Genomic DNA, 55,635 nt, shown 5'->3' with positions numbered 1-55,635 from the left:
CAAAAGGCGCAAAACCCCGTCGCGAGACGAAGTCCAGCAACGAGCGAACGACGAAGAGGCCGGAGACGAATGCGGCGATGAAGCCCACGGCGATCAGCGCGCCATCGTCGAAGCTCAGCGCATCGCGGTTCTTGTAGAGATCGAGAGTAAAAGCGCCGAGCATGGTCGGCATCGCCAGGAAAAACGAAAATTCGGCGGCGGAGCGCTTGTCGGTGCCCATCAGCAGCGAGCCGACGATGGTGGCTCCGGACCGGGACGTGCCGGGAATCATGGCAAGGCACTGGAAAAGGCCGATCTTGAAGGCAAGCGACGGCGGATAGTCCATGATGTCGGTATATTTCGGTTTCAGCGGCATCCGGTCGACCGCGAGCAATATGACGCCGCCTATAATCAAGACGACGCAGATGAGCATTGGCGTTTCGAACAGCACCGTCTTGATGAAATCATGCGCCAGCGCCCCGATGACCGCCGCCGGCAGGAAGGCTAAAGCGACGGCCAGCACGAAGCGGCGCGCCTTGGCACTTGTCGGCAAAGCGAGCGCTATCGACACAAGCTTTTGAAAATACACAAGAAGGATGGCAAGGATCGCGCCGAGCTGGATGAGGACGGCAAAGGTATTTCCAGGCGATTTGAAGCCGAGGAAATGGCCGGCCAGGAGAACATGCGCCGTTGAGGAGACGGGAATGAACTCCGTCAGACCCTCGATAATACCCAGCAGAAGCGCGCTGATGATCGATTGGTCACCCATGAGGTATCCTTTTTTTCAGGGGGAAGCGGCAATGGAAAGCAATTGCGTTAAACTTGTTTTAAAGTAGCCAAGCTCTTATAGCGTCTTGATGAAGCGAAACTGAAAAAGTTTTCCGGCAAATGCCGATCATGACAACCAATCGTAAAAATTGAGTACCGATGCCAACTCTCTATCATTCTCCGATGTCGACCGCATCCCGGTTCGTTCGTCTGATCCTTTCGGAATACGGGTTCCAGACCGATCTCGTCGAGGAGCAGCCGTGGGAAAGAAGACGGGAGTTTCTGGCGCTCAATCCGGCGGGCACGCTGCCGGTCTATCTGGATGATAACATGCGCTCCCTCAGCGGGCCTTATGTGCTTGCCGAGTTTCTCGACGAAACGCACGGGGTCTTGAAGCGCGACAGGCGGTTGCTGGCGGAAGACCCGTTTCAGCGCGCGGAAATCCGCCGCCTGACGGAATGGTTCCTGCAGAAGATGGAAAATGACGTGACCCGGCCGCTGGTGCGGGAGCGGGTCTATAAGTTGCAGATGACGGCGGCGCAGGGTGGCGGGCCGCCGGATTCCAAGCTTCTGCGCACCGCGCGCAACAATATCCGCCAGCACATCAAATATCTGGAATGGTTGGCGGGTTCGCGCACCTGGCTTGCCGGCGACCGGCTGAGCTATGCCGATCTTGCCGCCGCCGCCGGTGTTTCGGTGCTGGATTATCTCGGTGAGATCAACTGGCTTGAAGCACCCATCGCCAAGGAATGGTACCAGCGGCTGAAATCGCGCCCGTCCTTCCGGCCGTTCCTCAGCGAGCGCATTCCGCGCCTCGCCCCCTCCTCCCACTACGCCGATCTGGATTTCTAGGTTCCGGTCTTCCGGTTATTTGCTGCGGCGTGCACCAGGCATATATATGTCGCAGAATAACCTGCAGGAGAAACGGCTATCGACGTCGCCAGCGACAAGCAGCGGATACGCGCACGCAAACTGACGGATTTCATTCGTCAGGAGGCGCTTTCGCTCGGCTTTGATCTCTGCCGCATCACGGCGCCGGACAGCATTCCGCTTGCACCGGAACGGCTGAGGCAGTTTCTCGACAAGGGTTACCACGGCACAATGGCGTGGATGGAGGAGACCGAGGCCCGCCGGGCAGAGCCAAAAACGCTGTGGGGTGACGTGCGCTCCATCGTCATGTTCGGGCTCAATTACGGCCCGGAGGAAGACCCGCGCGGCGTACTTTCGAAACCGGACAAGGCGGCCATTTCGGTCTATGCCCGTAATCGCGACTATCATGACGTTATCAAGGGGCGGCTGAAGGAAATCGCCACCCGGTTTGCAGCGCGCGCCGGCGAGGATGTGAAGGTCTTCGTCGACACCGCCCCGGTGATGGAAAAGCCGCTCGCTGCGGCAGCCGGTCTCGGCTGGCAGGGCAAGCACACCAATCTGGTGAGCCGCACCCATGGCTCCTGGCTGTTTCTCGGCAGCATGTTCACCACCGCCGAGCTCTGTCTTGATGAGGCCGAGAAGGATCATTGCGGTTCCTGCCGTGCCTGTCTCGACGCCTGTCCGACGGCTGCCTTCCCCGCTCCCTATCAATTGGACGCTCGCCGCTGCATCTCCTACCTCACCATCGAGCACAAGGGGCCGATCCCGCACGAATTTCGGCCGATGATCGGTAACCGCATCTATGGCTGTGACGATTGCCTTGCCGCCTGTCCCTGGAACAAGTTCGCGGCCAGCGCCTCCGAGATGAAATTGCAGGCGCGTGAGGATTTGAAGGAACCCTCGATCGCCTTTCTGCTGACGCTCGACGATGCTGCCTTCCGCAGCTTCTTCAGCGGCTCACCGGTCAAGCGCATCGGACGCGCCCGGTTTGTGCGCAATGTGCTGATCGCGGCGGGAAATTCCCGTGACCGGCAATTCGTGGAGCAATGCAAGTCTCTTGCTGAAAAAGACCCTTCGCCGGAGGTGCGCGGCATGGCCGCATGGGCCTTGTCGCAGCTTATGGACAGAGACGAATTCCGTACATACTCTGCAGGGCGCGCGCCGGAGCCTGATCCGGAAGCGGAAATGGAATGGCAACTGGCAGAGGCGTGAACCATGCATGTGATGATTTTCGGCGCGGGATATTCGGGTAAGGCCATCTCAAACGCGCTGAAAACAGAAGCTTCGACCATTTCCGGCACCACACGCAGCGAAGAAAAATTCTCAAGCCTGACGGCCGCGGGGATGACGCCTTTCCTTTTTGACGGCGCCTATCTGAATGACGATCTCATCACCGCCATGGGCAATGTCACCCATCTTGTGCAATCCATCGCACCCGGCAGGGATGGCGACCCGCTGCTTGTGCATCTCGGCGATGATCTGAAAAGGCATCTTCCTAACCTCAAATGGCTGGCCTATCTTTCCACCGTCGGCGTTTATGGCGACCATGACGGCGCCTGGGTGGATGAGACAACACCCTGTCGTCCGATTTCCGCCCGCTCCGTGGAGCGCGTTGCCGCCGAGACCGCCTGGACTGCCGCCGCTCAAAAGGCGAATGTGCCGCTTGCCACCTTGCGTCTCTCGGGAATTTACGGTCCCGGACGCAATACCTTCATGAATTTCGAGAAGGGAACGGCGCGAAGGCTGGTGAAAAAAGACCAGGTGTTCAACCGCATCCGGGTCGAGGATATCGGTGCGGCCCTGGCCTTCCTGGCGCTCAGAAACGAAAGCGGCGTCTTCAATGTGACGGATGACGAACCCGCTCCGCCGCAGGATGTGGTGAGCTTCGCCGCCACCCTGATGGGCGTCGAGCCACCGCCCGAACAGGCGTTCGAGACCGCCGATCTGACACCGATGGCCCGCTCCTTTTATGGCGAGAACAAGCGCGTTTCCAACGCCAGGATCAAGCGCCTCGGCTTCGATTTCGGCTTCCCGGACTACAAAATCTCGCTCACCCAATTGTGGAAAAACGGCCTCTGGCGGGGCTGAAAAATCCCCCGACGAAAAGCGATGAAAAATCCTTCCAAACCCGGTTTTGCGGATGGTTTTCGTCGCATTTCAGCCAATTAGGATTTTATTAACCAAACAAAAATCGCTAAAATCATAGTCATTAGAAAAATATTTCACTCACATTTCGTGAAGTGGATTCACGAAGCCGTGACTTGCAATAGCATTTCGATTGAGCGTTGATTCTGCATTATTTTTTCCGAATTGTGACAATGGGAGACAGGCGACGCCTTTCCGGCTAACGATCACGAATATTACAGTCTGTAACAGTTCGTGATTTGAGCTCAGCTTTTTTTCGCCATTTTTCCCTCGCCCTACAATCTCGCATCAAAAGGCGTTCAGGCCAGTTTATGGCCGTTTAGCAAGGGCACAAACAATCGGCGCGGGGCCGATTTTCAGGGAAGCACAGTTTGTTGAATATCCGTCGTATAACTTTCACCGCTGCAACTATAGCCGCCTGTTCCATCATCGCGCCTCTTCAGGCGAATGCGGCAAATGGTTGTGGAGGCGCATCGTGGTATGCGTTGACCTCCAAGACTGCTTCTGGCGAGCGCATGAACGCCGCCAACCTGACCGCAGCCCACCGCTCGCTGCGGTTCGGCACCAAGGTCAAGGTGACGAATGCCCGCAACGGCAAGGCCGTGGTGGTGCGCATCAACGACCGCGGTCCGTTCATCAAGGGCCGCGTTCTCGATCTTTCCAAGGCGGCCGCCAAGAACATCGGCATGATCAGCTCCGGCACCGCCAAGGTCTGCTACGAGATCGTCAAGGCCGATTGAGCCTTGCCCTCGCCGCCATTCGCGTCTACCAACCGGGCTTATCAGCAAAATGAGGTAGACAATGCGTTTGGGCGGGCGTTTGGCCGGAGCGATCGAAGTATTGGCGGATATTGAGGGGCGCAGGCGTCCCGTCGCCGATGCATTGAAGGACTGGGGGCTTGCGCATCGTTTTGCCGGGTCCGGTGATAGAGCCGCGATCGGCAACATCGTCTATGACGCGTTGCGCATGAAACTGTCGCACGCCTGGCTGATGGATGACGACAGCGCCGCCTCGCTTGCCTATGCCGTGTTGCTGCGTCAATGGGGCAAAAGCTTTTCGGACCTGGCGGCGGAATTTGATGGCGATAAATTCGCCCCGGCCGCACCAGACGAACAAAGGCAGCAAGCCTTTCTCTCCCGCTCTCTCTCCGACGCACCGGCTCATATTCAGGGCGACATACCCGAATGGGTACAGGCTTCCTTTGAAACGGCCTTCGGAGAGCGCTGGCTCGCCGAGGCGCAGGCGCTGAACGAGCGGCCGACCCTTGACCTCCGTGCCAACACCCTGAAAGCGACCCGCGACAAGGTGCTGAAGGCGCTGGAAGAAAGCGGTGCGGAAGCCACGCAGATCGCCCGTCAGGGTGTCCGTATCCCCGCCGGTGAAGGCCCTTCCCGTCTGCCGAATGTGACCGCCGAACTTTCCTTTCAAAAGGGATGGTTCGAGGTGCAGGACGAGGGATCGCAGATTGTTGCCGACCTTGCTGGCGCGCATGAGGGCGAACAGATCCTCGATTATTGCGCCGGTGGCGGCGGCAAGACGCTGGCCATGGCCGCCAGCATGAACAATAAGGGTCAGGTTCACGCCTTCGACGCCGACCGCAAGCGGCTCGCGCCGATCATCGAGCGGCTGAAGCGCGCCGGCACGCGCAATGTGCAGGTTCATGACCGCGCAGCCGGTTTAGTCCCTTTCCATGAGAAATTCGACCGTGTTCTGGTGGATGCACCCTGCACCGGTACCGGCACATGGCGCCGGCGTCCTGACACCAAATGGCGGTTGACGGCTCGCAATCTTGAAGAGCGCGTGCAGCAGCAGGGCGAAGCGCTTTCGCAGGCAAAGGGTTTTGTGCGCCCGGGCGGCGAGCTGCTTTATGTCACCTGTTCGGTTCTGCCCGAAGAAAACGAACAGCAGGTCAGGCGGTTCTGCGAGGAGAATACGGAATTCTCCATCGGTTCCGCGTTGCAACGCTGGCAGACGACTTTCGGCGACAATGCCAGAAAACCGCATTCCTCCGATGGAAAGACAGTGACGCTGACGCCTGCAACCACAGATACGGACGGTTTCTTCTTCTGCTTGATGAAACGCAAACCGTAAAACAGGTTTTGCACGCGCTGATTTTACTTCGAAAATACCAACCGGCCTTGTTTCAAAGCATTCTAAACTAGAATGTTTGACACAAGTTTGTGATTGGGTCAGAACTCGCTTGCCGCGGCGTGAAGTCATTTCATGCCTGCCCCAAGGAGAGGGATCATGATCCGCAAAACAATTCTCAGCGCGTCTTTCGCGCTTCTGGCCGCATCGGCGGCTTTCACAGCACTTCCCGCTCGCGCCGCGACCGACGCCGCCGCTGTGGTCAAGCATTATGCCGATGTCGCTCACGCGAAATACGAGGACTCGCTCACCACGGCGAAGGCGCTGGACAAGGCGATCGATGCGCTGATCGCAACGCCGAGCGAGGACACGCTGAAAGCCGCCCGGGAAGCCTGGATCAAGGCGCGCGTTCCCTACCAGCAGTCGGAAGTCTATCGTTTCGGCAACCCTGTCGTTGACGCCTGGGAAGGCAAGGTCAACGCCTGGCCGCTGGATGAAGGCCTGATCGATTATGTCGACGCCTCCTATGGCACGGAAAGCGACGAGAACGAGCTTTATGTCGCTAACATCATCGCCAATCCGAAGATCAAGATCAGCGGCGAAGAGGTCGATGCCTCCAAGATCACCCCTGAACTGATCGAAAGCCTGCACGAGGCGGGCGATGTCGAAGCCAATGTGACCACCGGTTACCACGCTATCGAGTTCCTGCTCTGGGGCCAGGACCTGAACGGCACCGGACCGGGCGCGGGCAACCGCCCCTATACCGATTATGACAAGGCGAAATGCACGAACGGCAATTGCGACCGCCGCGCCGATTACCTGAAATCCGCCTCAACCCTGCTGATCAAGGATCTTCAGGAGATGGTGGATGCCTGGGCGCCGGAAGGCGAAGCTGCGAAAACCGTGGAAGCCGACCCGAAAGCAGGCCTCACTGCCATTCTCACCGGCATGGGCTCGCTCTCCTATGGTGAGCTGGCAGGCGAACGCATGAAGCTCGGCCTTCTGCTGCACGATCCGGAAGAGGAGCATGATTGCTTTTCCGACAACACCTATAATTCGCATCTCAACGACGCCATCGGCATCGCGTCCGCCTATACCGGCAACTATACCCGCGTGGACGGCACAAAGATGACGGGTGCATCGCTTGCGGAACTGGTGGGCGCCAAGGACAAGGCGCTGAACGATGAAATGACGGCGAAGCTGAACAAGACGCTCGACGCCATGCACGCAATGGAAAAGCGTGGCCAGACCGTCGAGGCCTATGACCAGATGATCGGCGAGGGCAACAAGGAAGGCAACGCCGTGGTTCAGGCGGCCATCGATGGTCTCATCGACCAGACGAAGACCGTCGAACGTGTCATCGCCGCGCTCGATCTCGGCAAGATCGAGCTTGAAGGGTCCGACAGCCTCGACAATCCGACAGCCGTTTCCAAGTAAGTGCCAAGGCGGGCCGCAGATTGCTGCGGCCCGTTACGCCCATGCGATTTTTACTGCCGCCGATCCGTAAGCCGTTCTTCTTCACCGGGGCAGCCTGCCTTGTGGCATCGATGACGCTTGCCGAACCGGCGCGTGACGAGCTGACGGAGGAAGACTGGAGCGGCCGCCAGATCATGACCGCACCGACGACGGATTTTACCGCGCCGGAGCCCTTCGAGGCCATGTCCGGCGGGGCGACGACCAGCACCAGCAAGGCCGATAGCGGCGCGTTTTCACATCCCTCCGCCACCATGCCGTTCGAGCGGAAACTGGATTTCAAGCTCGGCAATGCGCTGTTCCAGAAGCTCTGGGTCTCCTCCCCCTCGTCCACACAGGCCTCGGACGGGCTCGGACCACTTTATAATGCCCGGTCCTGCCAGACGTGCCATGTGAAGGACGGCAGAGGCCGCCCGCCGCTTGCCGGGGAAGACGCCGTCTCCCTGTTTCTGCGGCTGGCCCGGCCGGCCCGCAACGAGGCGGAACGGGCGGCGATTGCGCGTCACGAGGTGCTGAATTTTCCCGACGAGACCTATGGCCGGCAGCTTCAGACCCTGGCCATTCCCGGCCTCGCCGCAGAAGGCAAGCCGGTCGTCACCTATGTCGAAAAGCCTGTGCGGCTTTCCGATGGCGAGGTGGTGATGCTGCGCAGGCCCGACTATGCCGTGGCAGGCCTGCACTATGGCCCTCTGGGCGCCGATACGACGCTTTCGGCGCGAATTGCCATGCCCACCGTCGGGCTTGGGCTGATCGAGGCTATTGCCGAGGCCGATATTCTGGCTAACGCCGATCCGGACGACAAAAATGGCGATGGCATTTCCGGCCGCCCGGCCTTCGTGCGGGACCATCGCACCGGCGAGGTGAAGCTGGGACGGTTTGGCTGGAAAGCCCAGAACGCGAGCGTCCGAGACCAGAGCGCAAGCGCCTTCTCCCACGATATCGGCATTTCCACACCGGATGCTCCGAACGCCTATGGCGATTGCACCGACGCCCAGAAGGACTGTCTTGCCATGCCGACCGGCGTACAGCCAAGGCTCGGGCCAGTGGAGGCCCCGGACCCTGTCCTTGATCTCGTGACCTTCTACACCGAGAACCTCGCTGTGCCGCAGCGCCGTAATGTGGGTGATCCCACCGTTTTGCAGGGAAAGCAGCTTTTCTACACATCCGGCTGCGCATCGTGTCACACCCCGAAATTCGTCACGAGCCGTGATGCGAGCGACCCTATGCATGCTTCCCAGCTGATCTGGCCCTATTCGGATTTTCTGCTGCATGACATGGGAGAGGAGCTTGCCGACGGCCAGCAGGTGGGCGAAGCAAGCGGACAGGAATGGCGAACCCAGCCGCTCTGGGGTATCGGCCTGACGCAACGGGTGAACGGCAACAATTTTTACCTGCATGACGGCCGGGCGCGCAGCCTGACGGAAGCGATATTATGGCATGGCGGCGAAGCACAAAAAGCGCGCGACGCCTTCGCCGCCTTGCAAAAATCCGACCGGCAGGCTTTGCTGGCTTTTCTGGAGTCCCTTTGATGAAAAATGCCATGCGAAAAATTTCCGGCCTCTTCTCCGTGCTGCTGCTTTTGACCATGCAGCCTGCGGGCGCGCAGGATGTGGAACTGATGCCGCCGCCGCCGCTTGATCCGGCGCAGGTGCGGGGCGTGATGGAAAAAGCAGTGAACGGCTTCATCCGCCCCGGCTATGACCGCTTTCGCCAATCGGCAGAGAAGCTGGAAGACAGCATGAAGGCCCTCTGCGCCGCCCCTTCCAAAACAGCGGATGAGGCGGCCAAGACGGCCTTCGCCGAGACGGTCTCCAGCTGGTCCACCATCGAGATCGTGCGCGTCGGCCCGGTGATCGAACATAACCGTTTCGAACGCGTGCTCTATTACCCCGACAAGAAGGGTCTCGGCCTGAAACAGGTGCAGCGCTACCTTGCGGAGAAAGATGAGAGCGTCACCAGCGCCGACAGCCTGAAAGGCAAGAGTGTCGCAGCACAGGGCCTCGGCGCACTGGAATTCGTACTTTACGGCACGGGTGCCGATGAGCTTCTCGACAAGAAGGGTGATTTCCGTTGCCGCTACGGCGCAGCGATTGCCGGCAACGTCGCCAATCTGGCAGCGGAGTTTTCCGACAGCTGGAACGCACCTGATGGCGCGCAGAAAAACTGGACGCAGCCGGGCGCGGACAACCCCGTCTTTCGCGACGAGCGCGAAGCGCTGGTTGCACTGCTCGGCATTCTCGTCCACGGCTCCGAAGCGATCCGCGACCAGCGCATCGAGACCTTCTACAAGGGGCCGGACAAGGCGAAATTTCCCCGCACGGCCATTTACTGGCGGTCCGGCCTGACCTGGAAAAGCATTGCCGAAAACATCAAGGCAGTTCAGACCCTTCTGCACACGGCGGATATGGTCGAGCTCGTGCCACCGGACCAGCGTTCCATCGTCAATTCCATCGATTTCATCGCCAAATCAATGATCCGCATCGCGGGAACAATCGATACCGATGTGGAAAAGGCGCTCGACGACGATCAGCAGCGCGCCAAGGTGGATTATCTGCTGCTCAACGGCAAGGACCTCATCTATCGCCTCAACGACCAATATGGCGGCGCCATCGGTCTCAGCTCCGGCTTTTCCTTCGCCGACGGAGACTAGCAGATGACAACAGGCGAAAAGCGGATGCTGATAGACCGGCGCAGCTTCATCAAGGCTGCGGGCATTCCGTTCCTTGCGACGCTCGCTCCCGGCTCGCTGCATGCGCTCGAACGCGCCGATGCCGTCTTCGCTTCCGCCTTTCGCGCCCGTGACGGTTCCTACGGCATTGCGACTGTGAGCGAGCGCGGCGAGATCATCGACCGCGTTGCCCTTCCCGCCCGCGCCCATGGAATGGCGACGAGCCATGCGACCGGCATGACGGTGGCCTTTGCGCGCCGGCCCGGCACCTTCTTCATGGCCTTCGACCCCGTGCGGCGTCGTGAGCCTGTCGTGATGCACACGCCGGAAAACCGCCACTTCTACGGCCACGGGCAATTCTCGCCCGATGGCGCGATCCTCTACGCCAGCGAAAACGACTTCGATGGCAATCGCGGCGTTATCGGGCTCTACGATGCCCGCAACGGATTTGCCCGCATCGGTGAATACGACGCGCACGGCATCGGCACCCATGACATGACTGTGAGCGATGACGGAAAGCTGATCGTGATCGCCAATGGCGGCATCGAAACCCACCCGGATTTCGGCCGCACCAAACTCAATACCGACAGCATGCAGCCGTCCCTCGTACTTCTGGACGCCGCAAGCGGCCAGTTGATCCAGAAACACGCGATGCCGGATCGGTTGCGGCAGCTCTCCACCCGCCATGTTGATCTTGGCGACGATGGACGCGTCTGGTTTGCCTGCCAATATGAGGGACCGCGCAACGATCTCCCGCCGCTTGTCGGCCATTTCTCGAAGGGCGAGGAGCTTGTCTTCGTCGATCTGCCGGAGGAAACGACGGTGCGCCTTGCCAATTATGTCGGGGCCATCGCCGTCAACCGACGTGACGGTCTGGTGGGCCTCACCTCGCCCAACGGCAACGCCGCCGTGACCCTGGATGCAAAAACCGGCCGTGTCGTATCCGAGATGACGGTGCGGGAGGCAGCGGGCGTCGCGCCTGCCGCAAGCGGCATTGCGGTTTCTTCCTATGACGGATTTTTCGAAGCCATTCGCAGCGACGTGGCATGGGACCAGCACATCGTGCGAATTTCCGGCTAAAATACTGAAAAGCCACGGGAACAAAAGTCCGGCCGGCGCATTGGATGCGTCATGAAAAACCTTACCGTGTACATTGTTTTCGTGGTTGCAGTTGTTGCCATTGGGGCGCTGATCGGCGTCAACAATGTGCCGGGCGAATGGTATCAATCGCTGCAGAAACCATTCTTCAATCCGCCCAACTGGATCTTTGGCCCTGTCTGGACGACGCTTTACGTGATGATCGGCATCGCCGGCGCGCGGACGTGGATCCGCAAACCGATGGGGACGCGCATGCGTCTCTGGTTCACGCAGATGGTGCTGAATTTCCTGTGGTCGCCGATGTTTTTCGGCATGCAAAGCCCAACAGGCGCGCTTGTCGTCATCATTCCGATGCTGATCTGCATCGTCGCCTTCATCACGCTCACCTATAGTCGTGACAGGATATCGATGTGGCTGTTCGTGCCCTATGCGCTTTGGGTCGCCTTTGCCACGATGCTGAACGCGAGTATCGACTGGCTGAACTAAATTTTGCCTGCGCAACCCTTGCCTTGCCCGCTGCCACGCGCCATGTCAGTTTGCGATGGGGACTAAAAGCAGGCAGGTAGGCCATGGAGATCACTGATCCCGGCGATTTTCGTCAGCGGATAGAAAGAAGCTTTGCGCGACAGGGTGTCGTGCAGGCAATCGATGCGCAGATAAGCCGCATCGAACACCGGCTGGTGGAAATCGAGCTGCCCTTTCATGAAAAGCTGACCCAGCAGCACGGCATATTGCATGCCGGTGTCATCGCCGCCGGTCTGGACACGGCCTGCACCTATGCCGCCTATACGATCATCGAGCCGGAAGCTTCGCTGCTGACCATCGAGTTCAAGGTCAATCTCATGTCGCCCGGGCGCGGCGAGCGGTTCCTGTTTCGTGGCGAAATCATCAAGCCTGGCAACAACCTGATCGTGGCCGATGGCCGCGCCTATGCGCTTTCGGACGGCCCGGCAAAGCTGATCGCCTCCATGACGGGGACGATGATGGTGGTGAAAGGTCGTGAGGATATTACCGGATGAGCTACCGGCTTTCGCATGTTGCGGACAAATCCATTCTTTTCGTCATGGCGGCCTCCGCTGAATATGGCCCCCACCTGCAGGCGCGCATCGCACCGTTGATGACCGGCGTCGGCCCGGTCGAGGCGGCGATTTCGGTCACGGCAATTCTTGCCGGGCTCGATGCGGCGGACCATCTGCCTGACCTTGTCGTTTCGCTCGGCTCCGCCGGCTCGCGAACATTGGACCAGACGGGCATCTATCAGGCGACTTCGGTTTCCTATCGCGACATGGATGCCTCCGCCTTCGGGTTCGAAAAGGGCCGCACCCCGTTTCTCGATCTGCCGGCCGAGGTGGCCTTGCCCCTGCGCATACCCGATATTGCCGAGGCGCGGCTTTCCACGGGCGCCAATGTCGTCTCCGGCGCGGCCTATGGGGCGATCGACGCCGACATGGTGGAAATGGAAACCTATGCCGTGCTCCGCGCCTGCCAGCGCTTCGGCGTGCCGCTCGTCAGCCTGCGCGGTATTTCCGATGGCAAGGCCGATGTGAACCATGTGGACGACTGGACAGAATACCTGCACATCATCGATGAAAAGCTCGCAGACGCCGTCGACCGGCTTTGCCGCGCCATCGAAGACGGTGTGATTGCCCTTTGAAACCTTGCGATTTTCGCAAATTTCCGCTGTTTGACACCCGCTTCCGGGTTGCCTAAAGCCGCCATTTTCTTTAAAGGCTCGCCATGACCCAGATAGCCCATCCCGACAGCATTCTCATCATCGATTTCGGCAGCCAGGTGACGCAGCTGATTGCGCGCCGCATCCGCGAAGCCGGGGTCTATTGCGAAATCCATCCGTTCCAGAATGCCGCAGAGGCGTTTGAGAAGCTCCAGCCCAAGGGCGTGATCTTCTCCGGCGGCCCCGCATCCGTGACGGCGGAAGGAAGCCCGCGCGCGCCGCAGGCGGTGTTCGACAGCAAGGTTCCGATCCTCGGCATCTGCTACGGCCAGCAGACGCTCTGCACCCAGCTCGGTGGCGTCGTCGAGGGTGGCCATGCGGCTGAATTCGGCCGCGCCGATATCGACATCAAGAAGGCAAGCCCGCTTTTCGAAGGTTTCTGGGAACAGGGCAAGAGCTATCCCGTCTGGATGAGCCACGGCGACCGCGTGACGAAGCTGCCGGAAGGTTTCGAGGTCATCGCAACCTCGGAGAACGCGCCCTTCGCCATCGCTGCCGACGAGAAGCGCCACTATTACACCACCATGTTCCACCCGGAAGTGGTGCATACGCCTGATGGCGGCAAGCTGCTCTCCAACTTCGTGCACAAGATCGTTGGCCTCAAATCCGACTGGACGATGGCGGCCTATCGTGCCGAAATGATCCGCAAGATCCGCGATCAGGTCGGCACGGGACGCGTGCTCTGCGCATTGTCGGGCGGCGTCGATTCCTCCGTTGCCGCAATCCTCATCCATGAGGCGATCGGCGACCAGCTGACCTGCGTCTACGTGGACCACGGCCTGATGCGGATGGGCGAAAGCGAACAGGTCGTCGGCATGTTCCGAGACCATTACAATATTCCGCTGGTGCATGTGGATGCCGCCGATCTGTTCCTCGGCGAACTCTCAGGCGTTTCCGACCCGGAAGTGAAACGCAAGACCATCGGCCGCCTGTTCATCGAGGTCTTCGAGGCAGAAGCTGCCAAGATCGCCGCAGACGGCAAGGGCGCACCGAATTTCCTGGCGCAGGGCACGCTTTATCCTGATGTCATCGAAAGCGTTTCCTTCTCCGGCGGCCCCTCCGTCACCATCAAGAGCCACCACAATGTCGGCGGTCTTCCCGAACGCATGAACATGCAGCTGGTGGAGCCGCTGCGCGAGCTCTTCAAGGATGAGGTGCGTGCGCTTGGCCGCGAACTCGGTCTGCCGGAAAGCTTTATCGGGCGCCACCCCTTCCCCGGTCCGGGTCTGGCGATCCGCTGCCCCGGTGCGATCACCCGCGAGAAGCTTGATATTCTGCGCAAGGCGGATGCGATCTATCTCGATGAAATCCGCAAGGCTGGTCTCTACGATACCATCTGGCAGGCTTTTGCCGTGCTCCTGCCGGTGCAGACCGTCGGTGTCATGGGCGATTACCGCACCTATGACTTCGTCTGCGCGCTGCGCGCTGTGACCTCGGTGGATGGCATGACGGCGGATTTCTATCCCTACGACATGAATTTCCTCGGCCGCGCGGCAACCCGCATCATCAACGAAGTGCGTGGCATCAACCGTGTCGTCTACGACGTGACCAGCAAGCCGCCCGGCACGATCGAGTGGGAATAAGACAAAGGCGGAGCAATTCCGCCTTTTGTTCTTTATTTGTTCTTTATTTCGTTACCGTACAATGATAGGTTTCCGGCCTTGGCATAAGGCTGTGGAGCATCGTCATGGGTTTCGAGTTGACGGATGGAGGGGCTTTAAGGCAGCTCTATTTTGATGGGCTGGAGCCGCAGAAAATACGGCGTTTCAACCCACGATTTCTCAGCAAGCTTTTGCTGGTCTTAAAGCCGCCGCCAGCTCTGGCGGAGAGAATTTATGCCGATGCATCGCACCATGCCGAAGGGCGCACGCTGCGTGAGGCCTATCCCGCAGAGCTTCTGCATATAACGCTGATGTGTATCGGATGTTTCGATACCATCCCGCAGGGCTTGCTAAGCAGGCTGAAGGCGGCATTGGGAGAAGTCAGGGCACGGCCCGTTCCGATTACGCTGGACGGAAGTTCGCTTTTCGGCAATCGAAATAGCCTGGTGTTGCGAAGCAGCCGTGAGATGCCGGAGATTGACGCTCTGGTGAAGATGTTGCAGCGCGCGCTTTGGCGGGCAAATCTTCCCTATATCCCGGCGTCATCTTTTACTCCGCATATCACCATGATTTATGGCTGCGGGAAGATAGAGCCGATGCCGGCTGGAAAACCCTATAGCTGGCTGGCTGGCAATTTCGAGCTGGTTTTCAGCCACAATGGCGAAACACGGCACGATTCGCTCGGACGCTTCGCTCTTTCGGCGAAAGCCGATCGTTACGAGCCGCCTGAAAGCCAGCTGCCCTTACCTGAAAAAGTGATCGGTCCCAGAAAACGGGCCAATCGAAAGCTCGTGGCGCGGTAACGCCCACCGGAGCCCATGCACGAGCGAGGCTGTTTCGCCTCGCTGCGAACGATAACCAGCTTAGAGCTGAACCTTGTCGAAAGCCTTGCCGTCGATGCCAAGGGCTTCGAGGTCGGCGCGGGCCGGCTTGCGGTGCGCGCGAACAGCGGCCGAAACCGAAAGTGCTGCACCGAGAACGGCGAAAGTTTCGCCGAAGAAGTTACGCGATGTCTTTGCAACCTGACGCATTTTTCTCTCCATCTTTGATGCCCAGATAATGGGCATTTATGGCCTCTTCTACAACTCATGATGTAGCAGGGAAGCCATGCAGCTTTGCTCGCGCTCGTTTGAATGTCAGATGCTGCATTTTTGCATGGCTTGAATTCGCTGCCTCAGGCAACGGGTTGAACAGGGCGTATTTTTTGTTATGCCGAAAGTCCAAGATAAAGAGGCGGATGATATGACGGTCACGATCTACGGTATCAAGAACTGCGACACGATGAAAAAGGCCAGAACTTGGCTGGAAGCCAACGGTGTCGATTATTCTTTCCGTGACTACAAGACGGCGGGTATCGACCGGGCCCATCTCGAGACATGGTGCGATGCTGCCGGCTGGGAAACGGTTCTCAACCGGGCCGGCACCACCTTCAAAAAACTGGATGATGGCCAGAAGGCCGATCTTGACCGCGAAAAGGCTATCGGGCTGATGCTGGAGCAGCCCTCCATGATCAAGCGTCCGGTGCTGGAGGCCAAAGAGAAAATTACCGTCGGTTTCAAACCGGAAACCTACCAGACCCTTTTTGCGTGAGCTCGGCCCGCCATGTCCAGGACAACCCGCGCTACGCAGATGCTGGCCAAGGCCGGCGTGACCTTCACCACAGTTACCTATGACTATGACCCGAATGCCGATCGGATCGGCCTGCAGGCGGCAGAAGCTATCGGCGAGCCGCCGCATCTGGTGTTGAAAACACTGATGGCGGAGCTGGATGGCAAGCCGGTCTGCGTCGTCGTTCCCTCCGATCGCGAGGTGAGCATGAAAAAGCTCGCCGCCGCTTTCGGGGGAAAGTCCGCCAGCATGATGAAGCCTGCCGATGCGGAGCGGGCAACGGGTTATCACGTGGGCGGTATCAGCCCTTTCGGACAGAAGAAACAGGTGCCGACGGCCATTGAGGAGCAGGCCATGGCGCATGATTATGTGTATATGAATGGCGGACAGCGTGGCTTGCAGGTGCGGCTTTCACCCCGCGACGCCCAGACGGCACTAAAGGCCATTGTCGCCCCGCTGGTGGCCGACTGAAGCTTTATTGCGGCTTTTGAAAGCATTTGGCTTTCGGAAGGAATGGGCTATGGTCGGCGCCTCTGATTGAAATAGACGAAGGCAGATCATGACCGTTTCCCCCATCGATCCCGTCAAACTCGAAAAACTGGCCGAAGTCGCCGTCAAGGTCGGCCTGCAATTGCAGAAGGATCAGGATCTGGTGATCACTGCTCCGCTGGCAGCGCTGCCGCTGGTTCGGCTTTTGACAAAACACGCTTATCTTGCCGGCGGTGGACTGGTCACCACCTTCTATTCCGACGAGGAAACCACGCTTTCGCGTTATCGCCACGCCAGTGACACCAATTTCGACCGGGCTTCCGGCTGGCTTTATGAGGGCATGGCGAAGGCCTATGCCAATGGGGCAGCGCGGCTGGCGATTGCCGGCGACAACCCGATGCTGCTGGCCGAGCAGGACCCCGCCAAGGTGGCGCGCGCCAACAAGGCCAACTCTACCGCCTACAAGCCGGCGCTGGAGAAGATTTCCAATTTCGATATCAACTGGAACATCATTTCCTATCCCAACCCCTCCTGGGCAAAGCAGGTCTTTCCTGATGTGACGGAAGACGAAGCGGTGCGCAGACTTGCCGACGCCATCTTCGCCGCCTCGCGGGTGGATCTGGCCGATCCGGTCGCGGCGTGGGCGGAGCATAACGCCAATCTCGCCAAACGTTCGGCATGGCTGAACGGTGAACGCTTCGCATCGCTGCATTTCACCGGTCCCGGCACGGATGTGAAAATCGGCCTGGCGGACGGCCACGAATGGCATGGGGGCGCCTCCACCGCCAAGAACGGCGTGACCTGCAACCCGAATATCCCGACGGAAGAAGTGTTCACAACCCCGCATGCGCTGCGCGTGGATGGATACGTGTCCAGCACCAAACCGCTTTCGCATCAGGGAACGCTGATCGACGATATCCAGGTGAAGTTCGAAGCCGGCCGCATCGTGGAAGCAAAGGCTTCGAAGGGCGAAGCGGTGCTGAACAAGGTGCTGGATACCGATGAGGGTGCGCGTCGTCTTGGCGAAGTGGCGCTGGTGCCGCATTCGTCACCGATCTCGGCGAGCGGCATACTGTTTTACAACACGCTGTTCGACGAAAATGCCTCCTGCCACATTGCGCTCGGACAATGCTATTCGAAATGCTTCCTCGATGGCGCTTCGCTGTCGCAGGATCAGATCAAGGCGCAGGGCGGCAATTCCAGCCTGATCCACATCGACTGGATGATCGGTTCCGACAAGGTGGATATTGATGGCGTGAAGCCGGATGGCTCCACGGTTCCAGTGATGCGCAAGGGCGAATGGGCCTGACAAGGCCTATCGCGGCAGCTGGCTGCGCTGACTGAGCCAGATGCTGAAAAGCACCGCAACAAACCCGGCGATCTGCGCTGGCGTGAGGCTTTGGCCAAGCGCCAGCCAACCGAGCAGGGTTGCAACGACCGGACTTAGAAAACCGAGCGACGCGGCAGCGGAGGGCTCGATGCGGGCGAGGCCGCGAAACCACAGAAAATAGGTCAAGGCGGCACCGATAAGACCCAGATAGGCCATGCCGAGAATATTGGCCGTGGTCGGTGCAGGCAGCGCCGGTTCGAGGAAATATGCGACCGGCAGAAGCAGGATGCCACCGGCCGTCAATTGCCAGGCGGTGAAGGTGAGGTTCGAAACCGGCGGCCGCCATTTGCGGGTCAGCACGGTTCCAAAGGCCATGGATACGGCACCGGCAAGACCCGCGGCCACGCCGACACTATCGAGCGCTGCACCCGGCGCCAATACCAGAAGCGCGACACCCATAATGCCCAAAAGACCGGCGGCGATGGCGAGCGGTCGAACCGGCGTGGTGAGAAACAGCCGGGAGAGGCCAATCACGATCAGGGGCTGGACCGCGCCTACCGTCGCCGCGACTCCACCGGGTAGCCGGTAGGCAGAAACGAAAAGCATCGCCCAGAAAAATGAGAAATTCAGCGCGCCGAGAACGAAGCTGCGCGGCCACCAGACGCCTTGCGGGAGCTTTCGGGCGAGAAGCAGCAGCAGGATACCGGCCGGCAACGCGCGCAGCATGGCAACATGGAATGGATATCCCTGCGGCAGAAATTCGGTCGTGACGAAATAGGTGCTTCCCCAGATGGCGGGGGCAAGTGCAGTCACCAGCACGTCGGCGGCATAGGTGGTATTTTTCTTCATTTCAAGAATCTCTATATCAAGATAAATGCAGTCTAATCAATTTTATCTTGACGTCAAGATATCAATTGCTATGCCTTTGTCATGAGCAAAGAACCACTTGATCACGTCGATCACATTCTTGCGCAATGGCGCAGGGAGCGGCCCGATCTCGATGTCGGCCCCATGGGGCTGCTCGGGCGCCTGAACCGGCTCACCACACATCTCGGTCGCGAGGTGGAGGCGGTGCTGTTGAAACACGGCCTCTCCTCCTCCGCCTTCGACGTGCTGGCCACATTGCGGCGTGCGGGATCACCCTACCGGCTTTCTCCCGGCGACCTGCTGGCCATGACAATGGTGAGCTCCGGCACCATGACCAACCGGATCGACCAGCTGGAAAAAGCCGGACTGGTGGAGCGCGTCCACAATCCGCAGGACCGGCGCAGCGTGTTGATATCCCTGACGGAGCGGGGATTTGCGATTGTCGAGGACGCCGTCAGCGCCCATGTCGAAAACCAGCAACGGCTGGTCGCCCCCCTCAGCGAAGAGGAACGAACCACGCTGAACCGGCTTTTGAAACGGTTTTTGCGGGACTTCGAAGAATAGGCTTGCACTGCGTTCTGGGCCGCAATCGCGCTTGTTTCCTTTAAAAAAATCCTGTAAGCAATTTTCCATAAACCTGTACTACAGGTTGGAGGAAAAATGTATAACGCCATTTCCCATGAAACCGGTCTCGTCAGCAGCACGATCGGCGCGATAACCCGTCACATCCGGGAAAATGAACTTGCCCCCGGTGCGAAACTGCCGAGCGAACTTTCGCTGTCGCAGCAGCTTGGCGTTTCGCGCACCGTCGTTCGCGAGGCCTTCCGGTCGCTGTCGGCCATGCGGCTGATCGATGTCAGCGCCGGCAAGCGCGCCACGGTGGCGACGCTGGATCATGGTGCGATGTCACTGATGTTCGAACACGGCATTCACACCGAGCAGATCAACATCCAGCAGATTTACGATGTGCGCCGCACCATCGAAGTCAGAACCGTGACGCTCGCGGCATTGCGGCGAACGGATGCGGAAGCGCTCACCATTCTCGACCATGCCAATAATATGGAGCGGGATTTCGGCGACAATGACAAGGTGATGGAGCATGACCTTGCCTTTCACCTTGCCGTTGCCAGAGCCTCCAAGAACCCGGTTTTCGAGCTCATTCTCGGCGCCTTCCAGAATGTGACACGCCAGACCTGGCCGATCGGCTGGAAGAGCCGCACATCCGACGCGCAGCGCCATGCCGCTGGTGAACTTCACGTCGCCATCGGACAGGCCATTGCGGCGGGCGACCCGCAAACGGCCTCGACACTGATGGCGCGGCATTTCGATGAAAGCGTGCACGCGCTTCTGGCCGCCGGCATCGCCTGATTTTTCAACGCAGTTCCAGACGGAACACGACCTGCCTCTGGAGGAGACACTTCATGAAAATTACGAAACTCGAGACCGTCCGCGTGGCGGAACGGGCAAACCTGCTCTGGGTTCTGGTTCACACCGATGAGGGCATTACCGGGCTTGGCGAAACCTTCTACGGCGCCGAGACGGTGGAAACCTATGTGCACGAATATATCGCACCCCGTGTGATCGGTCGCGATCCTTTGCAGATCGACCTTCTGGCACAGGACCTCGTCGGTTATCTCGGCTTCCGTTCATCGGGCGCGGAAGTGCGCGGCAATTCGGCCTTCGATATCGCGCTGTGGGATATTTTCGGCAAGGCCACCAACCAGCCGATCGCCCAGCTCCTTGGCGGTTTCAGCCGTAAGGAAATCCGCACCTACAATACCTGCGCGGGCACGGAATACATCAAGAAGGCCACCGGCCAGCAGACGGCAAATTATGGCCTCTCCGGCGGCAAGGATTATGACGACCTGAACGGCTTCCTGCATAGGGCCGACGAGCTTGCCCATTCGCTTCTGGAAGACGGCATCACGGCCATGAAGATCTGGCCTTTCGATGCGGCGGCGGAAAAGACGCGCGGGCAATATATCTCGATGCCGGACCTGAAAAGCGCGCTCGAGCCTTTCGAAAAAATCCGCAAGGCCGTGGGCGACAAGATGGATATCATGGTGGAGTTTCACTCCATGTGGCAGCTTCTGCCCGCCATGCAGATTGCCAAGGCGCTCACCCCCTACCAGACCTTCTGGCATGAAGACCCGATCAAGATGGACAGCCTTTCCAGCCTGACGCGTTATGCCGCCGTTTCGCCGGCCCCGATTTCCGCATCGGAAACGCTGGGTTCCCGCTGGGCTTTCCGCGATCTCTTGGAAACGGGTGCCGCCGGCGTGGTGATGCTTGACATCAGCTGGTGCGGCGGGCTTTCCGAGGCGCGCAAGATCGCCTCGATGGCGGAAGCCTGGCATCTGCCCGTCGCGCCGCATGATTGCACCGGCCCGGTGGTCCTCTGCGCCTCCACGCACCTGTCGCTCAACGCGCCGAATGCACTGGTGCAGGAAAGCGTGCGCGCCTTCTACAAGACCTGGTATCGCGATCTCGTCACCGCATTGCCGGAAGTGAAAAACGGCATGATCACCGTGCCGCCGGGTGCCGGCCTCGGCATGGAGCTGCATCCCGATATCGAAAAGAGCTTCACCGTCAGCCGCCGTTTTTCGGATGCGGCGTCGATCTGATCAGAACAGGTCGCCCTGATCGCTCGGACCAGAGGAAGCCGGTTTTGCCGGCTTCTTTTTTTGCATGGCGACAGCTTCCGTAGACGGTGTCCCCTCTCCCGTCGTGATGGCGGAAACGCGGCCATCGGCAAACTCCATCGACACCACAGCGCCGGAAGCAATGGCGGCGGCGCGGGTCAATGGCCGGTTTTCCTCGTCGCGGATAACGGCATAGCCGCGTTTCAACACGTTCTTGTAGGACAGCGATTCCAAAACGCGATTATGCGCGGCAAGGCCCGAGCGGTTCTGCGCCATACGATGAAGCACGGCGGTATCGGCCCGGCGCGCTGCGGTAACGACCCGTTCCTTCTGTCGCTCCAGCTGGCCGAGCAGGCGGGCGGGAAGCGAACGCAGCGAGGAATCGAAGGCATCGACGCGGCCTTTCCCCTGCAACAGGCGGCGCTCCACCAGGGTTTCGGCGCGGTGCATGCGCTCGGTAATCCGCTGCCTGTGGTGCTTGAGACCATTCAGCAAAGTTTCCGGCCTCAGACCCGAAGCGGAACGTTCGAAGGCACGGCGTTTGTTGAGCGTCGTCATTTCAAGCCCGCGACCGAGACCGCCTGCGGCCTCGTCGAAGCGGCGGCGCGGCAGGGCCAGAAGCTGGTCCAGTGAAGGCAGCGCCCGTACCAGTGCCCGCAGGCCCTGGCGGCGATTGTCCATCTGCCGCGAGACCGAGCCGGAAAGGCGCGCAGCGAGGCCTGAGAGCTGCGCTTCCAGCTCGGCACGAACCGGCACGGCCATTTCGGCAGCCCCAGTCGGTGTCGGCGCACGCACATCGGCGGCGTAGTCGATCAATGTCGTATCGGTTTCATGCCCCACGGCGGAAATCAGCGGGATTTCGCTTTCGGCAGCGGCGCGCACGACGATTTCGTCGTTGAAGCTCCAGAGATCCTCCAGACTGCCGCCACCACGCGCGACGATCAGCACATCGGGCCGCGCAATTTCCCCACCCGGCTGAAGCGCATTGAAACCGCGAATGGCGTTCGCCACTTCCTCGCCCGAGCCTTCACCCTGCACCTTGACCGGCCAGACGACGACGTGGACCGGAAAACGATCCGAAATACGGTGAAGAATATCGCGAATGACAGCGCCCGTCGGCGAGGTGACGACGCCGATGACATGCGGCATGAAGGGCAGACGGCGCTTGCGCTCCGGATCGAACAGCCCCTCCGCCGCCAGACGTCGGCGGCGATCTTCGAGAAGCGCCATCAGCGCGCCGGCGCCGGCCGGCTCCAGGCTTTCTATGACGATCTGATATTTCGACGAGCCGGGGAAGGTGGTCACCTTGCCGGTGGCGATGACTTCCATGCCCTCTTCCGGGCGGAACTTCAGCCGCGAAAACGTGCCTTTCCAGATCACCGCATCGATGCGGGCGCGATCATCCTTCAGCGAAAAATAGGCGTGACCCGACGAATGTGGGCCGCGATAGCCAGAAATCTCGCCACGCACCCGCACCTGATCGAAAGCCGTTTCCACCGTTCGCTTGATGGAACCCGACAGTTCGGACACCGAGAACTCGGCAAGATTGCTCAATGCGGCATGGGAGAAGATATCGCTCATGGCTGTTTGTAACCAAAACCCGTCGATTCGGAAATGCCGGTACGGGCCTGCCCTATTTTAACGGCGATGAAACCATATCCTCAACTAACGAGTTAGGAAAATAGGGAACGGAGGAGAAAACAAGGGTTCGTTAGGGAAGAAGACGTTACGTCTTGTCCCAAGCCCGGCAACCAAAGAGGAGGCGGCATCATGATTTTTCTTACCGCCACAGTGCTCGGCGTAACCGCAGTTGCGTTGCGTTCGGTCTTCAGCATCATCTTCATCTGCATGATGATTATTGGCGCCTATGGTGTCGCAATGATGATTTCTTCTACGGCCGTACCTCTGACGTCGCTTCTGCTGGCCCTTGCCGGATACAATTTCGGCGTCGTGGGTGTCGTTATCAGCCTTCTGGTGCTGCAGCGCCCCCGCTCCACTCAGCCGACGCTTTAACAGCTGGCCGCCTTGAGGCTTTCCCACTTTGCGCTGACCGAGATTTACGGACTGGCCGTTGACCTTGCCGTCACCTCTCTGCTGATTTTTTACATCGATATCGACCCGCTTGCCGCCCGGCTGCCCGGCGCTGCGGCAGGGCTCGCAGTGAGCTGGCAGATGAACCGGTCGAAGGGCGATCAATCCGGCAAGGTGAGCGGATTTCTGACGAATACCGTCACACTCACGTCCCGCATCGTCAGCGTCGGGCTTTTCGCACTGCTGCAATGGCGCAACCCGCTGGTACAGCCACTCTTCCCGCTTGCCTTTTCGGCGCTCGCAGCATTGGTACTGGCACTTTACGGGTACAGGCGGCTGCAGAAGCAGGGTGTGGATAGCGACTAAACCGTTTCCCAACCATCCTTCTTGCCCGCCCGGTAGATGGCGTCGATGAAAAGCTGGTTCTTCCGCGAATTTTCCAGCGTGACGACTTCGCCTTCGCCCTTTGCCGCGCGGGCGAAAGCCTCTGCTTGCAGCTTATATTGGCGGCTGTCCTGAAACCGGAAGATCTGCGACTGGTTATGGACCTGATTGGTCAATTCGATCTCTTCCGCACCCCAGCGATTGGCGTTGAAGGGAGATTTGACCTCGATGTACCCGTCTGTGCCGTGGAAAACCATCAGCTGGCGGGCGGCAAGCTGGGTCGCCAGATAGAAGCTCAGTTCGAAACCACCGAAATCGGCCCTGACGCTGGAATAGATATCCGTGCCGAAATCCTTGTCGCGCTCGACGCTCGCCTGGACGCGCTTCGGCTCGGCACCCGTGGCAAAGCGGGTGACGATGGTCGGGTAAACGCCAATATCCGGCAAGGCCCCACCGCCCAGTTCGGGAATATTGCGCATATTGCCGGGATCGCGATTGAAGTAGCTGAAAGCGCCCTGCACGTGTTTCAGCGTTCCGATCGCGCCCGAGGCCAGCAATTCCTTTACCTTCGCCCAGACCGGGGAGTAGGTGACCATGAAGGCCTCCGATATGACAACGCCGTTGCGATCCCGCGCGGCGATGAGGGCGTCGATCTCCTCGGCCTTCAGGGCAATCGGCTTTTCGCAGAGAACATGCTTGCCGGCATCGGCCGCCTTGATCGTCCATTCCACATGTTGCGCGGTGGGAAGCGGAATATAGACGGCATCGATCACATCCGATGCCAGCATCTCTTCATAGGAGCCGAAGGCATGGGGAGCTGAAAAACGGTCGGCAACCGTACGGGCCTTGGCGTGATCGCGACTGGCGATGGCCGTGACCACGCAGTTCTTCGCATCCTGTATCGCCGGGATGACCTGATCCTGAGCGATTTTCGCCGTTGAAACTATTCCGAAGCGCAGCATCCCGTTCTCCCACTCTGCAATGTCTGCGAAACTTATCATTGTCGGGCAGTCTGGCAAGCCACGCGAGACATGGCTGCGATAGTGGTGGCCGGATTTGTCCTGCCTTTGTCGGTTTGCCTGCTTTTCCCCCATCTGTATTGGGTGAATTATGCTATGCATGAACCCAATGGAGAACCACAAAATGTCCTCTTCTCAGACGGCCCTTCTTGTCATCGATGTTCAGGAATCCTTCCGGCATGCGCCCTATTTCGAAGAAAGCGGACTGGCTGCCTATCTGGAAAAGCAGCAGGCACTGATCGACGGCGCCAAGGCGGCGGGAATTCCCGTCGTGCAGATCTTCCACGTCGATGGCGACCGGGCCTTCGCAAAGGAAAGCGGTTACATCCGCGCGCTGGAAGGTGTACGGATCAGCCCTGATGTCACCTTCCACAAGAACCGTCACTCCGCTTTTGCCGGCACCGGCCTCGAAATCTGGCTGACGCAGAAGGGCATCAACCGGCTGATCGTCTCCGGCATCCGCACCGAACAATGCTGCGAAACCACGACCCGGCACGCTTCGGACCTCGGCTACAGCGTCGATTACGTTACCGAGGCGACGCTCACCTTTCCGATGACGCATGCTTCCGGCACCGTATTCAGCCCGGACGATATCCGTAAACGGACGGAACTGGTGCTCGCCGGCCGCTTCGCCCGGATCACGACCGTCGATGGAGTGCTGGCAGGCGCGAAAGAGGCGGCCTGATGGAGAAAGGCGGCACACGCATCATCCCCTTTTATACGCTTGTGCCGCCGCATGCGCTGCTGCTGGACATTGCGGGTCCGCTGGAAGTGATCCGTTATGCCAACGGGGAACAGAAGAATATCCATTTCGACTGCCGCTACATCGCCGCGCATGACCAACAGCAATCCTCCATCGGCCTTGGGCTTTGCGGGTTGGAAAGCCTTCCCGAGAGCCTGCCGGAAAATGCGTTCCTGGTGGTTTCCGGCAGCACTTCGCGCTTCGACAACGAGCCGGAGACACGCCGCGAGCGGCAGGGGCTGGCGGCATGGCTGCGCCGCACGGTGCGCGCCGACACCACGGTCGTCTCCATTTGCTCCGGCGCACTGCTGGCTGGCGAGGCCGGGCTTTTCGACGGGCGGAACTGTACAACGCATGCCGATTGCGTCGAAGCGCTACGCCGCATCGCGCCCCTCTCCCAGGTGGCCGAAAACCGCCTTTTCGTTGAGGATGACAACCGCTTTTCAAGTGCCGGTATTTCCACCGGCATCGACCTCATGCTGCATGTGGTTTCCCGGCTGACATCCCCGGCGGTCGCGGCGCGCATTGCCAAAACAATGGTCGTTTATCTCAGGCGCAGCGGCAATGATCCGCAAATCTCCCCCTGGCTTACCGGCCGCAACCACATTCACCCCGCCATTCACCGGGTTCAGGACCGGGTGATGGCCGAGCCGGCCCGAGACTGGTCGCTGGAGCGGCTGGCCGATATTGCAGCACTCAGCGAAAGGCATCTGTCCCGCCTGTTTCGCGAGCATACCGGCATCAGCGTCATCGACTACGTCAACCTGATGCGGGTCAATCTCGCCCGAGACATTCTTGCCAACAGCCGTCTCGATATGGAAGCAATCGCCGAGAGGGCAGGCTTTGCCTCCGCCCGGCATTTGCGGCGCGTGTGGCAACAGCACAATCGCCTCCCGCCCAGCCACTATCGCGGCCTTCAGGCCTGATCTCAGCCGCTTTTGCCTTTTGCCTGATGAATGCCATCAAAGGAATTGAATGGTTATGCCGGCAAGCAGTTGCTAACCTTGCCGCAAAGACAGCAACAGGAGCATTTCCCGTGGAAAAACGAAGCCTTGGCCGCACCGGCCTCTCCATCGCCCCGATCGTCTTCGGCGGCAACGTGTTCGGCTGGACAGCGGACGAAAAGACTTCCTTTGCCCTGCTCGATGCATTTTTCGACGCCGGGTTCAACGCCATCGACACGGCAGACGTTTATTCCGCCTGGGTGGACGGGCATGAGGGCGGCGAGTCCGAGGCCATCATCGGCAAATGGCTGAAACAGTCGAGCGTCAAGCGCGAAGATGCGGTGATCGTCACCAAGGTCGGCTTTGACAATCGCGGCCAGAAGACCGGCCTCAGCGCCAAATGGATCGCAGAAGCTGTCGAGGCCTCGCTGAAGCGGCTGCAAACCGACTATATCGACCTTTATCTCGCCCATAAGCCGGATGCGGACGTGCCGCTGGAGGAGACGCTTGCCGCCTTCGCAAAGCTGAAGGAACAGGGAAAAATCCGCGCCATCGGCTGCTCCAACTATTCGGCGAGCCAGCTTCAGGAAGCACTGGATACGGCTGCGAAAAACGATCTGCCCCGTTATGACGTGCTGCAGCCGGAATATAATCTCTACAACCGCGCGGATTTCGAAGGTCCGCTTGCCGATCTTTGCGTCGCCCAGGAAATTGGCGTCATCAATTATTACAGCCTCGCGGCGGGGTTCCTCACCGGGAAATATCGCGCCAAGGCCGATACGGAAGGCGTGGCCCGCAGCTACCGCGTGGGTGAATATGTCAACACGCGCGGCCTTGCCGTTCTGGGCGCCATGGATGCGGTTGCCGTGGAAACCGGGGCCAAGCTTGCCGATATCGCGCTCGCTTGGCTGTTGCGGAAGAAGGCCGTGACGGCGCCGATCGCCAGCGCCACCAGCCTGTCGCAACTCGAGAGCTTCAAGCGCGCCGTCGATCTGAAGCTGACGGATGAGATGATGACGCTGCTCGACAAGGCGGGCGCGTAACATGGATCTTGCAATTCGCGATGCGCAGCCGGCTGACCGGGCGGAATGGCTGCGCCTGTGGAATGACTATCTCGCCTTCTATGAGGTGCAGCTTGCCGAGGAGGTGACGGACCATACGTGGGCACGTATCCTCGATCCGGCGTCACGCGTTTCCATGCGCGTTGCTCTTCTCGGCGACAGGATGGCGGGCTTCGCCATCCATCATTATCACGACTCCACCTGGGTGAAGACGCCCGACTGCTACCTTGAGGACCTGTTCGTGGACGGCGCGATCCGCGGCAAGGGAACGGGCCGCGCGTTGATGGACGACCTCATCGCCATCTGCGCTGAAAAAGGCTGGTCACGGCTCTACTGGAACACAGACGAAAACAACCACCGCGCCCAGAAGCTCTACGACAGCTACGTGAAAAGCGATGGTCACATCCGCTATCGCATCAAATTCTGATCACCCCCTGAAGCGGAAGAAATCCACGAAAGCCCTCAGCGCCGGCCTCATCTGCCGGCGCGAGGGATAATAGATGTAAAAACCGTCAAACGGCGCGCACCAGTCCTCCAGCACACGGACAAGCCTGCCCTCCCTGATGTCATCCTCGACACGCTGCTCGAAAACGAAGGCAAGCCCTGCCCCGTCGATGGCCGCCCGGCGAATGAGGCTCTGGTCCGACAGGATCAGCGGCCCCTGCACATCCACCACCAGTGGCTTGCCGTTCTTCTCCAGTTCCCAGCGATAGATAAGGCCGCTGGCGAAACGCCGGCGAATGCAGCGATGCCGGATGAGATCCCTTGGATCTTCCGGCGGTGGATTCTCTGCGAAATAGGAGGGCGCGCCAACAATCGCACCGCGCCATGCACCGCTCGCTTTCACCGCAACCATATCCGCATCGAGATGCTCCCCGAGCCGCAGGCCCGCATCGAAACCTTTCGCGACGATATCTTCGAAGCGATCATCCGTGGAGATTTCGAGTGAAATATCGGGATAGAGCCGCAGGAACTCGCCCAGCCGGGGCACGATGAGGTCCTCGGCGGCAAGCCGCGGCAGGGTGATACGCAAGGGGCCAGCCGGTCTTCCGCCATGCTCGGCAAGTGTCTCGATGACCGTGTCGATATCCGCAAGTGCCGGCCCCAGTGTTTCGAGAAGCCGCCTTCCCTCCTCTGTCGGCGAAACGCTGCGGGTGGTACGATGAAGCAGACGCAGGCCAAGGCTTGCCTCAAGCGACGATACCGCATGGCTGACGGCGGAGGGTGCGATGGCGAGTTCCGCCGCAGCCTTGCGGAAGCTGCGGCCTTCGGCAACGGCGGCGAGAACGGCCAGCTGGGAGAGTTGCACACGGTTCATTGTTCTAAATGATAGAACAACCCAAACGGATTTGCAGCGATTATTTTTGCCGCCATGAGACGCTATTTTCTCATCACGCCCTTAGCAATGGGCGGTTCCTTTGGAAGGACGAACAGATGAAAAAAAGAACCCTTGGAAACAGCCTTTCCGTTTCTTCGCTTGGCCTCGGCTGCATGGGCATGACCCATGCCTATAGCCCGACCGGCGATGAGAGCAGCGCAATTGCAACGTTGCACCGCGCCGTCGAACTCGGCGTCACCTTTTTCGATACGGCGGAGGTTTATGGGCCGTACAACAATGAAATCCTCGTCGGCAAAGGCTTGAAGCCCTATCGCGACAAGGTGGTCATTGCCACCAAGTTCGGTTTCAAAATCGACGCGAGCAAACCCGCAGGCCAGATGATGGTGGGCACGGACAGCCGCCCGGAAAATGTGCGCGCCGTTGCCGAAGCCTCCCTCAAACGCCTTGGCGTCGACGTCATCGACCTGTTCTATCAGCATCGCGTCGATCCTGAGGTTCCGATCGAAGATACGGTGGGGGCCATGGCGGAACTGGTCCGGCAGGGCAAGGTGAAACACCTCGGCCTTTCGGAAGCGAGTGCCGAAACACTTCGCAAGGCACACGCCGTTCATCCGATCGCGGCCATACAGAGCGAATATTCGCTGTGGACCCGCGATGTGGAGGAAAACGGCGTGTTGGAAACCTGCCGCGAACTTGGCATCGGTTTCGTCCCCTTCAGCCCGCTTGGGCGCGGTGCCCTGACGGGGGCGCTGAAGTCGCTCGACGGCCTTGCATCCGACGATTTCCGCCGCGGCCTGCCGCGCTTCCAAAGTGAAAACTTCGATGCCAATCTGGCGCTCATCAAGCTTCTGGAAGACATGGCTGCCGAAAAGGGTGTTACCGCCGGGCAGCTGGCGCTCGCCTGGGTGCTGGCGCAAGGCGACTTCATAGTGCCCATTCCCGGCACGACAAAAATCGCCAATCTGGAGAAGAACGTCGCAGCGGCGGATGTTTCGCTGACGGCGGATGAAGCCGCAAGCCTCGGAGCGCTGCTTTCCCCGGCAAAGGTCGCCGGCGCACGCTATCCCGAGCGTATGTCGCAGATGGCCAACCGTTAAAAACAAAAAGCCGCGGCATTTGCCGCGGCTTTTTTATTCCGTCATCCGTTTTCAGGCGCGCAGAACGCCGCCCGTCGATTTCTCGACATTGCCAACGATCTTGGCGGTCAGCGCCTCAAAGTCCTCGTCCGTCAGCGTCTTGTCGACCGGCTGGATCTGAACCTCGATGGCGACGGACTTGCGGTTTTCGCCAAGCGATGCACCTTCGAAAACGTCAAAGACGTTGACACCGGTGATCAATTTGCGATCAGCGCTTGTTGCGGCCTTGATGATGGCGCCCGCTTCGACCGACTTGTCGACCACGAAGGCGAAGTCGCGCTTGACTGCCTGGAAAGGCGAGAGTTCAAGTGCGGGCTTGGTGCGGGTCGCCTTCTTCTTCGGCTCCGGCATGGCGTCGAGATAGATCTCGAAACCGCTATAGACACCGGAAACATCCAGCTCTGACAGCGTCTTCGGGTGGAATTCACCGAAATAACCGAGCACGACCTTCGGACCCATCTTGATGGTGCCGGAGCGGCCGGGGTGATACCAGCCGGGACCGCCGGCTTCGATCTGCACATTGGCCATGGGCAGGCCGCAGGCTTCCAGCACCGCCAGCGCATCGGCCTTGGCGTCATAGACATCCACCGGCTTGCCACCGCCCTTGACAGTGTTGGACCACATGCGGCCGCTGCCTGCGAGCGAGGCCGTGCCACGGCGAACACCGCCGGCCACACGCCGCTGGGTTTCCGGCGTATCGCCCTCATAGGTGCCGGAGACCTCGAAGATCGCCACGTCGCCATGGCCCTTGTCGGCATTGCGCTGTGCTGCGGTCAAAAGGCCCGGCAGCAGCGAAGGACGCATGTCCGACATATCGGCTGCGATGGGATTGGCCAGCTTCAGAGCGGGGGAACCGCCACCGAAAAGCTTCGCCTGGGCTTCCGGAATGAAGGACCACGTGACGGCTTCCAGCATGCCACGGCTTGCCAGCGCACGGCGCGCGGTGCGGGTGCGGATCTGCAGCGTCGTCAGAATGCGGCCGTTGACAGCACCGAAGCTTTCCAGCGGCTCCGGCTTGATGTTGTCGACGCCATGGATGCGCATGACTTCTTCGACCAGATCGGCCTTGCCATCGACGTCAGGACGCCACGACGGCACGGTGACGGACACGCGTTCGCCCGTTCCCTCCACGCCAAAACCGAGGCCTTTGAGAATGGTGAGGCTCTCTTCCGCCGAGACTTCCAGACCCGTCAGGCGCTTCACTTCCGCCAGCGAAAAATCAACGACCTTTGCCTGGTGGCCCTTATAACCGACGACCTTGGCTTCGCCGGCGACGCCGCCACACAGTTCCAGAACCAGTTCGGTGGTGCGTTCCAGACCCGGAACCATATATTCCGGATCGACGCCACGCTCGAAACGATAACGCGCATCGGTGATGATGCCGAGCGAACGGCCGGTCTTGGCGATGTTGATCGGATCCCAAAGGGCAGACTCGATCAATACGTCAACGGTGTTTTCGTCGCAGCCGGAATGTTCACCGCCCATGACGCCGCCGATCGACTCCAGGCCCTTTTCGTCGGCGATGACGACATTGTTCGGGCCAAGCTTGTATTCGCGCTGGTCGAGCGCGAGGATCGTCTCACCCTCCTTTGCCCGGCGGACCGTGAGATCGCCCTTGACCTTGGCGGCGTCGAAGACGTGCATCGGCCGGCCCTGATCGAAGGTCATGTAGTTGGTGATATCAACAAGCGCATTGATGGGACGCAGGCCGATCGCCATCAGGCGCTGCTGCATCCACTTGGGGCTCGGACCGTTCTTCACGCCGCGCACGATGCGCAGCGAAAAGCCGGGGCAGAGCGCCGCATCGTCCAGCTCAAGCTTCACGTCGACCGGGGTTGCGCCTTCGATCTTGAAGGACGGCAGGGGTCTCGTTTTCAGCTTGCCGAGACCGGAAGCAGCGAGATCGCGGGCAATACCGTAGATCGAGGTGCAATCCGGGCGGTTCGGGGTCAGGTTGATTTCGATGACCGGATCGTCGAGCCCGGCATAGGTAGCGAAGGAGGTGCCGACCGGCGCATCTTCCGGCAGGTCGATGATGCCGTCGTGATCGTCGGAAATGTTCAGCTCCTTTTCGGAGCACATCATGCCATGGCTTTCGACGCCGCGTATCTTGCCAATGGCCAGCGTGACATCGATGCCCGGAACATACATGCCCGGACGCGCGAGCGCGCCGACGAGGCCGGCGCGTGCATTCGGCGCACCGCAGACGATCTGCACCGGCTTGCCGTCACCGGCATCGACCATCAGCACCTTGAGGCGGTCGGCCTCAGGATGTTTCTCGGCGGAAACGACCTTGGCGATGACGAAAGGCTTGTAGGCCGCCTTGTCGTCGACGCCCTCGACTTCGAGGCCAATCGCCGTCAACCGCTCGCAAATCTCGTCCAGCGTCGCATCCGTTTCGAGATGCTCTTTCAGCCAGGAAAGAGTGAATTTCATGTCTTTGCTCCTTGGCTAACCGGATTAAACGCTCAAACCGCCGAACAGCGTCGGCATGTCGAGCGGGCGGAAGCCGTAGTGGTTCATCCAGCGGACATCGGCGTTGAAGAAATCGCGCAGGTCCGGCATGCCGTATTTCAGCATGGCGATGCGGTCGAGGCCCATGCCCCAGGCAAAGCCCTGATATTCATCGGGGTCCAGCCCACCGGCGCGCAGCACATTCGGGTGCACCATGCCGCAGCCGAGGATTTCCATCCAGTCGTTGCCTTCACCGAACTTGACGATGGGGCCGGAACGATCACACTGGATATCCACCTCGAAGCTCGGCTCCGTGAAGGGGAAGAAGGACGGGCGGAAGCGCATGACGACACTGTCGACCTCGAAGAAGGTCTTGCAGAATTCTTCCAGAATCCAGCGCAGATTGCCGACATGCGCCTTCTTGTCGATGACAAGGCCTTCGACCTGATGGAACATCGGCGAATGGGTGGCGTCGGAATCCTGACGGTAGGTCTTGCCGGGAATGACGATGCGGATCGGCGGCTTCTGGCTTTCCATGGTGCGGATCTGCACCGGCGAGGTGTGGGTGCGCAGCACCTTGCGCTCGCCGTTTTCATCCGGCTGGAAGAAGAACGTGTCGTGCATCTCGCGGGCCGGATGGCCTTCGGGAAAATTCAGCGCCGTGAAGTTGTAGTAATCGGTCTCGATGTCCGGACCCTCGGCGATCGAGAAACCCATATCCGCGAAGATCGCGGTGATCTCGTCGACGATCTGGCTGATGGGATGAATACGGCCGCGCTCGGCCGGCGACTGGCGAACCGGCAGGCTGACATCCAGCGTTTCCGCCTTCAGGCGGGCGGCAATGGCGGCATCCTTCAGGCCGTTCTTGCGTTCGCCGATGAGGTCGGTGATTTCGGTCTTCAGCTGGTTGATGGCAGCGCCCCGGGTCTGGCGCTCTTCCGGCGTCATCGATCCCAGCGTCTTCAGAAGCTCTGAAACCGAGCCCTTCTTGCCAAGCGCGGAGACGCGCACGGCTTCGATGGCCGGCTCATCGGCAGCGGCGGCGATCTCCGACATCAGTTGCGATTTCAAGGTATCAAGTTCAGTCATCTTTTCCTGCCTTGCCGGTATTTTTAACAGCGGCTTCGGGGTTCACAGCATTCATCAGATAGTCGGTCGCCATGATAAAGCGTCGCAGATCACTACCCATCCGCACGCGCCCGATCAACCGGGCAACCGGTAAAAAACGCCCCAGAATACCGGTCAGACGGCACAATTCTTCCAGCGCCCGTGGCGGGGCGTTTTCGCGCCAGCGGGCAAAGGCCGCATCGCAGGTTTTCGGCGCATCGCAGGCCCGGGTCGCGACCTGTAAAAACAGCAGCCAGACATCGCGCGCCTGCGCCGTCTCAAGCGGCATGACCTCCTGCGGGCGCTCCTCGAAATCCATGAAGCCTATGCGCCCATCCTGGATAAAGAAGTCGCGCACATGCGGCCGTCCGTGGCAAAGGCCCGCCGCATGCAACTCGCCGAGCGCTTCGGCGGATTTCACCAGTAAGGCGTCATGCTCCACGGGCGTTGCGACCTTCATCGCGTCCATGCGCTCCATCACGGTCGGGCCGACATCTCCCAGCACGACCGCCGTCAGCGAGGAATAGATGACGGGAGGCACAAGGAAACCCCGCGCCTTGAAGACGTGAAGCGTTTCAAGTTCGCGGCGCATCAGGCCTGCACCGTCAAGCGGCGGAGAAGGTCGCATGAAGGTGTAAGGCAGCAGTTTGGCGAGAAATGTCTGCAGCTTTATCCACCAGGACGGCGTTTCCGTGCCCTGGCGCTTGATCCAGACGGTCGTTGTGGAAAGCTCGAGTTTCTGCACCCGTCGCTCGCTCTTGAGCAGAGCCTGCATCAGGGCCGCGATATCGCCATCTTCAAGATGGACGTGGAAACCCTTCACTTTTTCCGCCTCGCTTGCGGCAACCACCATTTTTACCCCCAGGAATTTGCCGACCGAAACCCGGCCAGATGCTCCACCCTTTTTCTTTGATCCGTATGCACGGTGCTTGCACGCCCTGCCGGAACTGCCGTGGATTCCAAAAAATAAAAAACCCGCGCCGGAGAACCGGCGCGGGTTTCAAATGAACAACAGATTGTCCGCGCCGTAATTACTTTACAGCGGTTTCAAACTCGTTGGCCGTACCAGCATCCTTGAGGTACTCAAGCGCCTTCTTCGCTGCTTCAACGAGCGCGCCGAATGCTGCCGGCTCATGGATAGCCATGTCGGACAGAACCTTGCGGTCGACTTCGATGCCAGCCTTGTTCAGGCCATCGATGAAGCGGCCGTAGGTCAGGCCGAATTCGCGAACAGCAGCGTTGATACGCTGGATCCACAGAGCGCGGAAGTTGCGCTTGTTGACCTTGCGGTCGCGGTAAGCGTACTGCTTGGAACGATCCACGGCAGCCTTTGCTGCGCGGATGGTGTTCTTGCGGCGGCCGTAGAAGCCCTTGGCTGCCTTGAGTGTCTTGGTGTGCTTGGCGCGGGAAGTTACGCCACGTTTTACGCGTGCCATGTCATGATCTCCTTAAAGTGTCCAAAAGTGCGGAAAAGTCTCAGAGACCGTTCGGCAGGTAGTTCTTGACGACCTTCTTGCCGTCAGCTTCGGCGAGAACCATGGTTCCACGCGCGTCGCGAATGAACTTGTTGGTACGCTTGATCATGCCGTGGCGCTTACCGGCGGCGGCTGCAACAACCTTGCCGGTAGCGGTGATCTTGAACCGCTTCTTTGCAGCGGACTTCGTCTTCATCTTGGGCATTTTGCTACTCCGTTTTTTGTATCGAAACAGGCAGACGAGGCCTATTTCAAGCTATTCAGGAACGGCCTCGGCATGCCCTGCCGGACCGTTCGGACGCGCGCTTATAACCGCAGTCGGCTAAAAGCGCAACGGGGAATGAGAATTTCCCCTTGCGGTGGGATACGCGCCAGTGATGTGAACGCGTAAAAAGATTATTTCGGGGCGAGAACCATCATCATCTGACGGCCTTCCAGCTTCGGCTCGGCTTCAACCTTGGCAATTGCCTGGGTGTCTTCCTTCACCTGAAGGAGAAGCTTCATGCCAAGTTCCTGGTGAGCCATTTCGCGGCCACGGAACTTCAGCGTTACCTTCACCTTGTCGCCTTCGTCAAAGAACCGGTTCATCGCCTTCATCTTCACGTCATAGTCATGCGTGTCGATGTTGGGGCGCATCTTGATTTCCTTGACCTCAACGATCTTCTGTTTCTTGCGCGCCTCGGCCGCCTTCTTCTGGGTCGAGTATTTCAGCTTGCCGAGATCGAGGATCTTGCATACCGGCGGTTCAGCGTTCGGCGAAATCTCAACGAGATCGAGACCAGCCTCCTCCGCCATCTTCAAAGCCTGATCCGTCGGCATGCTACCGAGGTTCTGGCCTTCTTCATCAATAAGCTGAACTCTGGGAACCCGAATTTCCCGGTTGGAGCGCGGCCCCTCCTTGACGGGGGCATCGGCTTTGAAAGGTCTGCGAATGGTCGTATTCTCCTGATCTGTTTCTGGATCACGTCAGCAAAAAACAGCTTGTTTGGTACAAGCGGCGGAAATGTCGTTATTGCCGTGGCGAAGTCAATAGCATATCTGCCCGAAAAGATCACCTGTTGCCACGGTTTTTGCAAATACGCCGCCGATATTGCACGAAAATCAGGAGAATTGCATATACATGACCGAACAAGCCGCTGAATTCCTGCACGTAGGGGTGGGCGACGATGCCCGCAACATCGCCTTTCTCCATCGCCCGGCGGCTTCGGGCGGGAACATGCCCATGCTTGTCTGGCTCGGCGGCTATCGTTCCGACATGACCGGAACCAAGGCGGTGGAACTCGATCGCTTTGCGGCGGAAAACGGCCTTGCCTGCCTGCGGCTCGATTATTCCGGCCACGGCGCTTCCGGCGGTGACTTCAGGAAGGGCACCATCTCAAGATGGCTGGAAGAAGCAATTGCCGTGGTGCGGGCGAAGGCGCCATCGCACGTCATTCTTATCGGCTCTTCGATGGGCGGCTGGATTGCGCTGCGCATGGTCGAGGAGTTGCGCAAGATGGGTGGCGCGCCCTCCGTCGCAGGGCTGGTCCTCATTGCGCCCGCGCCCGATTTCACTGCAGAACTGATAGAGCCGAGCCTGAGCAATGCTGAAAAGGCGTCGCTGGAGGAAAGGGGCTACTTCGAGGAACATTCGGAATACAGCCCCGAGCCCAACATCTTCACGCGCGCGCTGATGGAAGACGGAAAGCAGAACCGCGTTCTGACGGGCATCATCACCACCGGATGCCCCGTTCACATCCTCCAGGGCATGCGCGATCCGGATGTGCCCTATCAGCATGCGCTAAAGCTCATGGAACATCTCCCGGCGGATGATGTCGTCCTGACCCTTATCCGCGATGGCGACCACCGGCTTTCCCGGCCGCAGGATATCGACAGGATGCTGGCCGCGGTCAAAGCCCTTGCAATATAGGCATTTGCGCAACGCTCTTAACCATATTCAACGAGTCTTGCGCATCGCCGATTGCTAATGATTGACTCAAGCCCCCCATCCCTCTTAACTTTTCGTTAAGAATTTAAGGGACGGGTTTCATGATGAACGCACCGCTGGCGCGTGCGCTGCTGTCTGCAGTTGCCGCCGGGCTAATGACTGCTGCTTCCGCCATGGCGGAAACCAAGGGAAGCCCTTCCATGGTGACGGGCGGAATTACATCCCAGCCGATCGGCCATTATGAGTTCTGTCAGAAATATGCGGACGAGTGCAACATTCGCAGCAAGATGACGCCGCCGCCGCGCGTTACCGACTATGGCTGGGGTGTGGTTCGCGAGATCAACACCTCCGTCAACACCACCGTCGTCGCCATGACCGACCAGGAAATCTACGGCAAGGACGAAGTGTGGGAATATCCGACGACCGCAGGCGACTGCGAAGATTTCGTGCTGCTGAAGCGCAAGAAGCTGATCGAGCGCGGTTTCTCCGTTGCCGACCTCTTGATCACCGTCGTGCGCAAGCCGGACGGTGAAGGCCATGCCGTGCTGACGCTCCGCACGACCGATGGCGATTACATTCTCGACAATCTCACCGACGATGTGAAGCTCTGGACCGACACCAACTACACCTATCTGAAGCGGCAGGCGTCCTTCAATACGGGTCGCTGGGTCTCCATCGAGGATGGCCGCGACGTTCTGGTTGGCGCGCTGCGCTGATCGGCTGGAAAACCTCGCCTCCGTCATCCTCGGGCTTGACCCGAGGATTCACGATTTCATTGGCTTATGGATTCTCGGGTCAAGCCCCAGAATGACGTCGCGTTTTAGGCAAGGATGTGATCCGACAAGCCTCGGCCGTTATTCTCGCAGCCTTTCCAGCTCTCACCCGTTGCCGATGATGATACCGGCGGCGAGCACCAGCGAGCCGCCGAGCACCACCTGAAACACTGCCCGCAGGAACGGCGTTTCCATGAAACGGTTCTGAATGAAAGCGATGGCCCAGAGTTCCACGAAAACGACGATGGCGGCAATCGCCGTAGCCGTCCAGAAATGCGGAATGAGATAGGGAAGCGCATGGCCAAGGCCGCCGACGGCCGTCATGATGCCCGAGGCGAAACCGCGCTTTACCGGAGAGCCACGGCCGGAAAGCTTGCCATCGTCATGGGCAGCCTCGGTGAAGCCCATGGAAATACCCGCACCAACGGAGGCGGAGAGGCCGATCAGAAAGGTCTGCCAGGTATCCTGCGTGGCAAAGGCGGCGGCAAAGATTGGCGCCAGTGTGGAGACCGAGCCATCCATCAACCCCGCAAGGCCCGGCTGCACATAGGTCAGAAGAAATTGCCGTTTTGCGGTTTCCGCCTCTTCGGTCTTGCCGTTTTCGTCGAGATGTTTCTCTTCCAGCATCTGCGCGATGTCTTCGTGGCCACGCTCGGCCTCAGCCAGATCGCCCAGCAGCTTGCGCGTTGAAGCATCGCTGGTGCGCTTCACCGCCTCATCGTAGAAACGGATCGCCTGGGCTTCCATCAATTCGGCCTGTGCGCGAATTTTCTCGAGCGACAGGTTCTTTACGAGCCAGTCCGGCGTGCGCTCGTAAAATCCGCGCACATGCTCGCGCCGGATCAGCGGGATCGTTTCTCCGAAGCGGCGGCGATGCATGTCGATCAGCACGTTACGATGCTGCTGCTCAACCTCGGCCATGTCGTCGAAGACCTTTGCGGATTGCGGAAATTGCGCACGCAGATGATCGGCATAGGAGCGGTAAATGCGGGAATCATCCTCTTCGGATGAAATGGCGAGCGCCAGGATTTCCTGTTCACCAAGGGAGGAAAAAGGACGTTTGGACAGGGAAAAAAGACTGCGGAACATGACTGAAACCTTTTTAGAATAATTCTAAATACATCTGGATCGCGTCACGATCAAGCTTTTTAGAATAATTCTAATGGGCCAAAGGGTCGCATTGCGGATGGCGATGGAGCGACGTAAATTCACTGAAAAGGAAGCACGATGCAGGACCAGATCGCAGCAAGAGCCGCACACAATGCGGAAATTCGAGACAGGGCGGAAAAGGCCATGGCAGAGATCGGCGTTAATGCCGCTTTCATCGACCTGCTGGTGGAGACATTTTACGGCCGCGTTCTCAACCATCCCACACTCGGCCCTGTCTTCGACGCACGGCTTGCCGGACGCTGGCCAGAGCACATGGCCAGAATGAAACAGTTCTGGAGTGGCGTCGCCTTCAAGAACGGCAGTTATGGCGGCAAACCGGTGCAGGCGCATCTTGGCGTAAATGGCATGTCGGCCGAGCTTTTCCCGCAATGGCTCACGTTATTCTCCGCTACGCTTGACGATATCGCGCCGAGCCGACAGGCCCATGACTGGTTCATGGAAACGGCGCAACGCATCGCCAGAAGCCTGACGCTTTCGCTGTTTTACAATCCGGCGATGGACGACCCGGCGTTAAAGCGTACCCATCCGTAACGACGCCTGGACGGTGGCCACAGGAGAGACGTGATCGCGTGCCAAAGCAGCAACCCAAAAGTGTTGCAGGAGACCGCGCAGGTTTCGAACATTCCCTCTTGATGGCCGCAAGGATAAATGTTTAGTAGCCAGCGGGAGGCGTACCGTGCGGTTCGCCTATAATATGCAGACATAGCAGGGCTTATCGACATGGATCGCAGATCATTTATCCGCAAGGCGGGCGCTGTTGGCGCCGGTGTTACCGCAACGGCACTGGCCGCCCCGGCCATTGCGCAGGAAAACCCAAAAATCACCTGGCGCATGACGTCGTCCTTCACCAAGGGCCTCGACATTCTTTTCGGCGCGGGCCAGATCGTCGCCGATCATGTCAAGGAAGCCTCAGGCGGCAACTTCGTCATCCAGCATTTCGCCGGTGGCGAAATCGTGCCGGCGTTGCAGGCGGCGGATGCGGTGACGGCCGGAACCGTCGAAATGGCGCATACCTGCTCCTATTATTATGTCGGCAAGGACCCGACCTTCGCGCTTGGTACTTCGGTTCCCTTCGGTCTCAATGCGCGCCAGACAAATGCCTGGTTCAACCAGGCGGGCGGCAACGAGCTGCTGAATGAGTTCCTCGCCCAGCACAACATCTACTCGATCCTTCTCGGCAATACCGGTGCCCAGATGGGCGGCTGGTTCCGCAAGGAAATCAACACCATCGACGACCTGAAGGGTCTGAAGATGCGCATTGCCGGCCTGACCGGCCAGGTGATGCAGAAGGTTGGCGTGACACCGCAGCAGATCGCTGGCGGCGATGTTTATGCCGCTCTGGAAAAGGGCACGATCGACGCCACCGAATTCGTCGGTCCCTATGACGACCAGAAGCTCGGCTTCTACAAGGTCGCGAAATATTACTACTATCCGGCATGGTGGGAAGGCGGCCCGGCCGTTCATGCTTTCGTAAACCTGCAGAAGTTCAACGAGCTGCCGGAGAACTACAAGCGCATCCTGAAAGACGCCTGTGCGGCCGGTAGCGCCAGCATGCTGGAGCGTTACGACGCGCACAACCCGAAGGCGCTGAAGGAACTCGTGGCACAGGGCGCCATCCTGCGGCCGTTCAGCCAGGAGATCCTCGATGTCTGCCACAAGGCGGCGCAGGACACCTATGCGGAGATTTCGGCCAAGAACGAAAGCTTCAAGAAGATCTACGAAAGCCAGCAGGCGTTCAAGAAGGACGCCTATCTCTGGGCCCAGATCGCCGAATATACCTATGACACCTACATGATGATCCAGCAGCGCAACGGCACGCTCTGATCCTCATCATTTCCCGACCATCTTCAGACGGTCATCCGGCACCTGCCGGGTGGCCGTTTTGTTTGGCGAGACCAGCTTCCACACCTGCCGTTCACGCCAGTCGATCGGGCTCATGCCGGTGACACGGCGAAATTCCCGGTTGAAGTTGGACTTGGTCTGGAAACCGGAGGAGAACATGATCGCGGTTACCGATTGTTCCGTCTCCTCCAGCAGGCGGCAGGCTTCGCGGATACGGAGTTGGTTGACATATTGCGAGACGTTCACGCCAAGCGAGCGATTGATCGCGCCGGAAATCTGGCGGCTCGGTAAGCCCAGACGCCTCGCAAGCCGCGACAGGTTGAGGTTCTCGTCGCGATAAAGCGTCTGCGCGGTCATCAGGCTGTCAAGGCTTGCTACAATGTCGCGGTCCTGTTGCGATGGCTCGGAAGGAGGCGGCAGTTCCTCAGATGGCTCCGCAGATGTTTGCGGTCCTTTGCTTTTTCCAGCCAGAGCCGCCATCAGACCGATGAGCAACAGCCCGAAAAGATTGGCGTTGCTGACGAGAACGGCGACATTTTCTCCATGAGCCCATTCGAAATCGAGAAACACCAGAAGATCGAACAGCGCTGAAACACAAAGTGCCACGGCGGCGATGATGAGCGCCCTGTGCGCCGAGGTGACACTTGCAAATTGCGCCTCGTCCAGCCCGTCAGGCCCTTTCCCTCCCAGAAGAAGCAGTGCAACGGCATGGCCGACAAAGATAAGGATCAAGGCAGGATCGATCGCAACCGGCAGGGCGAATTCCAGAGCGATGATCAGCAGAGGCGAAAGCACGAGACTTGCCAACATCGCTCTTCTGCTCTCTGCGCCGACCCTCATCAGGCCGCGAAAGGCGATATAGACGAGGGGCGGCAGGCACGCGGCCAGAACTGGCAGGACGTAACGCACCGCATTCACGCCATACCCCCAGCGCAGGCCGACAAGAACGGATTGCACCGCGCAAAGGGCGATCAGGGCCAGAAAGGCGCGGTTCGTGCGCACATCATCCCCGCTTCGAACGAAGACGATGAACATGACGACCAGCAGAAGCGCCACAACGAATGGCAACGGTATGAACAGCACGAACGAATACCCCCAAACGGCGACCTGTTGTCTTCTCATGGACCAGATCGCGTTTCGGTACGACCTGAAACGCGATCAAGGACGCCGAAAATACGTGACGGCGCAGATTAAGCCTCGTTTTTCCAACCGCACGAGGTTTGCATGCGCTCTATCATCACCGCCACGACAATACTGTTTTCCGCTTTTCTCACCCAGCCCGTTTTTGCGGCCGAAGCTGTCGGCGTCAGCGAAATCGCCATCCCTTCTCCCGAACGCGGAAAAAATCTTGCCGTCACCGTCTGGTATCCATCCGACGGCAGCGGCGTGAAGACGCTTTCCGGCGACGATCGGATTTTTCAGGGTACGCCCGTCTTCAAGGACGGCGACGTGAAGCCGGGTCGCCTGCCACTGGTGCTTCTGTCGCACGGTTCGGGTTCAAGAGTGACCGGCATGGGCTGGATCGCCGCGAGACTGGCCAGCGAAGGTTTCATCGTCGCCGGACCCAACCATCCCGGCACTACCAGCGGCGATTCAACCCCCGCCGATACGCCGAAAATCTGGGAGCGGACCAACGATCTTTCCACAATCGTGACAGCCTTGACGACGCAAGGCAGCTGGTCCGGCGCAATCGACACAGACAGGATCGGCGTCCTCGGCTTTTCGCTGGGCGGAAGTGCCGCTCTGGAAATCTCGGGCGCGCGTGCCGATCTCGACGCCTATGCGCGTTATTGCGACGAGTATGCCACGATGATGGATTGCCAATGGTTCGCCGGCGGCCGGGGCTATATCAAAAACGAGCCGGTCAGCGTGCCGAAGCTAGATTTGCGCAGCATCGACAAGGCGCGTTTCGAGCAGCAAAACCGCGATCCGCGCATTCGCTCCGCCGTGTTGATCGACCCAGGCCTGGCGCTGGCCTTCAAACCGGACAGCCTGAAAGCGATTGATATTCCGCTGACCTTCATCAATCTCGGCAGCAAGGGGAAAATTCCGCCTGCCGTGCTTGCGGACAGGCTTGCGGCTGCGATACCCGCCGCAACCTACCAGCAGGTCGACGAGGCCGATCACTTCAGCTTCCTGCCCCTTTGCAAACCGGATGCCGGCGCATTTCTCAAATCCGTCGGCGAGCGCGATCCGATCTGCGAACCGGCCGGGTCCCGCGACCGAGGGGATATTCATGCGCAGCTGGAGACGATGATCGTCGCCGCCTTCAACCGCACATTGAAGCCGGGACAATAAGAGGCAGCCTGAAGGGCCTAGCCGATCCGCTTGTAAAACAGGGTCGTGCCGCAGAAGCGCCCGTCGGGAAACAGTGCGTAGTCGGGAATAACGCCGACCCGCTCCCAGCCGAGACGGGGATAGATCGCCTCCGCGTCACTGCCCGTGGCCGTATCCAGCACCAAAAGGGTGCGGCCACGTTTTGCCGCCTCCTCCTCGACTTCTTGCATGAGCTTGCGGGCAAGCCCCAGGCCACGCGCGGAAGGATGCACAAGGAGCTTCATCAGATCGCCGCGATGCGGCTGGTTCGGTTTGGAGGCAAGGCCGACCTGCACGGTGCCCACCACCTTGCCATCCACTTCCGCCACCACGTGAATGGTACCGCCCTCACCTACCGCTTCTGCAACTGCCTGCCAGAAGGGCTCAGCATCCTGCGGTGAAAAGGGCAACATAAACCCCACGGATGCGCCGCCGTTCACGCAGGCGGCCAGAACGTCGCAAAGTTCGGGCAAGGCGTCGATGGTCTCTTGCCCGTTCAACACACGGATGGTGGTCATGATAACTCCTGTCGGGAAAATCAGCGCTGCTTTTGATCCAGCACGACGGCATAACGGGCAGGTTTTTGCGTGGGATTGTGGAAAACATGTCCCTCGCCCACCGGCATGAAAAGACAATCGCCGGGTTCCAGCCGGTAGATTTCTCCACCGCTCGTCATTTCAAGCACACCTTCGAAAAGCCATACATATTGCGTCATGCCGCGGCTTGCCGCATGCGGCGGGAAACCGACACGTGCACCCGCCGGGAACTCGACCTCGACGATATCGACGTCGGAACCGACGCGTGGAGGCGAGATGGCGCGGCGCACATAACCGGTCTCCGGGTCTTTCCAGAGCTGCTGGTCGCGCTTTTTCACCAGCGGGGAAACGGCCTCTTCGTTTTCGGCGAAAAAGCCGGACAGGGACAGGCCAAGTGCGGCGCAGATGCGGGCAAGCAGCGACGCCGTGGGGCTCGCCTCGCCACGTTCGATCCGGGAAATCATGGCGCGGCTGACGCCGGATTCGGCGGCGAGCCGGTCCAGCGTCAGGCCGTTTTCAGCGCGCAACGTTTTGATGCGCTCACCGATCGAGCGTTCGAGAATAAAATCTTCGTTTTCCATCATGCGAGAATTACATTTCTCGCATGATGGAGTCAACATCCATTATAATAGAAACAATGATCGCCTTTTGTCGCTGGTTCCGCTTGGCAAAAGATGCCTCAGGCGCCGACCTGGGCAATCCAGTCGTTCAGATTATAGTAGTTAGTTACTCGGCTAACTTTTCCATCCTTCAGGTCGAAGAATGCGCCGGCAGGCAGGACATATTTCTGGCCGCTCGCTTCCGGCAGACCTTCATCGGTTGCGAGATATTCCCCGTTCACGATGAATTCCGCAGAAGCGCGCTTGCCGTCCTCGCTCGCCATGATGACCATCTCGGTGAGATTTTCCCTATAGCAGCGGTTCATGTGGTCCATGAAGGAGGCAAAAGCCGCCTTTCCGGTCTGGCGCTCGCCCTGATTGATGTCGTGCACCACCTCGTCGTGAAGAAGCGCCAGAAAGGCATCCATGTCCTGACGGTTGAAGGCATCGTAATAGGCGCGGATGGTCTCAGTGGCGGTCATTGTCTTCTCCGTTCAATGCTTGCGCGGGTTTTCCATGACGGTATAACCAGTGCAACCGAAAGTGAAAATGCCCATGACCGTCGAAATCAAGTCTCTTTCCGGCATCGACGCCACGCCCTATCTGGGTGACCTTGCGCGCCTGAGGATCGAGGTGTTTCGCGCCTTTCCCTATCTCTATGACGGCTCATTGCACTACGAGCGCAAATATCTGGCGACCTATGCCGACACGAAAGGTGCGGTTTTCGTGCTGGCGCTTGACGCCGGGAAAGAGGGCGAACAGGTCGTGGGCATGTCCACCGGCATGCCGATGGCGGCGGAAACGGACGACGTGAAGATGCCCTTCCTCAAGGCGGGTTACGATCCGGACAGGATATTCTATTTCGGTGAAAGCGTGCTTCTCCCCGAATATCGCGGTCATGGCGTCGGCGTGCGGTTCTTCGAGGAGCGGGAGGCGCACGCAAGAAAGCTTGGCTTCGACTGCTGCACCTTCTGCGCTGTCGAGCGACCCGCAGACCATCCGCGCCGGCCAGTGGATTACGTGCCGCTGAATGCCTTCTGGGAAAAACGCGGCTATCTCCATCACCCCAAGCTGCGCACCAGCTTTACCTGGCGAGACCTCGACGAGAGCGTTGAGAGCCCGAAACCCCTGTCCTTCTGGATGAAGACCATAGCCGCCGGAGAGGAAAGCAGATGACAAAACTCGCCGCCAGCCAATATGCCATCGAACTGATCGAGACATGGGAAGCCTATGCCGCCCATCTTTCTGCCATCGTGCGTGAGGCGAAAGAAAGAGGCGCAGAGCTGCTGCTGCTGCCGGAATATTCGGCCATGGCGCTGACCGGGCAACTACCGCCCGACGCGCGCTGCGATCTGCACCGTTCCATCGAAGAGATACAGCCGCTCATTCCCTCCTGGGTCGAGCTTTGCGAAGAGCTGGCGCGGCAACATCAAATCCTGTTTCAACCGGGCAGCGCACCGGTGAAAGACAAGGACGGCAAGTTCCGCAACCGCGCGTGGCTGTTCGGCCCGGAGGGGCTTATCGGTTATCAGGACAAGCAGATCATGACCCGCTTCGAGCGGGAACAATGGAATATCCATGCCGGCATCGAGGGTCTGAAAGCCTTCGAGACGCCGATCGGCACGCTTGGCATCCTCATCTGCTACGATAACGAGTTCCCGATGCTTGGCCGGAAGCTGGCCGAGCTTGGCGTCGAACTGGTTCTCGCGCCCAGCTGTACCGACACGCTGGCGGGTGCCTACCGGGTGCGCATCGGCGCGCAGGCCCGGGCGCTCGAAAACCAATATGCCATTCTCTCCTCCCCCACGGCAGGCGAGGCCCCATGGTCTCCCGCCGTCGATGAAAATCGTGGCCGCGCCGCACTTTACGTGCCGTCCGACTACGGCATGCCGGCCTCCGGTATCGTTGCGGAAAGCGAAAGCGATACGGTGACACAAAGCACGCTGCTGATTGCCGATATCGACCTTGCTGCCGTGGCGAGGCTCAGAACCGAGGGACAGGTGGCTACCCGCCGCGACTGGCCAGAGCAATTTGCGATCTGAAAAGCCCATTTTAAAGGGCTTTTAACCAAATTCCCGCTTTGCGGTGTGACAAGCCCCTGCTATAGCGCGGGGCATGAGCACAAATTCGACCCGCACGCCCCTGGACCATATCCGCAACTTCTCGATCGTTGCCCACATCGATCACGGCAAATCGACGCTGGCCGACCGGTTGATCCAGTCGACAGGCGGCCTTGCCGAGCGCGATATGTCGGAACAGGTTCTCGATTCGATGGACATCGAACGCGAGCGCGGCATCACCATCAAGGCCCAGACCGTGCGCCTGCACTACAAGGCGAACAACGGCGAAACCTATGTGCTGAACCTCATCGACACGCCCGGTCACGTCGACTTTGCCTATGAAGTGTCCCGCTCGCTCTCCGCCTGCGAAGGCTCATTGCTGGTGGTGGACGCCTCACAGGGTGTGGAAGCCCAGACGCTGGCCAACGTCTATCAGGCGATCGACAACGATCATGAACTGGTCACCGTGCTCAACAAGATCGACCTGCCGGCGGCCGAACCCGACCGCATCAAGGAACAGATCGAGGAAGTGATCGGCATCGATGCTTCCGACGCCGTGATGATTTCGGCCAAAACCGGTCTTGGCATTCCCGATGTTCTGGAAGCCATCGTCAACCGCCTGCCACCGCCGACGAGCGATGTCGGCGAAAACGGGCCGCTCAAGGCGCTGCTGGTCGACAGCTGGTACGACACCTATCTCGGCGTCATGGTTCTCGTGCGCGTCATTGATGGCGTGCTGACAAAGGGCCAGCAGATCCGGATGATGGGTTCGGGCGCGAAATATGGCGTCGAGCGCGTCGGCGTGCTCACCCCGAAAATGGTCAATGTCGACAGCCTCGGCCCCGGCGAGATCGGTTTCATCACCGCCTCGATCAAGGAAGTCGCCGATACGCGTGTCGGCGATACGATTACCGACGACAAGCGCCCGACGGCGCAGGCCCTGCCCGGCTTCAAGCCCGCGCAGCCCGTGGTGTTCTGCGGTCTCTTCCCGGTCGATGCGGCCGATTTCGAAGACCTGCGCGCGGCGGTGGGCAAGCTTCGCCTCAACGACGCGTCGTTCTCCTTCGAAATGGAATCGTCCGCCGCTCTCGGCTTCGGTTTCCGCTGCGGCTTCCTTGGCCTGCTGCATCTTGAAATCATTCAGGAACGCCTCGAGCGCGAGTTCAATCTCGACCTCGTCGCGACAGCACCTTCGGTTGTCTATGAAATGTCGCTGACGGATGGCACCGAGAAGGAACTGCACAACCCGGCCGACATGCCTGATGTTGTGAAGATCAAGGAAATCCGTGAGCCGTGGATCAAGGCGACGATCCTGACGCCTGACGAATATCTTGGTGGCATTCTGAAGCTCTGTCAGGACCGGCGCGGCCTGCAGACCGAGCTGACCTATGTCGGCAACCGCGCGATGATCACCTATGAATTGCCGCTCAACGAAGTGGTGTTCGATTTCTACGACCGGCTGAAATCCATCTCCAAGGGTTACGCCTCGTTCGATTACAACATCATCGACTACCGCGCCGGCGATCTCGTCAAGATGTCGATCCTCGTCAATGGCGATCCGGTGGATGCGCTGTCCATGCTGGTACACCGCTCGGCGGCCGACCGGCGCGGACGCGGCATGTGCGAAAAGCTGAAGGAACTCATTCCGCCGCACATGTTCCAGATCCCGATCCAGGCAGCCATCGGCGGCAAGGTCATAGCCCGCGAAACCGTGCGCGCGCTGCGCAAGGACGTGACGGCGAAGTGCTATGGCGGCGACGCGACGCGCAAACGCAAGCTTCTGGACAAGCAGAAGGAAGGCAAAAAGCGCATGCGCCAGTTCGGCAAGGTGGAAATTCCGCAGGAAGCCTTTATCGCCGCTTTGAAGATGAACGACGAATAAGCGACAGCCATATCGTCATTGCTTTTAAAAGGGAGGCTTACCGCCTCCCTTTTTACATTCAGGACACCTGCTCAGGCGTGAAGCTTCGCGCCCTTGGTGATCTTGTCGACGATTTTCTTATCCGCTCTCAGCGCCATGCCCACCACCTTTGCATTGTCAGGCGAAAATTCCGAAAATACCTGGCGGTTGGCGACGTCGTGGCCGGTGGCAAACATTTCCTCGATGTAGAGCGATGTGGTGACGTCGCGTTCGAGCGATCGTTGATGGATCTTGCGCAGCGCTTCCTGATCCGTGGCCATCACGACAATCGGCTGGACGGAAAGGGGATTGTAGACGTTGCCCGCCCCGTCGCGGTATGGTTCGCCAATGATCTCTCTGGTCTGGGCGACAATCCCGGACATGAGAAATGCGGTGACGTTCAGTTTTTGCCATACGGCAAGGTCATCACGAAGGATGACGGCGATCTTGGTATCAAACATGCGAACTCAATCTGGCTGTGGTTACGAAAGAGAAGCAATCCTAGATGCTTCGGGCGTCAGCGATCTTGAACGTTCGTGCAAATTCGAGGGGATTGTGCAGGCACCTTCGAGCGAGGGTATCGAGCGCATCGAGGCGCGCTTTCATGGCAACGCCTATGCGCCGCATCGCCACGATACCTATGCGCTGGGCGTCACGCTTTCCGGCGTCCAGACCTTTTCCTATCGTGGTACAGCCCATTTCAGCACGCCCGGAAAGGTGATCGTTCTGCATCCGGACGAAGTTCACGATGGCGGCGCGGGCACCGATGAAGGTCTGCTTTACCGTATGCTCTACCTTCCACCGGAAAAGACGATGGAAGCGGGTTATCACACGCTACCCTTCGCAAGAAATCCCGTCATCGAGGACGAGGAGTTCAGGCAATGCCTGATCGAGGCGCTCGGCAATCTCGAAGGCGAGCCGGATAATCTGCTCCTGACCGACTGGCAATCCAGACTGGCGGATCTGCTTTTTAAGCATTCGAACGGAAGTGAGAGAACCATCAAGCGGCTGGACCGGAGCGCCGTTTTCCGTTGCCGGGACTATTTGCTGGAAAACAGCGCCGTTTCGGTCGGTTCAGACGAGCTGGAGGAAATAAGCGGGCTCGATCGCTTCACCCTCTTTCGTCACTTCCGCTGCCTGTTCGGCACGAGCCCGCATCGTTATCTCATCATGCGGCGTCTGCAAAAATGCAAGGACATGATGCGCGCGGGTGCGGGCCTTGCCGAAACGGCGTTTGCCTGCGGCTTTGCGGATCAGGCGCATTTTACCCGCCACTTCAAGAATGCCTTCGGCATGCCTCCGGGCCGCTGGCTGAGCCTTGTTTCGCACTGATCATTCCGGGAACATGATCGACCTGTGAGCCGCAGTCCCTGCCATGGCGCCGTCGCCCACCGAAAGAGCGACCGACCCGGCGGGTCTGGCCACATCGCCGCAGGCGAAGATGCCGCGCACTGTCGTCTGTTTCATGGCATCCGTCACGATGCTTGATCCCATTGGCCCCTCTTCCACGGTGCAGCCGAGCTTTTCGACCCAGTCCGAGGTGATCTTTAATTTCGGTTGCGTGAAAAGCCCGACCAAAGCAATGCTGCGCCCGTCCGCAAGAACGACATCCGCATGCCCCGCGATTTCCTTGATGCGCTCTTTTTCCACACGGACGCCCCGGGCTGACAGAAGTGCGCTCTGTTCGGCATCGGCTACAAATATACCGTTTGTGAAGAAGGTGGTTTCACCCCAGTCCGGCAGCATCAGCGCATGGTGGATGGCCAGCGGCGAGGCCGCGATGACGCCGATCTTGCCCTTGTTCAGTTCGTATCCATGGCAATAGGGGCAATGGAAGACGGTGCTGCCCCAGCGTTCCTTCAGCCCGGCTATGTCAGGCAGTTCATCGGCAACACCCATGGCCAGAATGAGCCGGGCCGCGCTTTCGCGGCGAATGCCATCAATCTCGACGATAAAGTCGTCAAAAGCCCCTTCAGCATTCGTTACCCTGCCCTTTGCCCAGTGTATCGTCGGGTAGCCCTCAATTTGGCGGCGCGCCTCGGCGATGATTTCGCCCGGGGCCTTGCCGTCCTGGCCGAGAAAACCGTGGGAGTGGCTTGCGAAGCGGTTTCTCCGCTCACCCGCATCCACCACGAGGATGTTTTTTCGGGCGCGGCCGAGCTGCAGGGCAGCGGAGAGGCCGGCATAACTGCCGCCGATGATGATGACGTCGTATTTCATGATGCACCTATCGTTCTGAAGCCGAGCCGGAAGCACTCGTTCAATTTCACGATACTTATATTGTTACGTGATTTTTGGAGTCAATAGTCACGCAACTTATATTGTTACGTCAGAAGGAAGCTGATAACATCGCCAAAAACAGACGGGCTTCAGCAATGAGACACGATACGCGCCTCTCGCGGGTGCTGCATATTCTGATCCATATGGAAAAACATGAGGGCGCAGCCACCTCCGAGAGCATCGCGGCGATGCTTCAGACCAACCCTGTGGTGGTGCGCAGAACCATGGCGGGCCTGCGGGAGCACGGTTATGTGTCTTCGGAAAAGGGTCATGGCGGCGGCTGGGTTCTGGCGCGGCCCCTCAGCGACATCACGCTGCTTGATATCTACCGGGCGCTCGGCACACCGGAACTCTTCTCGATAGGGCTCGCAGGTGACAATCCGAACTGCGTGATTGAGCAGGCCGTCAATGCAGCACTCTTTGATGCCATGAAGGAAGCGGAAGCAATTCTCCTGTCCCGCTTTGGAAGCATTGCGCTTTCAGCGCTGGCGGAAGAATCGATCGCCCGCTGGTCCAGGCTTTCCAACCACCCTTCCGCCATGGAGAAGCTCTGAAGCGGGCCTTACGGCAACGAAAAACCGCCTGCGCGGAGGCAGGCGGTTTCATCAGATCGTTGAAACCGTTACGGCTGGGTCTGGGTGCCGCCGGTATTCGGGCTAGCCGGTGCCGTATTGTTGGCGGGCGGCGTTGCCGGGGTCGTCGGAGCCATGGGCGCCGGTGCCTGATCCGTTGCCGCGGGCGGCGTGGTTGAGGATGTCGTTGCCGGATCCGTGGTCGGGCCGCTCATCTGCGACCAGGCGAAAACGCCCACCAGAACAACAACGATAATCGCCAGCCACGGCATCCAGGACGGAGACGTGCGGACACGCGGGTCATTGTTGATATTCACTTCCGGACGAAGATCGCGGTCCGGGCGCGGGTTGTTGGGATCGAATGTCATGGTATTTTCCTCCTCTTCACTCTGGGGAGAAAACGGTGTTCACGGGATTTTGTTCCGATTCGTGCCAACCGGCCTATGACGGGCGATGATCGGCCCTCTGCCCAAGGGCGTCCGCCAGCACCGCCATGACCTGTGGACCGGCCATTTGCGACACGTTGAAACGCATGAAACCGGAGGCGTTCTGCGAGGAGCTGAAAACATTGCCGGGGGCCAGCACCACCTGCTGCGAGAGCGCCCGGCGCGCCACATCAGCGGCATCGACGCCTTCCGGCAGGCGGCACCATAAAAACATGCCCGCCTGCGGCTCGATCCACGGCACGCATCCAACTGCCTTCAAACGCGCCGCCGCCTCCAGCACCGCCGCCGCAAGACGTTGCCGAAGCGCCTCGACATGCTTGCGGTAACTACCGTCAGTCAAAAGCGACAGGACCAGCGCTGCCGAAAAATGCGCGCCGCCAAAAGCGGTGGCGATCTTGAGATCGTTCAGGGCTTCCACCCATGCCGAAGGCGCTGCGATAAAACCACACCGCACGGACGCGGACAGCGTTTTTGAAAAACTGCCGATCTGGACCACTCGATTGAGCCCATCGAAAGCCGCCAGCCGTGGTGCCGCCTGGGTTTCGAAATCGGCAAAAATATCGTCCTCGATGATGGTAAGACCCGCCTGTTCGGCCAGCATCAGCAGGCGATGGGCGGAAACGGCGGAAAGCCTTGCGCCTGTCGGATTATGGATCGCCGAATTGGTAATATAAAGACGGGGACTGTGCTCTCGCAGGGCCTGCTCGAAAAGCGGCAGGTCCGGTCCCGTTGGCGTATAGGGCACCCCGACAATCTTCACCCGGTGCGCCCGCAAAAGGGCATGGAAATTGAAATAGCAGGGATCATCGACAATCACCGTATCCCCCGGCTGCAGCAGGAAACGGCACAGCAGATCGATCGCCTGCGTGCCGGAATCGGTCAGCATGATCTGGCTGGCGCCCGCCTGCACGCCATGTTCTGCGAGCCTGCGCGACAAAAGCTGGCGCAGCGGCAACAATCCCATCGGGCTCGCATAATCCGTCAGCAGGGAAGTATCCGCACGGGCAAGCCCTCTCATTGCCCGCCTCAGCGCTTGCTCGGGCATCCATGACGCGGGAAGCCAGCCGCAACCGGGCTTGGCAAGGGCCGTCGCCTCATCCAGCGCTTGCCGCGACACCCAGAGCGGATCGACCGCCCTATCCAGTTGAGGTTCGATATCGGCAAGAGAGAGCGGCGCAAGCGGACCCGCCACAAAAAAACCGGAGCCCGGGCGAGAGCTTATGGTGCCATCCGCCACCAGTCGATCATAGGCCTCGACAATGGTGGAGGTGGAGACCTGCATGGCCTTTGCCAACGCCCTGACGGACGGCAATCTCGCCCCTGGAACAAGGCTGCGCGAGGCGATGCGTTGCCGCACACTTGCCATCACCTTTTCTATGCGCGTGCCCGCAATGATCTGCCCGTCCACATTTTCCTCCAACCGTACCGCCCAAACAACCATAACAGTTTCTTGAAATTGTATATGATTGTCGCTGTTGCCGCCAGCCGTTCAGGATCAAGAAGGGAAAAATACAGGAGACGATCATGGACAAGACGACAAGCGGCTGGCTGAACGGCCTTATCGGCGTGGTGATATTCAGCGGTTCGCTGCCCGCCACCCGCATTGCGGTCACGGGTTTCGACCCGGTGTTCCTGACCGTCGCCCGCGCCAGCATTGCCGGACTTCTGGCCCTCGCTTTGCTTTTCCTGTTCAGGCAAAAACGCCCGGCACGCGATGATCTGACATCGCTTTTCATCGTATCCTTCGGCGTGGTGGTGGGTTTTCCGCTTTTGACGGCGCTGGCACTGCGGCACGTGACCTCGGCGCACTCCATTGTCTTCGTCGGATTGCTGCCGCTCGCAACCGCGATTTTCGCCGTGCTGCGCGGCGGAGAGCGCCCTCGCGCTGCCTTCTGGTTCTTTTCCTGCGTCGGCAGTGCCCTGGTGGCTGGCTACTCATTGTGGAATTCGCTTGCCGCCGGCATAAGCGCCTCGCTTGCCGGCGACCTACTGATGCTGGGCGCGATTATCGTCTGCGGGCTTGGTTATGCGGAAGGTGCGGCCCTTTCCCGCAAACTGGGCGGCTGGCAGGTCATATCCTGGGCGCTGGTTCTGTCCCTGCCGGTTATGCTGCCGCTTGCTTTTTTGACGGGGCCGCAGACCCTTGCCGGCATCGATCCGCAGGCCTGGGGCGGCCTTGCCTATGTGTCGCTGTTCAGCATGCTGATCGGCTTCATCTTCTGGTATCGCGGGCTGGCGCTCGGCGGCATCGCCGCGGTGGGCCAGTTGCAATTGCTGCAGCCGTTCTTCGGGCTGGTGCTTGCAGCAACCCTGCTGCACGAGGAGGTCAGCCCGGCAATGATCGGTATCACGCTTGTGGTGGTGCTGTGTGTTGCCGGCGCCAGAAAATTTGCGCGCTGACGCCCGCCGCTTCAGCTTGAGCGGCGGTCCACCCAGCGATGCCAGGCATCCTCGCTGCCGTTGAAGACGTTGAGATCGATGCGGCCATCGACACCATGTGACAGGCCGGAGCCGGAATATTGCCAGAACAGCCACTTGCGGCCCGGATAAACCACGGACGGATGCTGGGCGACGGCACGCAGCCAGAAGGGATAGTCTTGGAACTCGCCGGTCAGATTGTCCTTATAAAAATCGGGTGCGGTGTAAATGATCGGCCGCTGGCCATAATGGCGCTCGAGCTTGTCCATGAATACGCGCATCTTTTCCAGAACGCGCTCGCGGGAATGGCGCATCTTGCAGCTTGATTCGCCGTTATATTCCACGTCGATCACCGGCGGCAGCGCATCGGGATCACGCGGAACATTGCGAATGAACCAGTCCGCCTGCTCACTGGCCGAGCGGCACCAATAGAAGAAGTGGTAGGCACCACGGCGGATACCGGCCTCCTTCGACCGCTGCCAGTTGGTGCGGAACATCGGATCAAGATGATCGCCGCCATCGGTCGCCTTGATGAAAGCGAAATTGGCACCGCGCGTGCGCAGCTGCGGCCAGTTTATATTGGCCTGCCAGCGGGATACATCCACCCCATGGACCTGGAAGTGGCGTGGCTGGACCCTGCCGAAATTGATGGGCTTGGCATCGGTGAAGCTGGAGCGGAAGATGCGCGAGCGCACCTGAGCGCCGGCGCTCGCCGCCGGGGCGGCGGCCATGGCGAGTTGCACCGGACGCTCCATCTGGCGATCCGTGGGGCGTTCCGCCGGCCGTATCATGCCAGCCTGCGACGGGACCGGCAGGCGGATTTCAGGCGCGTTCTGCGGCAGGGACGCCCGTGGCGTAACGGCGGAAAAAGCCTTTGGTTCTTCCGGCACCGGGCCGCCCCATGCCAGAACTTCCTGTCGTGGCTGAGCGTTTATGGTCTGGGTGCCGACACTTGCCTGCGGGACGGGAGCAGACGGTGTGACCGAACTCGTCGTTTCCTTCGACGGCAAGCCGGCCACCAGGCTTTCCGGCCCGGAACTGGACGTACAGCCCCCAAGCAGAAGGCAACCGAAGAGAAATGCTGGCACAGCCGATGAACGCATGAGAACCCGTACGCAAAACAATCGGGGGCACTCTGACGCCGCCCGGAGACCTCGAAATACAATTGCTAACGGAAGATTATCAAAAAAGACTGAATCTTATCTTTACGCCGGCACCTGCCAATGCGCCCGTCAATTCTGGCAGGCCAAACGGCATCGTAAAGTTAATGGCCGAGAAGCAATAGGATGACGCTGGCCGGGTTGTACCGCTTATACCCGAGCGATTTGCGCCCACAGGTCCATCGCCTGCGAACGCAATTCGCGATGATGGCTGGAGGAGATGCCATGGCGGGGGATGTGGAACAGGTTGGCAATTGGATCATGGATAGAGACGAAGCGTTGTAGATGTCGCTGTGACTTGAAGCGCTTCATGATCCGCTCTCGCCGCCGGATTGGTTGGTGAGAATTCTCTGCCCGATTATTCAAGCCTTTATGCGAACGGTGCTCGACACCGGGCATGATCTCTCGCTTTGCTGCGCCGTAGGATCGCAGCTTGTCAGTGATCATCACACGAGGTGACCGGCCTTGGTCGCGCCTTCGCCAACGAGATCCGAGCCGATCATCCGGTCGGCTCGGAGATAAATGGCACCTCGATGAGGCCGTTGTTTCAATTTGCGGCAAGAGGCGTTGGCTGTGGCGTGCCGTC

The 55,635-nt window shown here is 59.5% G+C and carries 60 protein-coding genes and 1 pseudogene (1 of these 61 only partly in view); 38 read left to right on the top strand and 23 right to left on the bottom strand.

What is annotated here, in order from left to right:
* Nucleotides 1–748, bottom strand: partial view of an undecaprenyl-diphosphate phosphatase gene (locus tag OK142_RS18700; RefSeq protein WP_003493422.1) — the 5' portion only. The gene continues 59 nt to the left of window position 1, outside the view; the window shows 748 of its 807 coding nt (coding positions 1–748); it begins with the start codon at nt 746–748; the stop codon falls past the left edge of the window.
* Nucleotides 749–906: 158 nt separating this feature from the next.
* On the opposite strand from OK142_RS18700, the gene OK142_RS18695 reads away from it, so the two are divergent.
* The 14 genes from OK142_RS18695 (at nt 907) to OK142_RS18630 (ending at nt 15,225) form a co-directional block, all read left to right on the top strand.
* Nucleotides 907–1,599: a glutathione S-transferase family protein gene (locus OK142_RS18695; protein ID WP_035219312.1), complete on the top strand. Its 693-nt coding sequence runs from the start codon at nt 907–909 to the stop codon at nt 1,597–1,599.
* 78 nt (nt 1,600–1,677) lie between these two features.
* Nucleotides 1,678–2,829, top strand: a complete 1,152-nt coding sequence (gene queG / locus OK142_RS18690; protein WP_498684630.1) for a tRNA epoxyqueuosine(34) reductase QueG — start codon at nt 1,678–1,680, stop codon at nt 2,827–2,829.
* Nucleotides 2,830–2,832: 3 nt separating this feature from the next.
* Nucleotides 2,833–3,705 (top strand): SDR family oxidoreductase, encoded by an 873-nt coding sequence (locus OK142_RS18685; protein WP_498684539.1) that lies wholly within the window; start codon nt 2,833–2,835, stop codon nt 3,703–3,705.
* Between the two features lie 428 nt (nt 3,706–4,133).
* Nucleotides 4,134–4,502, top strand: a complete 369-nt coding sequence (locus tag OK142_RS18680; RefSeq protein WP_035219318.1) for a septal ring lytic transglycosylase RlpA family protein — start codon at nt 4,134–4,136, stop codon at nt 4,500–4,502.
* 61 nt (nt 4,503–4,563) lie between these two features.
* Nucleotides 4,564–5,853: an RsmB/NOP family class I SAM-dependent RNA methyltransferase gene (locus OK142_RS18675; RefSeq protein ID WP_498684536.1), complete on the top strand. Its 1,290-nt coding sequence runs from the start codon at nt 4,564–4,566 to the stop codon at nt 5,851–5,853.
* A gap of 156 nt (nt 5,854–6,009) precedes the next feature.
* Nucleotides 6,010–7,287, top strand: coding sequence for an imelysin family protein (locus OK142_RS18670; RefSeq protein ID WP_082183539.1), 1,278 nt, complete (start codon nt 6,010–6,012; stop codon nt 7,285–7,287).
* Nucleotides 7,288–7,328: 41 nt separating this feature from the next.
* Complete coding sequence (locus OK142_RS18665; protein ID WP_498684533.1) at nt 7,329–8,852, top strand: di-heme oxidoreductase family protein; 1,524 nt, start codon at nt 7,329–7,331, stop codon at nt 8,850–8,852.
* A complete protein-coding gene (locus OK142_RS18660; RefSeq protein ID WP_498684530.1) occupies nt 8,852–9,973 on the top strand; it encodes an imelysin family protein in 1,122 nt (373 codons plus the stop codon). The genes OK142_RS18665 and OK142_RS18660 overlap by 1 nt, the downstream gene beginning before the upstream one ends.
* Nucleotides 9,974–9,976: 3 nt before the next feature.
* Nucleotides 9,977–11,071, top strand: a complete 1,095-nt coding sequence (locus OK142_RS18655) for a DUF1513 domain-containing protein (RefSeq protein ID WP_498684528.1) — start codon at nt 9,977–9,979, stop codon at nt 11,069–11,071.
* A gap of 51 nt (nt 11,072–11,122) precedes the next feature.
* Complete coding sequence (locus OK142_RS18650) at nt 11,123–11,575, top strand: TspO/MBR family protein (protein WP_498684526.1); 453 nt, start codon at nt 11,123–11,125, stop codon at nt 11,573–11,575.
* Between the two features lie 83 nt (nt 11,576–11,658).
* The gene (locus OK142_RS18645) at nt 11,659–12,108 is read left to right on the top strand and encodes a PaaI family thioesterase (protein ID WP_003493408.1); all 450 of its coding nucleotides are present in this window, start codon (nt 11,659–11,661) and stop codon (nt 12,106–12,108) included.
* Nucleotides 12,105–12,743, top strand: a complete 639-nt coding sequence (locus tag OK142_RS18640) for a 5'-methylthioadenosine/S-adenosylhomocysteine nucleosidase (RefSeq protein WP_498684524.1) — start codon at nt 12,105–12,107, stop codon at nt 12,741–12,743. Before OK142_RS18645 ends, OK142_RS18640 begins: the two co-directional genes overlap by 4 nt.
* 83 nt (nt 12,744–12,826) lie before the next feature.
* Nucleotides 12,827–14,404: a glutamine-hydrolyzing GMP synthase gene (gene guaA / locus OK142_RS18635; RefSeq protein WP_498684522.1), complete on the top strand. Its 1,578-nt coding sequence runs from the start codon at nt 12,827–12,829 to the stop codon at nt 14,402–14,404.
* A 104-nt stretch (nt 14,405–14,508) separates the two neighbouring features.
* Nucleotides 14,509–15,225, top strand: a complete 717-nt coding sequence (locus OK142_RS18630; RefSeq protein WP_216330562.1) for a 2'-5' RNA ligase family protein — start codon at nt 14,509–14,511, stop codon at nt 15,223–15,225.
* Nucleotides 15,226–15,285: 60 nt separating this feature from the next.
* Here OK142_RS18630 and OK142_RS18625 read toward each other — a convergent pair whose 3' ends face one another.
* On the bottom strand, nt 15,286–15,453 hold the full coding sequence (locus OK142_RS18625) for a hypothetical protein (protein WP_003503889.1): 168 nt from the start codon (nt 15,451–15,453) through the stop codon (nt 15,286–15,288).
* Between the two features lie 211 nt (nt 15,454–15,664).
* Between OK142_RS18625 and OK142_RS18620 the strand changes: the two genes are divergently transcribed.
* From OK142_RS18620 to OK142_RS18610, 3 genes are all read left to right on the top strand, one after another.
* Complete coding sequence (locus OK142_RS18620) at nt 15,665–16,012, top strand: ArsC family reductase (protein ID WP_498684519.1); 348 nt, start codon at nt 15,665–15,667, stop codon at nt 16,010–16,012.
* A gap of 12 nt (nt 16,013–16,024) precedes the next feature.
* Entirely contained in the window at nt 16,025–16,501 is a 477-nt protein-coding gene (ybaK, locus tag OK142_RS18615) for a Cys-tRNA(Pro) deacylase (RefSeq protein WP_498684518.1), read from the top strand.
* An 88-nt stretch (nt 16,502–16,589) separates the two neighbouring features.
* Nucleotides 16,590–17,828 carry an aminopeptidase gene (locus OK142_RS18610; protein ID WP_498684515.1) on the top strand — a complete coding sequence of 413 codons (1,239 nt, stop codon included), beginning with the start codon at nt 16,590–16,592 and terminating at the stop codon, nt 17,826–17,828.
* A gap of 6 nt (nt 17,829–17,834) precedes the next feature.
* Here the strand turns inward: OK142_RS18610 and pecM are convergent, their stop codons facing one another.
* Nucleotides 17,835–18,698 (bottom strand): 4-hydroxybenzaldehyde efflux transporter PecM, encoded by an 864-nt coding sequence (gene pecM, locus OK142_RS18605; RefSeq protein ID WP_498684513.1) that lies wholly within the window; start codon nt 18,696–18,698, stop codon nt 17,835–17,837.
* Between the two features lie 81 nt (nt 18,699–18,779).
* Here pecM and OK142_RS18600 point away from each other — a divergent pair, with 81 nt between their 5' ends.
* The 3 genes from OK142_RS18600 (at nt 18,780) to OK142_RS18590 (ending at nt 21,340) form a co-directional block, all read left to right on the top strand.
* Nucleotides 18,780–19,280, top strand: coding sequence for a MarR family winged helix-turn-helix transcriptional regulator (locus tag OK142_RS18600; RefSeq protein ID WP_498684511.1), 501 nt, complete (start codon nt 18,780–18,782; stop codon nt 19,278–19,280).
* A 96-nt stretch (nt 19,281–19,376) separates the two neighbouring features.
* Complete coding sequence (locus tag OK142_RS18595) at nt 19,377–20,084, top strand: FadR/GntR family transcriptional regulator (protein ID WP_035219349.1); 708 nt, start codon at nt 19,377–19,379, stop codon at nt 20,082–20,084.
* Between the two features lie 53 nt (nt 20,085–20,137).
* Entirely contained in the window at nt 20,138–21,340 is a 1,203-nt protein-coding gene (locus OK142_RS18590; RefSeq protein ID WP_035219350.1) for a mandelate racemase/muconate lactonizing enzyme family protein, read from the top strand.
* Here OK142_RS18590 and xseA read toward each other — a convergent pair whose 3' ends face one another.
* Entirely contained in the window at nt 21,341–22,939 is a 1,599-nt protein-coding gene (gene xseA / locus OK142_RS18585; protein WP_313615436.1) for an exodeoxyribonuclease VII large subunit, read from the bottom strand.
* Between the two features lie 189 nt (nt 22,940–23,128).
* Here xseA and OK142_RS18580 point away from each other — a divergent pair, with 189 nt between their 5' ends.
* Nucleotides 23,129–23,371: a hypothetical protein gene (locus OK142_RS18580; RefSeq protein ID WP_035241478.1), complete on the top strand. Its 243-nt coding sequence runs from the start codon at nt 23,129–23,131 to the stop codon at nt 23,369–23,371.
* A gap of 12 nt (nt 23,372–23,383) precedes the next feature.
* Nucleotides 23,384–23,755 carry a GtrA domain-containing protein gene (locus OK142_RS18575; protein ID WP_498684503.1) on the top strand — a complete coding sequence of 124 codons (372 nt, stop codon included), beginning with the start codon at nt 23,384–23,386 and terminating at the stop codon, nt 23,753–23,755.
* On the opposite strand, the gene OK142_RS18570 is transcribed toward OK142_RS18575, so the two are convergent.
* Entirely contained in the window at nt 23,752–24,735 is a 984-nt protein-coding gene (locus OK142_RS18570; RefSeq protein ID WP_498684501.1) for a Gfo/Idh/MocA family protein, read from the bottom strand. The two genes, OK142_RS18575 and OK142_RS18570, sit on opposite strands and share 4 nt — an antisense overlap.
* A gap of 181 nt (nt 24,736–24,916) precedes the next feature.
* Here OK142_RS18570 and OK142_RS18565 point away from each other — a divergent pair, with 181 nt between their 5' ends.
* The 4 genes from OK142_RS18565 to OK142_RS18550 all read left to right on the top strand — a co-directional run bounded on the left by OK142_RS18565 (nt 24,917) and on the right by OK142_RS18550 (nt 27,966).
* Nucleotides 24,917–25,477: a cysteine hydrolase family protein gene (locus tag OK142_RS18565; protein WP_498684499.1), complete on the top strand. Its 561-nt coding sequence runs from the start codon at nt 24,917–24,919 to the stop codon at nt 25,475–25,477.
* Nucleotides 25,477–26,460 (top strand): GlxA family transcriptional regulator, encoded by a 984-nt coding sequence (locus OK142_RS18560; protein WP_498684497.1) that lies wholly within the window; start codon nt 25,477–25,479, stop codon nt 26,458–26,460. Before OK142_RS18565 ends, OK142_RS18560 begins: the two co-directional genes overlap by 1 nt.
* A 110-nt stretch (nt 26,461–26,570) precedes the next feature.
* A complete protein-coding gene (locus OK142_RS18555; protein ID WP_003493372.1) occupies nt 26,571–27,521 on the top strand; it encodes an aldo/keto reductase in 951 nt (316 codons plus the stop codon).
* A 1-nt stretch (nt 27,522) separates the two neighbouring features.
* The gene (locus tag OK142_RS18550) at nt 27,523–27,966 is read left to right on the top strand and encodes a GNAT family N-acetyltransferase (protein ID WP_003493370.1); all 444 of its coding nucleotides are present in this window, start codon (nt 27,523–27,525) and stop codon (nt 27,964–27,966) included.
* Here the strand turns inward: OK142_RS18550 and OK142_RS18545 are convergent, their stop codons facing one another.
* The gene (locus tag OK142_RS18545; protein ID WP_498684495.1) at nt 27,967–28,857 is read right to left on the bottom strand and encodes a LysR family transcriptional regulator; all 891 of its coding nucleotides are present in this window, start codon (nt 28,855–28,857) and stop codon (nt 27,967–27,969) included.
* 116 nt (nt 28,858–28,973) lie between these two features.
* Here OK142_RS18545 and OK142_RS18540 point away from each other — a divergent pair, with 116 nt between their 5' ends.
* Nucleotides 28,974–29,975 (top strand): aldo/keto reductase, encoded by a 1,002-nt coding sequence (locus OK142_RS18540; RefSeq protein WP_498684493.1) that lies wholly within the window; start codon nt 28,974–28,976, stop codon nt 29,973–29,975.
* A 51-nt stretch (nt 29,976–30,026) separates the two neighbouring features.
* On the opposite strand, the gene pheT is transcribed toward OK142_RS18540, so the two are convergent.
* From pheT to infC, 6 genes are all read right to left on the bottom strand, one after another.
* Nucleotides 30,027–32,450, bottom strand: coding sequence for a phenylalanine--tRNA ligase subunit beta (pheT, locus tag OK142_RS18535; RefSeq protein ID WP_498684491.1), 2,424 nt, complete (start codon nt 32,448–32,450; stop codon nt 30,027–30,029).
* Between the two features lie 24 nt (nt 32,451–32,474).
* Nucleotides 32,475–33,557: a phenylalanine--tRNA ligase subunit alpha gene (gene pheS / locus OK142_RS18530; RefSeq protein WP_003493361.1), complete on the bottom strand. Its 1,083-nt coding sequence runs from the start codon at nt 33,555–33,557 to the stop codon at nt 32,475–32,477.
* Nucleotides 33,550–34,428 carry a BUD32 family EKC/KEOPS complex subunit gene (locus OK142_RS18525; RefSeq protein WP_082183509.1) on the bottom strand — a complete coding sequence of 293 codons (879 nt, stop codon included), beginning with the start codon at nt 34,426–34,428 and terminating at the stop codon, nt 33,550–33,552. The genes pheS and OK142_RS18525 overlap by 8 nt, the downstream gene beginning before the upstream one ends.
* A gap of 178 nt (nt 34,429–34,606) precedes the next feature.
* A complete protein-coding gene (gene rplT / locus OK142_RS18520; RefSeq protein ID WP_003493358.1) occupies nt 34,607–35,011 on the bottom strand; it encodes a 50S ribosomal protein L20 in 405 nt (134 codons plus the stop codon).
* 40 nt (nt 35,012–35,051) lie between these two features.
* Complete coding sequence (rpmI, locus tag OK142_RS18515) at nt 35,052–35,255, bottom strand: 50S ribosomal protein L35 (RefSeq protein ID WP_003493355.1); 204 nt, start codon at nt 35,253–35,255, stop codon at nt 35,052–35,054.
* Between the two features lie 191 nt (nt 35,256–35,446).
* Complete coding sequence (infC, locus tag OK142_RS18510; RefSeq protein WP_077224822.1) at nt 35,447–35,983, bottom strand: translation initiation factor IF-3; 537 nt, start codon at nt 35,981–35,983, stop codon at nt 35,447–35,449.
* Nucleotides 35,984–36,170: 187 nt separating this feature from the next.
* On the opposite strand from infC, the gene OK142_RS18505 reads away from it, so the two are divergent.
* Both OK142_RS18505 and OK142_RS18500 read left to right on the top strand, forming a co-directional pair.
* The gene (locus OK142_RS18505) at nt 36,171–36,959 is read left to right on the top strand and encodes an alpha/beta hydrolase (protein WP_498684489.1); all 789 of its coding nucleotides are present in this window, start codon (nt 36,171–36,173) and stop codon (nt 36,957–36,959) included.
* Between the two features lie 119 nt (nt 36,960–37,078).
* Entirely contained in the window at nt 37,079–37,693 is a 615-nt protein-coding gene (locus OK142_RS18500; protein ID WP_313607540.1) for a transglutaminase-like cysteine peptidase, read from the top strand.
* A 162-nt stretch (nt 37,694–37,855) separates the two neighbouring features.
* On the opposite strand, the gene mbfA is transcribed toward OK142_RS18500, so the two are convergent.
* Entirely contained in the window at nt 37,856–38,839 is a 984-nt protein-coding gene (gene mbfA, locus OK142_RS18495; protein ID WP_003493334.1) for an iron exporter MbfA, read from the bottom strand.
* Between the two features lie 138 nt (nt 38,840–38,977).
* Here mbfA and OK142_RS18490 point away from each other — a divergent pair, with 138 nt between their 5' ends.
* Nucleotides 38,978–39,451: a group III truncated hemoglobin gene (locus OK142_RS18490; protein WP_498684485.1), complete on the top strand. Its 474-nt coding sequence runs from the start codon at nt 38,978–38,980 to the stop codon at nt 39,449–39,451.
* Nucleotides 39,452–39,640: 189 nt separating this feature from the next.
* The gene (locus tag OK142_RS18485; protein WP_003493330.1) at nt 39,641–40,744 is read left to right on the top strand and encodes a TRAP transporter substrate-binding protein; all 1,104 of its coding nucleotides are present in this window, start codon (nt 39,641–39,643) and stop codon (nt 40,742–40,744) included.
* Between the two features lie 6 nt (nt 40,745–40,750).
* On the opposite strand, the gene OK142_RS18480 is transcribed toward OK142_RS18485, so the two are convergent.
* Nucleotides 40,751–41,845 (bottom strand): helix-turn-helix transcriptional regulator, encoded by a 1,095-nt coding sequence (locus tag OK142_RS18480; protein WP_498684628.1) that lies wholly within the window; start codon nt 41,843–41,845, stop codon nt 40,751–40,753.
* A gap of 141 nt (nt 41,846–41,986) precedes the next feature.
* Here OK142_RS18480 and OK142_RS18475 point away from each other — a divergent pair, with 141 nt between their 5' ends.
* Complete coding sequence (locus OK142_RS18475) at nt 41,987–43,060, top strand: alpha/beta hydrolase family protein (protein WP_498684481.1); 1,074 nt, start codon at nt 41,987–41,989, stop codon at nt 43,058–43,060.
* A 17-nt stretch (nt 43,061–43,077) separates the two neighbouring features.
* On the opposite strand, the gene OK142_RS18470 is transcribed toward OK142_RS18475, so the two are convergent.
* From OK142_RS18470 to OK142_RS18460, 3 genes are all read right to left on the bottom strand, one after another.
* Entirely contained in the window at nt 43,078–43,596 is a 519-nt protein-coding gene (locus OK142_RS18470) for a GNAT family N-acetyltransferase (RefSeq protein ID WP_082183502.1), read from the bottom strand.
* 20 nt (nt 43,597–43,616) lie between these two features.
* Nucleotides 43,617–44,198 carry a helix-turn-helix domain-containing protein gene (locus OK142_RS18465; protein WP_498684479.1) on the bottom strand — a complete coding sequence of 194 codons (582 nt, stop codon included), beginning with the start codon at nt 44,196–44,198 and terminating at the stop codon, nt 43,617–43,619.
* A gap of 95 nt (nt 44,199–44,293) precedes the next feature.
* Nucleotides 44,294–44,695, bottom strand: a complete 402-nt coding sequence (locus OK142_RS18460; protein ID WP_003493319.1) for a ketosteroid isomerase-related protein — start codon at nt 44,693–44,695, stop codon at nt 44,294–44,296.
* Nucleotides 44,696–44,768: 73 nt separating this feature from the next.
* Here OK142_RS18460 and OK142_RS18455 point away from each other — a divergent pair, with 73 nt between their 5' ends.
* The 3 genes from OK142_RS18455 (at nt 44,769) to lepA (ending at nt 48,155) form a co-directional block, all read left to right on the top strand.
* Nucleotides 44,769–45,389, top strand: coding sequence for a GNAT family N-acetyltransferase (locus OK142_RS18455; protein WP_498684477.1), 621 nt, complete (start codon nt 44,769–44,771; stop codon nt 45,387–45,389).
* Nucleotides 45,386–46,255, top strand: a complete 870-nt coding sequence (locus tag OK142_RS18450) for a carbon-nitrogen hydrolase family protein (protein ID WP_498684475.1) — start codon at nt 45,386–45,388, stop codon at nt 46,253–46,255. The genes OK142_RS18455 and OK142_RS18450 overlap by 4 nt, the downstream gene beginning before the upstream one ends.
* Nucleotides 46,256–46,316: 61 nt before the next feature.
* Nucleotides 46,317–48,155 (top strand): translation elongation factor 4, encoded by a 1,839-nt coding sequence (lepA, locus tag OK142_RS18445; protein ID WP_164056657.1) that lies wholly within the window; start codon nt 46,317–46,319, stop codon nt 48,153–48,155.
* Nucleotides 48,156–48,226: 71 nt separating this feature from the next.
* Here the strand turns inward: lepA and OK142_RS18440 are convergent, their stop codons facing one another.
* Nucleotides 48,227–48,634 (bottom strand): DUF2000 family protein, encoded by a 408-nt coding sequence (locus OK142_RS18440; protein WP_498684473.1) that lies wholly within the window; start codon nt 48,632–48,634, stop codon nt 48,227–48,229.
* Nucleotides 48,635–48,728: 94 nt separating this feature from the next.
* On the opposite strand from OK142_RS18440, the gene OK142_RS18435 reads away from it, so the two are divergent.
* Nucleotides 48,729–49,505 (top strand): AraC family transcriptional regulator, encoded by a 777-nt coding sequence (locus OK142_RS18435; protein WP_164056359.1) that lies wholly within the window; start codon nt 48,729–48,731, stop codon nt 49,503–49,505.
* Here the strand turns inward: OK142_RS18435 and OK142_RS18430 are convergent, their stop codons facing one another.
* Nucleotides 49,506–50,393: an NAD(P)/FAD-dependent oxidoreductase gene (locus OK142_RS18430; RefSeq protein ID WP_498684471.1), complete on the bottom strand. Its 888-nt coding sequence runs from the start codon at nt 50,391–50,393 to the stop codon at nt 49,506–49,508.
* Between the two features lie 155 nt (nt 50,394–50,548).
* Between OK142_RS18430 and OK142_RS18425 the strand changes: the two genes are divergently transcribed.
* A complete protein-coding gene (locus OK142_RS18425; RefSeq protein WP_498684469.1) occupies nt 50,549–51,007 on the top strand; it encodes an Rrf2 family transcriptional regulator in 459 nt (152 codons plus the stop codon).
* 68 nt (nt 51,008–51,075) lie between these two features.
* Here OK142_RS18425 and OK142_RS18420 read toward each other — a convergent pair whose 3' ends face one another.
* A complete protein-coding gene (locus tag OK142_RS18420; RefSeq protein WP_003493304.1) occupies nt 51,076–51,393 on the bottom strand; it encodes a hypothetical protein in 318 nt (105 codons plus the stop codon).
* Between the two features lie 73 nt (nt 51,394–51,466).
* On the bottom strand, nt 51,467–52,879 hold the full coding sequence (locus tag OK142_RS18415; protein ID WP_498684467.1) for an aminotransferase-like domain-containing protein: 1,413 nt from the start codon (nt 52,877–52,879) through the stop codon (nt 51,467–51,469).
* Between the two features lie 116 nt (nt 52,880–52,995).
* On the opposite strand from OK142_RS18415, the gene OK142_RS18410 reads away from it, so the two are divergent.
* Complete coding sequence (locus OK142_RS18410) at nt 52,996–53,871, top strand: DMT family transporter (RefSeq protein ID WP_498684465.1); 876 nt, start codon at nt 52,996–52,998, stop codon at nt 53,869–53,871.
* Nucleotides 53,872–53,882: 11 nt separating this feature from the next.
* Here OK142_RS18410 and OK142_RS18405 read toward each other — a convergent pair whose 3' ends face one another.
* Nucleotides 53,883–54,992, bottom strand: a complete 1,110-nt coding sequence (locus tag OK142_RS18405; RefSeq protein ID WP_035241456.1) for a glycoside hydrolase family 25 protein — start codon at nt 54,990–54,992, stop codon at nt 53,883–53,885.
* 207 nt (nt 54,993–55,199) lie between these two features.
* A pseudogene (locus tag OK142_RS18400) lies at nt 55,200–55,523 on the bottom strand (DDE-type integrase/transposase/recombinase); the annotation flags it as partial.
* Nucleotides 55,524–55,635: the final 112 nt, after the last annotated feature.

This window comes from Agrobacterium sp. BT-220-3 (assembly GCF_025910175.1).
Lineage (GTDB): Bacteria > Pseudomonadota > Alphaproteobacteria > Rhizobiales > Rhizobiaceae > Agrobacterium > Agrobacterium oryzihabitans.
Note: the sequence above shows the minus strand (reverse complement) of the source record. Positions and strands in the feature narration are given on the sequence as shown.

Excerpts from the sequence above, each read along its gene's own strand:
- OK142_RS18665 (WP_498684533.1), top strand. The coding sequence starts at position 7,329 with ATGCGATTTTTACTGCCGCCGATCCGTAAGCCGTTCTTCTTCACCGGG.
- OK142_RS18590 (WP_035219350.1), top strand. The coding sequence starts at position 20,138 with ATGAAAATTACGAAACTCGAGACCGTCCGCGTGGCGGAACGGGCAAAC.
- OK142_RS18655 (WP_498684528.1), top strand. The coding sequence starts at position 9,977 with ATGACAACAGGCGAAAAGCGGATGCTGATAGACCGGCGCAGCTTCATC.
- OK142_RS18625 (WP_003503889.1), bottom strand. The coding sequence starts at position 15,453 with ATGCGTCAGGTTGCAAAGACATCGCGTAACTTCTTCGGCGAAACTTTC.
- OK142_RS18645 (WP_003493408.1), top strand. The coding sequence starts at position 11,659 with ATGGAGATCACTGATCCCGGCGATTTTCGTCAGCGGATAGAAAGAAGC.
- guaA (WP_498684522.1), top strand. The coding sequence starts at position 12,827 with ATGACCCAGATAGCCCATCCCGACAGCATTCTCATCATCGATTTCGGC.
- OK142_RS18560 (WP_498684497.1), top strand. The coding sequence starts at position 25,477 with ATGGAGAAAGGCGGCACACGCATCATCCCCTTTTATACGCTTGTGCCG.
- OK142_RS18600 (WP_498684511.1), top strand. The coding sequence starts at position 18,780 with ATGAGCAAAGAACCACTTGATCACGTCGATCACATTCTTGCGCAATGG.
- OK142_RS18640 (WP_498684524.1), top strand. The coding sequence starts at position 12,105 with ATGAGCTACCGGCTTTCGCATGTTGCGGACAAATCCATTCTTTTCGTC.
- OK142_RS18650 (WP_498684526.1), top strand. The coding sequence starts at position 11,123 with ATGAAAAACCTTACCGTGTACATTGTTTTCGTGGTTGCAGTTGTTGCC.
- OK142_RS18620 (WP_498684519.1), top strand. The coding sequence starts at position 15,665 with ATGACGGTCACGATCTACGGTATCAAGAACTGCGACACGATGAAAAAG.
- pheS (WP_003493361.1), bottom strand. The coding sequence starts at position 33,557 with ATGACTGAACTTGATACCTTGAAATCGCAACTGATGTCGGAGATCGCC.
- OK142_RS18475 (WP_498684481.1), top strand. The coding sequence starts at position 41,987 with ATGCGCTCTATCATCACCGCCACGACAATACTGTTTTCCGCTTTTCTC.
- OK142_RS18675 (WP_498684536.1), top strand. The coding sequence starts at position 4,564 with ATGCGTTTGGGCGGGCGTTTGGCCGGAGCGATCGAAGTATTGGCGGAT.
- OK142_RS18565 (WP_498684499.1), top strand. The coding sequence starts at position 24,917 with ATGTCCTCTTCTCAGACGGCCCTTCTTGTCATCGATGTTCAGGAATCC.
- OK142_RS18525 (WP_082183509.1), bottom strand. The coding sequence starts at position 34,428 with ATGGTGGTTGCCGCAAGCGAGGCGGAAAAAGTGAAGGGTTTCCACGTC.
- pheT (WP_498684491.1), bottom strand. The coding sequence starts at position 32,450 with ATGAAATTCACTCTTTCCTGGCTGAAAGAGCATCTCGAAACGGATGCG.
- OK142_RS18545 (WP_498684495.1), bottom strand. The coding sequence starts at position 28,857 with ATGAACCGTGTGCAACTCTCCCAGCTGGCCGTTCTCGCCGCCGTTGCC.
- OK142_RS18685 (WP_498684539.1), top strand. The coding sequence starts at position 2,833 with ATGCATGTGATGATTTTCGGCGCGGGATATTCGGGTAAGGCCATCTCA.
- OK142_RS18440 (WP_498684473.1), bottom strand. The coding sequence starts at position 48,634 with ATGTTTGATACCAAGATCGCCGTCATCCTTCGTGATGACCTTGCCGTA.
- OK142_RS18420 (WP_003493304.1), bottom strand. The coding sequence starts at position 51,393 with ATGACATTCGATCCCAACAACCCGCGCCCGGACCGCGATCTTCGTCCG.
- OK142_RS18470 (WP_082183502.1), bottom strand. The coding sequence starts at position 43,596 with ATGACCACCATCCGTGTGTTGAACGGGCAAGAGACCATCGACGCCTTG.
- OK142_RS18425 (WP_498684469.1), top strand. The coding sequence starts at position 50,549 with ATGAGACACGATACGCGCCTCTCGCGGGTGCTGCATATTCTGATCCAT.
- OK142_RS18580 (WP_035241478.1), top strand. The coding sequence starts at position 23,129 with ATGATTTTTCTTACCGCCACAGTGCTCGGCGTAACCGCAGTTGCGTTG.
- OK142_RS18465 (WP_498684479.1), bottom strand. The coding sequence starts at position 44,198 with ATGATGGAAAACGAAGATTTTATTCTCGAACGCTCGATCGGTGAGCGC.
- OK142_RS18430 (WP_498684471.1), bottom strand. The coding sequence starts at position 50,393 with ATGAAATACGACGTCATCATCATCGGCGGCAGTTATGCCGGCCTCTCC.
- OK142_RS18550 (WP_003493370.1), top strand. The coding sequence starts at position 27,523 with ATGGATCTTGCAATTCGCGATGCGCAGCCGGCTGACCGGGCGGAATGG.
- OK142_RS18695 (WP_035219312.1), top strand. The coding sequence starts at position 907 with ATGCCAACTCTCTATCATTCTCCGATGTCGACCGCATCCCGGTTCGTT.
- ybaK (WP_498684518.1), top strand. The coding sequence starts at position 16,025 with ATGTCCAGGACAACCCGCGCTACGCAGATGCTGGCCAAGGCCGGCGTG.
- OK142_RS18460 (WP_003493319.1), bottom strand. The coding sequence starts at position 44,695 with ATGACCGCCACTGAGACCATCCGCGCCTATTACGATGCCTTCAACCGT.
- rpmI (WP_003493355.1), bottom strand. The coding sequence starts at position 35,255 with ATGCCCAAGATGAAGACGAAGTCCGCTGCAAAGAAGCGGTTCAAGATC.
- OK142_RS18670 (WP_082183539.1), top strand. The coding sequence starts at position 6,010 with ATGATCCGCAAAACAATTCTCAGCGCGTCTTTCGCGCTTCTGGCCGCA.
- OK142_RS18595 (WP_035219349.1), top strand. The coding sequence starts at position 19,377 with ATGTATAACGCCATTTCCCATGAAACCGGTCTCGTCAGCAGCACGATC.
- OK142_RS18540 (WP_498684493.1), top strand. The coding sequence starts at position 28,974 with ATGAAAAAAAGAACCCTTGGAAACAGCCTTTCCGTTTCTTCGCTTGGC.
- OK142_RS18450 (WP_498684475.1), top strand. The coding sequence starts at position 45,386 with ATGACAAAACTCGCCGCCAGCCAATATGCCATCGAACTGATCGAGACA.
- OK142_RS18455 (WP_498684477.1), top strand. The coding sequence starts at position 44,769 with ATGACCGTCGAAATCAAGTCTCTTTCCGGCATCGACGCCACGCCCTAT.
- OK142_RS18610 (WP_498684515.1), top strand. The coding sequence starts at position 16,590 with ATGACCGTTTCCCCCATCGATCCCGTCAAACTCGAAAAACTGGCCGAA.
- mbfA (WP_003493334.1), bottom strand. The coding sequence starts at position 38,839 with ATGTTCCGCAGTCTTTTTTCCCTGTCCAAACGTCCTTTTTCCTCCCTT.
- OK142_RS18500 (WP_313607540.1), top strand. The coding sequence starts at position 37,079 with ATGATGAACGCACCGCTGGCGCGTGCGCTGCTGTCTGCAGTTGCCGCC.
- OK142_RS18410 (WP_498684465.1), top strand. The coding sequence starts at position 52,996 with ATGGACAAGACGACAAGCGGCTGGCTGAACGGCCTTATCGGCGTGGTG.
- OK142_RS18660 (WP_498684530.1), top strand. The coding sequence starts at position 8,852 with ATGAAAAATGCCATGCGAAAAATTTCCGGCCTCTTCTCCGTGCTGCTG.
- OK142_RS18630 (WP_216330562.1), top strand. The coding sequence starts at position 14,509 with ATGGGTTTCGAGTTGACGGATGGAGGGGCTTTAAGGCAGCTCTATTTT.
- OK142_RS18505 (WP_498684489.1), top strand. The coding sequence starts at position 36,171 with ATGACCGAACAAGCCGCTGAATTCCTGCACGTAGGGGTGGGCGACGAT.
- pecM (WP_498684513.1), bottom strand. The coding sequence starts at position 18,698 with ATGAAGAAAAATACCACCTATGCCGCCGACGTGCTGGTGACTGCACTT.
- OK142_RS18485 (WP_003493330.1), top strand. The coding sequence starts at position 39,641 with ATGGATCGCAGATCATTTATCCGCAAGGCGGGCGCTGTTGGCGCCGGT.
- OK142_RS18570 (WP_498684501.1), bottom strand. The coding sequence starts at position 24,735 with ATGCTGCGCTTCGGAATAGTTTCAACGGCGAAAATCGCTCAGGATCAG.
- rplT (WP_003493358.1), bottom strand. The coding sequence starts at position 35,011 with ATGGCACGCGTAAAACGTGGCGTAACTTCCCGCGCCAAGCACACCAAG.
- OK142_RS18405 (WP_035241456.1), bottom strand. The coding sequence starts at position 54,992 with ATGCGTTCATCGGCTGTGCCAGCATTTCTCTTCGGTTGCCTTCTGCTT.
- OK142_RS18490 (WP_498684485.1), top strand. The coding sequence starts at position 38,978 with ATGCAGGACCAGATCGCAGCAAGAGCCGCACACAATGCGGAAATTCGA.
- xseA (WP_313615436.1), bottom strand. The coding sequence starts at position 22,939 with ATGAGCGATATCTTCTCCCATGCCGCATTGAGCAATCTTGCCGAGTTC.